The organism is Sinorhizobium fredii NGR234 (genome assembly GCF_000018545.1).
Classification (GTDB): Bacteria; Pseudomonadota; Alphaproteobacteria; order Rhizobiales; family Rhizobiaceae; genus Sinorhizobium; species Sinorhizobium fredii_A.
Genome location: NC_012587.1, coordinates 1 through 56,328 on the forward strand (window position 1 = coordinate 1; position 56,328 = coordinate 56,328).

Below are 56,328 nucleotides of genomic sequence, written 5' to 3' on the forward strand. Positions count from 1 at the left end.
CGTTGCGACAGGGCGTCTATCGGGCGCGGCATGGCTTTTGAGGGCAGCCGTGTCCGATGGACATAAGGATGAGGCCGGCAGCGATGACGGCATCGGATAATGATATTGGAAGGCGGCAACATGCAGATGAATTTGGCGACGGCGTCTGAAGGAATTCAGGCCGGAAGCAAGCAGTCTCAGGCGGCGGGGGAAAAGCACGACATGCGGCATGACGCACTTTTCGAGCGGGTAAGTGCGCGTCTAAAAGCCCAGGTCGGTCCGGATGTCTTCGCCAGCTGGTTCGGACGTCTCAAGCTCCATTCGGTATCGAAAAGCGTCGTACGCCTGTCGGTGCCGACGACGTTCTTGAAGTCATGGATCAACAATCGCTATCTCGAGCTGATCACCAGTCTTTTCCAGCAGGAAGACGGTGAAATCCTCAAGGTGGAGATTCTCGTGCGCACCGCGACCCGCGGCCAGCGCCCGGCGGTTCACGAAGAGGCAGTTGCTGCGGCAGCCGAACCGGCGGCGGCTGCCCCGGTCCGCCGCGCAGCCTCGCCCCAGCCGGTCGCCGCTGCCGCCGCCACGGTCGCAGCTTCGGCAAAGCCGGTGCAGGCGCCGCTGTTCGGCTCGCCGCTCGACCAGCGCTACAATTTCGAGAGCTTCGTCGAAGGCTCGTCCAACCGCGTGGCGCTTGCCGCCGCACGTACGATCGCCGAGGCCGGCGCCGGCGCCGTGCGCTTCAATCCGCTCTTCATTCATTCGAGCGTCGGGCTCGGCAAGACGCATCTGCTGCAGGCGATCGCGCTTGCTGCCCTGCAAAGCGCCCGGGCGCCGCGCGTCGTCTACCTGACGGCCGAATATTTCATGTGGCGTTTCGCTACGGCGATCCGTGACAACGACGCGCTGTCGCTGAAGGAATCGCTGCGCAACATCGATCTTCTCGTCATCGACGACATGCAGTTCCTGCAGGGAAAGTCGATCCAGCATGAGTTCTGCCATCTCCTGAACATGCTGCTCGACTCGGCCAAGCAGGTGGTCGTGGCGGCGGACCGGGCGCCCTGGGAACTGGAATCGCTCGACAGTCGCGTTCGTTCCCGCCTGCAGGGCGGCGTGGCGATCGAGATGGAGGGCCCCGATTACGACATGCGCCTCGAAATGCTGAAGCGCCGCCTGGATACCGCCCGTCAGGACGACACCTCGCTCGACATTCCGCAGGAGATTCTCTCCCATGTGGCGCGAAGCGTCACGGCGAGCGGCCGCGAGCTGGAAGGGGCCTTCAACCAGCTCCTGTTTCGCCGGTCCTTCGAGCCGCAACTGTCGATAGAGCGCGTCGACGAACTGCTCGGACACCTGGTCAATGCCGGCGAACCGCGCCGCGTCCGCATCGAGGATATCCAGCGCATTGTCGCCAAGCACTATAATGTGTCGCGCCAGGAATTGGTTTCGAACCGCCGAACCCGCGTCATCGTCAAGCCGCGCCAGATCGCCATGTACCTGTCGAAGACGCTGACGCCGCGCTCCTTCCCGGAAATCGGTCGCCGCTTCGGCGGCCGCGATCACACGACGGTCTTGCACGCGGTGCGCAAGATCGAGGAGCTGATCTCCGGCGACACGAAACTCAGCCACGAGATCGAGCTGCTCAAGCGGCTGATCAATGAATAGAAATTGGTAAGCTCGTAGTTACGAAAGCCCGGCTCCGCCGGGCTTTTTTGTCAACCGCCACCGCGGTTGGTTTCGTCGATCATTGCGGCAGTGTTTTTTTCGTCCCGCTTGTCGGCTATCTCTTTCGTCATTCGTTTTTTAATCGAAGCGGGAGAGGTCTCGATGCTTTACGCGGTGCTTTGCTATAATACGGAAGACGTCACCAGCGCCTGGACCAAGGAGCAGGATGACAAGGTCATGCGTGATCTGACCGCCGTCCAGCGCAAATATGTCGAGGCCGGCAAGCTCGGCCCCGTGGCACGGCTCCTGCCGACGACCGCCGCGACGACATTGCGCCACAGGCCCGGCGAGACCGTCGTCATCGATGGCCCTTTTGCCGAAACCAAGGAGCAACTGCTCGGCTTCTATCTGATCGACTGCGCATCGCTCGACGAGGCGCTCGAATTTGCACGTGAGCTGAGTGCCGCCAACCCGGCTGCCGGCTCCTACGAGATCCGCCCCCTTTCCCTCTATAAGCCAGGTGAGCTTGCCCCATGACCGACACCGCCTGGATCGACCTTGCCCTGGTTTCGGCGCGGCCGCAGGCAATGGGCGCTCTGCTGCGCTATTTCCGCAATCTCGATCTGGCGGAGGAAGCGTTCCAGGAGGCTTGCATCCGGGCCTTGAAGACCTGGCCGACAAACGGGCCGCCGCGCGACCCGGCTGCCTGGCTGATCTTCGTCGGCCGCAACAGCGGTATCGACCGGGTGCGGCGGCAATCGCGCGAGACGGCGCTGCCGCCGGAAGAGCTGCTCTCGGATATCGAGGACCGCGAAAGCGAGCTTGCGGACCGCCTCGACGGGGCGCACTACCGCGACGATATCCTGCGGCTGCTCTTCGTCTGCAGCAATCCGGTCCTGCCGGCGACCCAGCAGATCGCCCTGGCGCTCCGCATCGTGTCCGGGCTTTCCGTCAAGCAGATCGCCCGCGCCTTCCTTGTCGGCGAGGCGGCGATGGAGCAGCGCATCACCCGTGCCAAGGCGCGGGTCACGGCGGCCGGCATCCCGTTCGAAACGCCGGATGCCTCCGAGCGCGCCGAGCGGCTCGCGGCGGTCGCCATGATGATCTATCTCGTCTTCAACGAGGGCTATTCGGCCATGAACGGTCCGGAAGGGGTCTCCGCCGATCTCTGCGACGAGGCGATCCGTTTGGCGCGGCTGCTGCTGCGGCTGTTTCCGGCGGAGCCGGAAATTATGGGGTTGACGGCGCTCCTGCTTCTCCAGCATTCCCGTGCGCGCGCCCGCTTCGATGCCCATGGCGCCATCGTCCTGCTCGAGGATCAGGACCGGCAGCTGTGGAGCCTGCCGATGATCACCGAGGCACTGGCGATGATAGACAAGGCGATGCGCCACCGCCGCCCCGGCCCCTACCAGGTCCAGGCGGCGATTGCAGCGCTGCATGCACGCGCCGAACGCTCGGAACAGACGGATTGGGAGGAAATCGAGCTGCTCTACCGGGCGCTCGAGCGCCTGCAGCCGTCACCCGTCGTCACGCTCAACCGGGCCGTGGCCGTCTCGAAGCGCGACGGGCCGGAGGCGGCACTGGCGCTGGTCGAGCCGCTTGCCGACCGGCTTTCCGGCTATTTCTATTTCCACGGCCTGCGCGGCGGCCTGCTCAAGCAAATGGGCCGGGCTCGTGAGGCGCGCGTCGCCTTCGACCGGGCGATCGCGCTCGCCACCAATGCGGCGGAGGCCGCCTATATCCGCAAGCAGCTTGACCACCTTGCGGGAGAGGCAGGCGCCTCCCACCTTCACGAAGACCAGCAATAAAAAATCCTCGGTCGCTGTCGGAGTCCGCTCTTTCCGGTCGTCCTAGGTTCGAACCCACCAAGGAGGAATTGCAAATGACCGCAGCAACCGACACCAGGCCCGCCGACGAACGCGACCTGGTCCTGATCCGCCTGATCGACGCACCGCGCGAAAAGGTCTATCGGGCCTTCACGGATCCTGAGCTCCTGAAGCAGTGGTTCGCACCCCTGCCGTGGACGATCACCGAAGCGGAGCTCGATGTCCGACCGGGCGGCACCAACCGCTTCGTGATGCGCTCGCCGGAGGGTGAGCTTTATCCCAATCAGGGTGTCTATCTGGAGGTCGTGCCGAACGAGAAACTGGTGATGAGCGATGCCTACACGGAAGCCTGGACGCCCTCTGAAAAGCCCTTCATGACAGCGATCCTGACCTTCGAGGAGGAGGGCGGCAAGACCCGCTACACCGCCCGCGCCCGCCACTGGAGCACCGCGGACCGTGAGGCGCACGAGAAGATGGGCTTTCACGAGGGCTGGGGCCAGTGCGCCGACCAGCTCGCCGCACTCGTCGCAAAACTCTGAGAGGAGGATCGATCATGTCCACCAACGCGAGGACAGCAAGCGTCGCCGATATTCGGGCGGCAATCGAAGATTGGGCGGGGGCCCTGCGGCGGAAGGATGCTGGCCGTGTCCTTTCGCATGGCACGCAGGATTGCGTCATCTACTCGCTGGCACCGCCGCTGAAGGCCTCGGACGCCGACCCCGGCGGCCTGGAACAGTGGTTTTCCACCTGGAAGGGGCCGCTCGGCTACCAGCTTCAGGACCTCGAGATTTCATCCGGCGGGGACATCGCCTTCGCCACGGCGCTGGCGCATCTCTCCGGCGAGAAGCAGGATGGTGCGAAGGTATCGCTCTGGTACCGGCTGACGCTGGGCCTCGAACGCACCGACAAGGGATGGAAGATCGCCCACCAGCACGAGTCGGTCCCCTTCTATATGGACGGAAGCTTCAAGGCGGCGATCGATCTCGACCCGACGTCGCAGGTCGACTGGAATGCGCCCTCGCATCCGCCGATGGCCGGCGTCATCGCCTATCTCAACGTCGAAAATGCGGATGCGACCGCCAAGTTCTACGGCCGCGCCTTTGGCGCCAGGGAGGAGGACCGCAAATATGCTGAGGACGGCAAGCGCCTGATCCATTGCCACCTGACGATCAACGGCGGCGCGCTAATGCTGAACGACCCCTTCCCGGAATTCGGCTTTCCCTGGAAGCCGCCGGAGGGCTTCGTCCTGCATCTCATCGTCGACGACGCCCATGCCTGGTGGGAACGGGCGGTCGCGGCCGGTGCGGAGGCGACGATGCCGCTGGAGATCGCCTTCTGGGGCGACTATTACGGCCAGCTCCGCGATCCGTTCGGCATCACCTGGGGCATTGTCGCGCCTGTGAAGAAGAGCAACTGAGCCAACCGGCGGGCATGCGTTGCCGCCGCGCGTGAAACAAACTTGCGCGGCGGGCGGCGAAACAGAGCGCAATTCTTGCGGCCGATTAACTATTCTTCGGGAACGTCAACAGCCAACGCACCCGAGGCATAAGTGATCCTCTACTACCAGACCCATTCCCCCTTCGCCCGCAAGGCGCTCGTGTTCGCCCATGAGATCGGTCTTGCCGATCGCCTGGAAGTCGTCCACCACGAGACGAGCCCGACACGGCGCAATGACGACGTCTATGCCGAGAATCCGCTCGGCAAGGTTCCGGTCCTGCTGCGCAGTGACGCCGAGCCGATCTTCGATTCCGATGTCATCTGTGCCTATTTCGACACCTTGCACGAGCGACGCAAGCTCATTCCCGAAAGCGGGGAGCCGCGGTGGCGGGCGTTGCGGCTGCAATCGGTGGCACAGGTCCTTGCCCAGACCGGGATCGGGCTTCGCTGGGAGTGGGAACGCCGCCCGGAACAGTTGCGCTGGCCGGCGCTTGCCAAGGGCTATGAAGAGAAGATCGAGGCGACCTACGACTGGCTCGACACGACGTTTCTTCCTGAGGAAGACATCGATGTCGGCCAGATCGCACTGGCCACGACACTGTCGTGGATGGCTTTTCGCGCTCTTCCGTCATTTCGCGACCGGTCGCGCCTGACGCGCTGGTTCGACGCCTTCGAGCAGCGTGCCTCGATGGTCGCTACACCGCTGTCGGGCGAAACGCAGGATTGATCGCAACCTGCAGCCGGCGGGCATGATCTGCCGGTTCTAGAGCGGGATGAGGAAAAGTGTGTGCGGTTTTCCGCCCGCATCCCGCTCTAACCTATTAGAATCGATCACGTTCGTGATTTTAGGGCGATCCGACCTAAAATCACGAACGTGATCTAGAGCGGGATGCGCTCGCCGCCGCTCTAAGCCTTTGTTTTTGCCGCGTTTGTGCGACGTCGGGTGATTCCACCTGACTGCAAATGCTCTAAGGGCAGGCGAGGTCGGCGACGACGGCATCGAGGATCAACATGCCGGCCGGCGTGCAGCGCAGCCGCGAATTGCCGAGCCGTTCGACAAAGCCGTGCTCGATCAGGAACTGTTCCCGTTCGGGATCCGGATCGCGACCGGAGAGGCCCTGCCAGCGGGCGAGATCGACGCCTTCCCGGAGCCGCAAACCCATCAGCAGCAGTTCGTCGGCCTGGGCTTCGCGATCGAGCGGTTCCTGCTCGGTGATGCCGTCACCGCGCTCTTCGACGAGCCGCAGCCACGCTTCCGGGTTCCGTTCCGTTGCGGTCGCGATCTTGCCGGAGCCGGCGGTCAGCCGCCCATGGGCGCCCGGGCCGATCCCCGCATAGTCGCCATAGCGCCAGTAGGTGAGGTTGTGGCGGCTCTCTGCTCCCCGACGGGCGTGGTTGGAGACCTCGTAGGCCGGCATGCCGATCGCCGCGGTGATCTCCTGCGTCGCCTCGTAGAGCACGGCCGATTGTTCCCCGTCCGGAACGATCAGCTTGCCGGCCTTGTGCAGGCCGAAGAAGGGCGTGCCTTCCTCGATGGTGAGCTGATAGAGCGACAGATGGTCGACGGCATAGGAGACCGCCTCCTTCAACTCGCGCTCCCATTCCTCGACCGTCTGCTTCGGCCGCGCATAGATCAGGTCGAAGGACATGCGCGGGAAGATCTCGCGCGCCAGCCGCACCGCCTTCAGCGCGTCTTCCACATTGTGCAAGCGGCCGAGGAATTTGAGGTCGCGGTCGTTCAGCGCCTGGACGCCGAGCGAGACGCGGTTGACGCCCGCCGCCCGGTAGCCGTGGAAGCGCGTCGCCTCGACGCTCGAAGGGTTGGCTTCCATGGTGATCTCGATACCGTCAGGCACATGCCAGTGCCGGGCGATGCCGTCGAGGATCGCCGCGACCGTCGCCGGCTCCATCAGCGATGGCGTGCCGCCGCCCATGAAGATGCTGGTCACGGTTCGCGGGCCGGACAGGGCCCCCACGGACGCCATCTCCTGAAGGAAGGCGGCGACGAAGCGCGGCTGGTCCACCGGCTGGTGACGGACATGGCTGTTGAAGTCGCAATAGGGGCATTTGGCCGCGCAGAACGGCCAGTGCACATAGACCCCGAAGCCGGGGTCCATGTCGTCACCGATTGCCGAAAGCGAGGCCGTCTGGATCATTGGCTTCTCAGGCGCCGAGGCAGGTCTCGGCAAACAGCTTGAAGGCGCGGGCGCGATGCGACAGGGCTTCGCTGTTGCCCGGCTTCCAGCCGTGCTTCTCTTCCGCGCTCATCTCGCCGAATGTGGTGTCGTAGCCCGTGGGTTGGAAGACCGGATCGTAGCCGAAGCCGCTGGTTCCGCGCGGCGGCCATACGACATGGCCCTCGACCTCGCCGCGAAAGAGCTCGACATGTCCATCCGGCCAGGCAAGGCAGAGCACCGAGACGAAACGCGCCGTCCGCTCTTCCGGCTTCGTCGCGCCCTTCTCGCTCAGCTCTCTTTCGACCTTTTCCATCGCCATGGCGAAGTCGCGGCTGCCGTCGTCGCGCTCCGCCCAGTTTGCCGTGTAGACGCCTGGCGCCCCGCCGAGCGCATCGATGGCAAGGCCGGAATCGTCCGAAAGGGCCGGCAGACCCGAGGCCCTGGCCGAGGCGAGCGCCTTGATCGTCGCGTTTTCCTCGAAGGTCGTGCCGGTCTCGTCCGGCTCGACGAAATTGAGATCGGCCGCTGATTTGGCTTCGAAGCCGAGCGGCCCGATCAAGTCGCGGATTTCGCGGATCTTGCCGGCATTGTGGCTCGCGACCACGAGCGTCTTGTCAACGAGTTTGCGCATCTGGTTCCGTTCCGTCCAAACTTTCAAAGCCCATCAATCGATGTCCCACAGGCCAGGTTCCGCGCACTCCAGGCTGTTACCGGCCGGGTCGCGGAAATAGAACGAGCGGGCGCCGTTCGGCCAGCGGATATCCGCCTCGATCGCCACGCCGGCCGCCTCCAGCTTCGCCTTCCAGGCCTCGAGCGCCGGCGCTCCAACGCGGAAGCACATGTGACCCTTGCCTTGCGTGCCGTGCGACGGCACGGGCAGCGCGCCGGCAGCGGGCGGTTTCACCGTTTCCGCCGCGTTGAAGATCAACAGCACGCCGTCGCCGCAGCGGAAAAAGACGTGGCGGTTGCCGACGCGGGTGATCCGGGCGAGCCCGAGGACGTTGCCGTAGAACGCCTCGGCGGCGTCGAGATCGTCCGCGTAGAGCGCGGTTTCGAGGATGCCTTCAAGAGCCGCAGCCAACGTCGTTCCTCTCAGCTTGCAGTGCCAGGGCGCAAACCGCCCGCACGCCCTAGCCGGCGACCGCCTGCTTCTGCAACGCGACGAGTTCGGCAATGCCGTCCTTGGCGAGTTGCATCAGGCTTGCGAATTCTTCCTCGGAGAAGGGCTTCCCTTCCGCCGTTCCCTGGATCTCGACCAGGCCACCGCTGCCCGTCATGACGAAATTGGCGTCGGTTTCGGCGGCCGAGTCTTCGAGATAGTCGAGGTCCACCACCGCCTGGTTGGCGAAAATGCCGCAGGAAATCGCGGCGACATGGTCCTTGAGTACCCTCTCGACCTTGATCATGTTGCGCGCTTCCATCCACTTCAGACAGTCGTGCAGCGCGATCCAGGCGCCGGTGATCGAGGCGGTGCGGGTGCCGCCATCCGCCTGGATGACGTCGCAGTCGATCGAGATCTGACGCTCGCCGAGCGCCGGCAGATCGACGACGGCTCGGAGCGAACGGCCGATCAGCCGCTGGATTTCCTGCGTGCGGCCGCTCTGCTTGCCCGTGGACGCTTCGCGCCTCATGCGCTCGCCGGTCGCCCGCGGCAGCATGCCGTATTCTGCCGTGATCCAGCCCTTGCCGCCGTTGCGCAGCCAGGCGGGAACCTTATCTTCGAGGCTCGCCGTGCAGAGCACATGCGTGTCGCCGAAGCGCACGAGGCAGGAACCCTCCGCATGCTTGGAGAAATTGCGCTCGAAGGAAACCTTGCGCATTTGGTCGGTTTTTCTGCCGGATGGCCGCATCGTAAACTCCTGTCGTTCTGCTGAGCCTTCTAGATCATGGCGGGGGTAAAGGGAACCAGTTGATATCGGGGCAGGGGAGTGATTTTTCCCTTTTGCCATTGCCCCGCGCGACCACTATATTCTGCGGAGGACACGAACGGTTGTTTGCATGGAGTGACATGGTACTGCGCAACCCTGAAAAGAAGGGGATCGCATCGACGCTGGATGAGCGCTCCGGCGAGATCTTCCGCCGCATCGTGGAGACCTACCTGGAAAGCGGCGAGCCGCTCGGATCCCGCAATCTGTCGCGCCTCCTGCCGATGTCGCTGTCGCCCGCCTCGGTGCGCAATGTGATGAGCGATCTCGAGGATCTGGGCCTCATTTATTCGCCCCATGTCAGCGCAGGGCGGTTGCCGACCCAGACGGGGCTGCGCTTCTTCGTCGATGCTTTCATGCAGGTCGGCAACCTTTCCGCCGAAGAGCGGACCTCGATCGAGCGGCAGGTGCGGCGCGCCGACCGTGATCAGCCGATCGACAGCCTTCTTGCCGAGGCAAGCCAGATGCTTTCCGGCATGTCCCGCGGCGCCGGCCTGGTCATCACCACCAAAAGCGACCCGGTGCTGAAGCATGTCGAGTTCATTCGGCTCGCGCCGACCAAGGCGCTTGCGGTCCTGGTCGGCGACCACGATCAAGTGGAAAACCGGATTATCGAGCTGCCGGCGGGCATCACCAGCGCGCAGCTCACCGAGGCGGCAAACTTCGTCAATGCGCATCTTGCCGGGCAAACCATTCCCGAACTGCGGTCCCAGCTCGAGAAGGTCAAGGAGACGGTGCGCGGCGAACTCGACGCGCTGTCGCAGGATCTGGTTGAGCGCGGGCTGGCAATCTGGTCGGGCAGCGAGGGCGACGAGAAGCCGGCGCGCCTTATCGTGCGCGGCCGCGCCAACCTGCTCGAAGGGCTGGAAGGTACGGAAGACATCGAGCGGCTGCGCATGCTGTTCGACGATCTCGAAAAGAAGGACAGCCTGATCGAGCTCCTCGATCTTGCCGAAAGCGGTCCGGGCGTGCGCATCTTCATCGGCTCGGAAAACAAGCTGTTTTCGCTCTCCGGATCGTCGCTGATCGTCGCTCCCTATCGCGACAGCGACGACCGTATCGTCGGCGCCGTCGGGGTCATCGGCCCGACGCGGCTCAACTATTCGCGGATCGTCCCCATGGTGGACTACACCGCCCAGCTGATGTCGCGGCTGTCGCGCTGAGCGATTCCTTTTCGATGATGGACCGATGGACCCTTGATTTTTCGGGCTCAAACCTCGATATCGGCTTCAAATCCAGGCAACAGAACGTTCAAGCAAAGCGACTTCCGCTGGTTTGATGATGCCGAACACGCCAAAGACAAGACATTCGGAGAACGTCATGACCGACGAAACGAACAAGAACGGAACTGAGGCCGCAGCGCCCGAAGAGATTGTGAAGGCAACCGGGCCGGAGGCGGCGGAAAAACCGGAAGCGGGTGCTTCCGCCGCTGGACCGGATCCTCTGGAACTCGCCAAGGCGGAGAGCGCGGACCTGCGCGACAAATATCTTCGCCTCGCCGCCGAAATGGACAATCTGCGCCGCCGCACCGAGCGCGACGTGAAGGATGCCAAGTCCTATTCCGTCGCCGGCTTCGCGCGCGACATGCTGGCCGTTTCCGACAACCTGCGCCGGGCGCTCGAAGCCATTCCGGCCGAGGCGAGGGAATCCGGCGACGCCGGTCTCACCGCGCTGATCGAAGGCGTCGAAATGACCGAACGCTCCATGCTGGCGGCACTCGAGCGCCATGGCGTCAAGCAACTGGACCCGACCGGCCAGAGGTTCGATCCGAACTTCCACCAGGCCATGTTCGAGGTTCCGAACCCGGAGGTTCCGAACAACACCGTCGTCCAGGTCGTCCAGGCCGGCTACACGATCGGCGAGCGCGTGCTGCGCCCGGCCATGGTCGGCGTCGCCAAGGGCGGCCCGAAGATCGTGGCTGCGGAAAGCGAGACGCCGGCGGCCTGAGCGTGCCACGCACCTATTTGAAACGCCGCGCATGCCATAGAGTGCGCGGCGTTTTCGTTGGCTATGGCGCGTTCCGGTTGACGGGCAAGACCCCTCCCCAACCCCTCCCCACAAGGGCCCACAAGGGGGAGGGGCTTTTGGTGCCGTGCCTTTCCCGCCCTTCTTTTCGTCGCGTTCGGCTCAACGGAACAGACCGGAGTCGAGACCTAAACAGCCTTCGAGGCGGGGAACACCGGCGAAAATGAATGGAGACGATGCGGCCCAGGAAGCCCCTCCCCCTTGTGGGGAGGGGTTGGGGAGGGGTGACTTAGGCGAAAAGCTGCCGCAGATGGTCGTTGAGGAAGCGGCCTTCCGGATCGACCTTTGCCCTTAACGCCCGAAAATCGGCGGAGCGCGGATAGAGCGCCGTCACGTCCTCGGCGCCGAGGAAGTGCAGCTTGCCCCAGTGCGGGCGCGAGCCGTATTGCCTGAGGATCGTGTCGACGTCCTTCAGATATTCCCAGTAGTCGGTGCCGGGCTCGCCGGAAACGGAGAGCGTGATCGAGTCCTGTTCGTAGAAGGGGCTGATCCAGCCGGAATCGCCGGCGGTGAACCGGTATTCGATCGGGTAGATGCAGGTCGGGTGCTTTTCGAGCATCAACTTGCGCACGGCCTTGACGGCCTCCTTGCCGTGCGCGACCGGCACGGCATATTCGAGTTCGTGGAAGTTCGGGACATATTCGATCGGGTAGATTTCCGAGGAATAGGCGATCCGTTCGAAGGTGCCCTCCGTCGGCGGCCGGTCGGTGATGTCGATCACCTTCATTTCGCAGACGTCAGCCGTCTTCTCCGTCGTCGAGACGGACGAGGTGTCGGGCAGGCAGTAGCAATGACGGCTTTCGGGAACCGGGCACCAGAAGAAGCCGAAGTGCCGGTGCTTGGCGGCGAGTTCGTCGTGTTGCTCCATGCATTCGTCGAAATCGCAGCGCCACAACTTTTCGTGAAGGTTGTAGCTGTCCATCACCTGCAGGGTGATTTCCGAGATGACCCCGAGCATGCCGACGGAGACGCGGGCCGCCTCCAGGAGATCCGGAGTCATCTCGTCGACGACGAGGATCGAGCCGTCCGGCTGGACGAGGCGCATGCCGACGATTTGCGATGCCATGTTGCCGAGCGCCGCGCCGGTGCCATGCGTGCCGGTGGTCAACGCGCCTGCGAGCGCCTGGCTGTCGATGTCGCCCTGGTTGATCAGCGACAGGCCGTTCGACTTCAGCGCCTTGCCGAGCTGGTTGATGGTTGTTCCGGCGCTCACCGAGACGCGTTTGCGGGCCTGATCGATATTGGCGACCCCCAGCATCCCGGAAAGCGTCAGATGCAGGCCACTCGTCAGCGCGACCGGGGTGAAGGAATGACCCGAGCCGGCGCAGCGCACATTGAGGCCGGCCGAGGTCGCTTCCCGCACCATCTCGGCAAGTTCCGCTTCGCTCTCCGGCGCGCCCCTGTGACGGACGATGCAGGACTGATTTCCGACCCAGTTGCGCCAATGACCACCCGCTTGAAGCATGCTCTCGTCTCCTCAGACCGCCGTGAAGCAATTGTCGACGAACAGGTGCGTGCCGTTGACGAAGCTCGACTCGTCGCTCGCCAGGAACAGAGCGGCATTGGCGACCTCCATCGGATCGCACATCCGTCCCTGCTGGGCGGCGATCGCCGCCTCGGAGACATCGACGCCGTATTTGGTCAGGCCGACGAGCTCGCGTTTGCCGTGATCGGTGGCGATGAAGCCCGGGCAGACCGCATTGCAGCGGATGTTCCGGTCGCGAAACTCGACGGCGATCGCCCGGGCGAACATGTGGCAGGCGCCCTTGGTGGTGTCGTAAAGCACTTCCATCGGTGTTGCCGCGACGGCCGAAATCGACGAGGTGCAGACAATGCTGCCGCCGCCGGCCCTGAGCATGCCGGGGAGAACCGCCTTGGTCATCAGGAACATGCTTTTCACATTCACGGCCATCAGGCGGTCCCACTCCGCCTCCTCCGTTTCGAGGAAGGGGCCTACGGCGAGAATGCCCGCATGGTTGAAGAGGACGGTAATTGGGCCGAAGGCATCTTCGACGGTACGTACGGCAGCGCTCACTTCCGTCGAGATCGAGACGTCGGCGGCCGCGAACACGGCTTCACCGCCTGCGGCGCGAATGGCCGCCGCAACGTCCTCGCCCTTGCTCTTCGGCAGGTCGACGATGCCGACCTTGGCGCCCTCGCGTGCGAAAAGCTCGGACGCCGCCAGCCCGCAGCCGCCGGCACCGCCGCTGATCAGTGCAACCTTGCCCGAAAGCCTGCCCGTCATGATGTCTTCCTCCCCGCCGCCGCTCGAATGCTGAGGAGGATTATTGTTGAGGACGGAGGAGCTGTCGATAGCCCCCTCGGGATAGGCGACAGCAATCTTTCGGAGCTACCTCGGAAGCTGCGTAATGATTGAATTATTTGAATGTTTCGGCTCGCGCAAAGCCACACCGGCCGCGGCCGCCTTTCAGGCGGCGTGCGAGGTCGTGTCCTCGTTGAGGAGCATGTAGATGGCGCTGGCGGAATCGGTCGCCCGGATCCGCGTCACCATGTCGTGGTCGCGCAGCACCCGCGCAATGCGCGACAGTGCTTTCAGGTGATCGGCGCCGGCGCCCTCCGGGGCGAGCAGAAGGAAAACGAGGTCCACCGGCTGGTCGTCGAGGGCCTCGAAATCGACCGGCGTATCGAGCCGCGCAAAAATGCCGACGAGCGAGGAAAGATTTCCGAGCTTTCCGTGCGGGATGGCGATGCCATTGCCGACGCCGGTTGAGCCGAGCCGCTCGCGTTGGAGGATGACGTCGAATATCTCCCGCTCCGGCAGGCCGGTGAGTTTCGATGCTTTTGCCGCCAATTCCAGAAGGAGTTGTTTTTTCGAGTTGGCCCTCATGGCCGGGATGATCGCATTTTGATGCAGCAAGCCTGCCAATGCCATTCTTTTATCCTCGTTCGCCGGTTAGGGCCCGACAACTTGATCACAAATATGCCGCAATGGCTCTAACCATCTTTAGCCTGGCGGGTCCCATGCACAGGAAAAACGTGCTTTCCCGGCGGCCCGCCGATCGGAGCAACGGGGAAGCCGACCGCGCCGGCATTCCCCAGTCCCGCTCATCCTTTGATATTGGCGGCGTCGATCCAGCCAATATTTCCATCGTTGCGCCGGTAGACGATGTTCAGATCGTCCTTGCCGGGGCTGCGGAACATCAGCACCGGTTCGTCGGTCATGTCGAGAGCCATGACGGCGTTGGCGACGGACATAGTCCTTAGTTGTTTCGTGCTTTCGGCAACGATGGTCGGTGCATAATCATCGGGAACTTCCTCGTCCTCGAAGGGAACCGAGTCCATTACCCTGTAGGCCACCTCGGCGGCGTTCTGACCGTTGCCGTTGTGATGGTCCTTGAGCTTGCGTTTGTAGCGGCGAAGCCGCTTCTCGATGCGGTCCGAGGCCGCGTCGAAGGCCGCCTGTGGCTCGTTCGCCTGACCGTTCGCCTGCAAGACCACGCCCGTATCGAGATGAAGCTTGCAGTCGGCGCTGAAGCGCGAGCCGGACTTTTCCACAGTGACCTGGCTTGAATATCCTCCGTCGAAATATTTGGCTACGGCCTCACGAATCTGCTCGCCTATGCGCGAGCGAAACGATTCACCGATTTCCATATGTTTACCGGATACACGCACACTCATGGAGTTTCCTCTCTCGTTCGTGACTTGCGCATCCAGTCTATTCCAAGCGCTTCCGTCATCCAAGCGTTTCAGCGAGGGTTCGATCGGGTCGCTCGGAGCCGCCGAAGTGAAGTGACGGCCTCGGTAATTCGCGGCGGCCTCATATCGCTTGCGTCGCGGGGAGTCAATTGCGGCCGCAAAAAAACCGCAATCAGAAGCCGGCTGCCTTGGCAAGGGCGCGCTTTTCGCGACGCCGCTGGACCGAGGAGGGGATGTTCATCGCCTCCCGATACTTGGCGACGGTGCGCCGTGCGATGTCGACGCCGGCCCGCTTGAGGATATCGACGATATCGTCGTCGGAGAGCACCGCGTCGGCGCTTTCCTGGCTGATCATCGTGCGGATGCGGTGGCGGACGGATTCGGCCGAATGAGCGTCGCCGTTCTCCGCAGAGCCGATCGAGACGGTGAAGAAATATTTCAGCTCGAAAAGGCCGCGCGGGGTCAATATGTATTTGTTCGAGGTGACGCGGCTCACCGTCGATTCATGCATCTTGATCGCGTCGGCGACGATCCGGAGGTTCAGCGGCCGCAGGTGGTCGACCCCGTGCACCAAAAAGGCATCCTGCTGCCGGACGATCTCGCTCGCGACCTTCAGGATCGTCCTGGCGCGCTGGTCGAGACTGCGCGTCAGCCAGTTGGCGTTCTGCATGCATTCGCTGAGGAAGGCTTGCTCGGCGCTGTTCTTCTGGCTGTGGCGCGAGATCTCGGCAAAGTAGTCGTGATTGACGAGAACCCGTGGCAATGCGTCGGGATTGAGCTCGACCAGCCAGCCGCCATCGGGCGCCGAACGTACGACGACATCGGGAATGATCGCCTCGGTAACGCTGGTCTCGAAGCTGGTTCCTGGCTTCGGATCGAGTTTGCGGATTTCAGCGAGCATCTCGATGAGATCCTCCTCGTCGACCCCGCAGATCTTCTTGAGGCTTGCGAAGTCGCGGCGCGCCAGAAGTTCGAGATTGGCGACAAGCGCCTCCATGGCCGGATCGAGGCGATTGCGCAAGCGCAGCTGGATGGCGAGGCATTCACTGAGCGTGCGGGCGAAGACGCCGGGCGGATCGAACTGCTGCAGCACGAGAAGGACGCGCGTCACATCTGCCGCGCTCGCGCCAAGCCTGGCCGCCGTTTCAGCGATCTCCGCATGCAGATAGCCCGCTTCGTCGAGCTGGTCGATGAGATGCTGGGCAATCAGCCGGTCGGCGGGGGCGGCAAACGCGAAGGCGACCTGCTCGATCAGCGTCTCGCGGAGCGTTTTCCGACCGGCGACGAAATCGTCGAGATCGTATCCCTCGCCGTCGTTGCTGCCGCCGGCGCCCGGCATCGATTTCCATTGGCCCAACAGTTCCGGCGCGTCGGCGCGCTGCGGCGCCGTGTCGTCCTGGAACACGTTGGCGAAGTCGGCGTCGAGTTCGGTACTGAGCCGTTCGCCGGGACTTGTCGTCGCGCTGTCGTAGAGATCGCCGTGGTCGACGGATTCCTCCGCGCCGCCCGCCTCGGCCGTCAGGCCTGTCTCATCACGCTCGGGCCGATCCGAACCGAAACCCGCCTCATCGGCGGATTGGAACTCAAGCAAAGGGTTCTTCTCGACTTCCTGGGCGATGAACTGACCGAGTTCGAGATGCGTCATCTGAAGCAGCTGGATCGACTGCATCAGTTGCGGCGTCATGACCAGCGACTGTGATTGTCGCAGATGTAGGCTGGCGGACAAAGCCATGCTGACGCGAAACTCCCGTCAAATCTCCGGACCAGTCTTGCGTGGACGGGACCAATTCTTACTGCATGTTCCTGAAATCGTAACCGATTTAAGGATAAGTACATGCAGCAATTTAAAGTGCTACAGCGTCCTTTGTGCGTCTGAAAAGACGCACGGCGCTGTAGTTGGCCCAAAAATTGCTTATTACCGGGATTTGGTCAAGCACCGAGGCGTTGTAGGGCCGCCAATTTGCCTGCGCATCGTTAAAGGCTGAAATTATCGCCGAGATAGAGCCGGCGCACATCCGGATTGGTGACGATGTCGTTGGCACGGCCATGGGTCAGCACTTCGCCGGCATGGATGATGTAGGCGCGGTCGATCAGTCCCAGCGTTTCGCGCACGTTGTGATCGGTAATCAGGACGCCGATGCCGCGCGAGGTCAGATGCCGCACCAGCGCCTGGATGTCGGCCACCGAGATCGGATCGACGCCCGCGAAGGGTTCGTCGAGCAGCATGAAGGTCGGGTCGGTCGCGAGCGCCCGCGCGATCTCGAGGCGCCGCCGCTCGCCGCCCGAGAGCGCGATGGCCGGCGATTTGCGCAGATGCGTGATCGAGAATTCGCCCAGCAGGTCGTTCAGCTTGCTCTCGCGCCTATCGACGTTCTTGTCGTGGATCTCGAGCACGGCGCGGATGTTTTCCTCGACCGTCAGCCCACGGAGGATCGAGGCTTCCTGCGGCAGGTAGCCGACGCCGAGGCGGGCCCGGCGGTACATCGGCATCGTGGTGACGTCGTTGCCGTTGATCTCGATCGATCCCTCGTCGACCGGGACCAGTCCGGTGATCATGTAGAAGCAGGTCGTTTTGCCGGCGCCGTTCGGGCCGAGCAGGCCGACCGCCTCGCCACGCCGCACGACGAGTGAGACGCCGTTGACGACGCGCCGCGAGCGGTAGGATTTCGTCAGGCCCCGGGCGATCAGCGTGCCGTCATAGCGCGCCTTGTCGACCGTCCGCGCAGCAACGGCTGCCGCCGACGGCTTCTTGACCCGTTTGCGTTTGGGAAGAAAGGGAATCTGCACGTCCGAATCTTGCATCAATTCTGCTTGCGGGACTGCGGATCGAGCTGAATCTGCACGCGGCCGCCGCAGGCCTCGAGCTGGGCTTCGCCCGTATCCATTTGCACATTCAACTGGCAGCCGACGAAGACGTTCTTGCCCTCGGACAGGACGACCTTGTCGCCCTTGAGCACAATAGTCTGGTTGGTAAGGTTGACGAGGCCGGTATCGCCCGTTGCCTGTTGGGCGCCGGAACTCAGGAACACTTTGTTGTTGACCTCGATCCGGTCGATATCGGCGTTGCCGCTGGTGATCGTCGCGCCCTCGGTCGCCTTGTAGAAGACGGTCATGTTGCCGGCCTGCAGCGTCGTCGTGCCCTGCACGACCTTCACGTTGCCGGTGAAGATCGCCTTGCTTTCCGGGTCCTTTATCTCGAGCTTGTCGCTCTCGATCTGGATCGGCTGGTCGTTGGAAAGCTGCATGCCCTTCATGCGGCTGGATGTGGCCTGCGCCAAGGCGCCGGAAGCAATTATCAAAGCGCCGATCCCGGCGGCAGCCAGGCTGGCGGAAACCTTAAAAGAAACGGTAGATGTGACCGACATGGGGGTGCACCAGGTCCTATTTGGCGTTCTTGCGGATGGCGCTCGGTTCGACATTGACCCGGACCATGCCTTCGAATGTTACAATACGTCCCTTATCTGTCATTCGCAGCGACTGCGCAATGATCGATCCGCCGTTCATGCTGATGGCAATCGGATGCTTGGTTTCCATTTCGCCGGCGTCGATATCCAGATATGCCGACTGGAAATCGGCATTGACGCCATTATTCATAGAAATAGTGAACGGGGCGTTCATGTCGAGCGTATTTGCGCCGCGATCGTAAATGCCGCTTGTCGCGTCCACCGTAGCGACCAGCGTATCGTTGACCGGCATCTCGGCATGGATCTGCTCAAGCGTGATGATGTCGGGATTGGCGATGTCCTGCAGCGCCCGCTGGGCCTTCATGGAATAGCTGATGTCCTGCCGGTTGCGGCCGGAAATCGCCGGATTCTGCATGACGATCTTGCCGTTTTCGATCGTTGCGGTTTCGAGTTGCAGATCCTCCGGCAGAAAGGCGCGCACGAAGGAAATCGCTGCGAAGACGAGGGCGATCACGCCGGCCGCGAACGGCAAGACGATCTTCAGGCGCTTCACCCGCGCGGAATGCCGCGCCGCCGATGCGTAGGCATCGGCGGGGCTCGTACCCGAATCGGCAAGGATATCGGGATAGCGCGCTTGGTTCAGCATCAAGGGCCCGTCGGTTCCGTTGGGTTCTTGCGATATCTGCAAGATCCGCATTTACATGCAATGGCGTAGGTCACGGCGAATATGGTTATTTTGTCATCGTCCGGCAATGGAGCGGCAAAAACTTTGAAGGGACTGCGAAAAACGCGCCTTTTGGCTTTCCCCAGCCGCCAGCCGCGCCTATCTAGCCTGCCACTGCGGGCGCAGATAGCATGTTCCTGAGGAAACTGACAGAACCCGCGCCAAATTTTGGGAGATGCCCCATGGACGAACTCGCCATTGCCGATCGCCGCAGCCTGCGCAGGAAGCTGAGCTTCTGGCGCTGGACGGCCGCTGCCATTCTCGTCCTGGGCGGTTTCGCGCTCATTGCCTTTTCCGGCTGGACCGAGGTCAGCGAACGGGCTCGCGAGCACGTTGCCCGCGTCACCGTTTCCGGCGTCATCCAGGACGACCGGGAACTGGTCGAGAGGCTGGAGAGGATTGCCGACAATAAATCCGCCAAGGCGCTGATCGTGACGATATCGTCGCCGGGGGGCACCACCTATGGCGGCGAGGTGCTCTATAAGGCGATCCGCAAGGTCGCAGCCAAGAAGCCGGTGGTCTCCGATGTCCGGACGCTCGCCGCCTCGGCCGGCTACATGATAGCGCTCGCTGGCGATCGCATCGTCGCCGGGGAAACCTCGATCACCGGTTCGATCGGCGTCATCTTCCAATATCCGCAGGTCAAGCAACTGATGGACAAGGTCGGCGTGTCGCTGGAGTCGATAAAGTCGCGGCCGTTGAAGGCCGAGCCCTCTCCATTCCATCCGCCGAGCCCGGAGGCGCGGGCGATGATCCAGACGATGATCGACGACAGCTACAACTGGTTCGTCGATCTGGTGGCCGAACGGCGCAAGCTGCCGCGGCCGGAGGCGCTGGCGCTGGCCGATGGCCGCATCTTCACCGGACGTCAGGCCCTGCAGGGCAAGCTCGTCGATACCATCGGCGGAGACGACGAGATCAGGGCTTTCCTCGCCGATCGCAAGGTGTCGAAGGACCTGCCCGTGGTGGATTGGGAAGCGCCGGGCGGTTCCTTCCCTTTCGGGCTTTCGACGGTCGTCTCCAACTGGCTCAAGCTGTTGGGATATGATGCTTTTCCAGCGATGAACGGACTTGAAAAGATCGGCGGCGACAAGTTGTTTCTTGACGGTCTTGTTTCGGTTTGGCAGGTTGATGCTCAATAAGGAAGGCCGGGTATGCTGCCCTGAGGCGCGATGAGGCCCTCACCGTGTTCCGGGCGTCCGGCGCGACCTTCCAAGCGTCACAAGCAGACAGAAAAAGCAAAAAAACCAAGGGGGCGAAAGTGATCAAGTCAGAACTGGTGCAGATTGTGGCCGCGCGCAATCCGCACCTCTATCACCGTGATGTCGAAAATATCGTCAATGCGGTCCTCGATGAGATCACTGATGCCCTCGCGGCCGGAAACCGGGTCGAACTGCGCGGCTTCGGAGCCTTCTCGGTGAAGAACCGGCCGTCGCGCTCGGGCCGCAACCCGCGTACCGGCGATTCCGTCTTCGTCGAGGAAAAATGGGTGCCTTTCTTCAAGACCGGCAAGGAGCTGCGCGAGCGGCTCAATCCCGGCATGAACGACAGGGATGACGACTGAGAGGCGCATCGGCCAGGGCGGCCCGTCTTTCTGAAAGCGGCGAGTCCCTCTCATTCCAACCTGCGCGCCGAGCCTGCCGAGGGCAATCCGAGCCGGTGCCATAGCCGGAGCGGTGCATGTTCAAGAAAATCGTCAATATCGTCGTGCTCGTACCGTTGGGGGTCATCCTCATCGCCTTGAGCGTCGCCAACCGCCAGACGGTGACGCTGGCGCTCAATCCCTTCGATACGGCCGACAGCGTGCTTTCGGTATCCGCGCCCTTTTTCCTCTTCCTGTTTCTCGCAGTGGTCGTCGGACTGGTCCTCGGAGCGGCCGCGGTCTGGCTCAGCCAGGGAAAATACCGTCGCCGCGCGCGCAGCGAGGCGCATGAGGCGCTGAAGTGGCATCGCGAGGCGGAAAAGCACCGCAGCGAGGCCGAAAGGTTGTCGCAGGTGAATCTGCCGGCACCGCAGAACTGAGGGCGCGCCGGCCCTACGGCATGTTTCCTTGAATCGTAGCCGCTTTCAACTCGCCGCTTCGGCGGCACCGCTGACGGCGAGGTTTAAATTGGCGAAGAACTGCTGCGCCAGCTTCTTGGCGGTCGAATCGATCAGGCGAGAGCCAAGCTGAGCAAGCTTGCCGCCGACTTCGGCCTTGACATCGTAGCTGAGCAGCGTTTCGTCGCTTTCTTCGGCAAGCGTGACATCCGCACCTCCCTTGGCGAAGCCGGCGATGCCGCCCTTTCCCTCACCCGATATCGTATAGCTTTCGGGCGGGTTCAGGTTGGAGAGCGTGACCTTGCCGTTGAACGTCGCCGAAACCGGGCCGATCTTGACCTTGACGACGGCCGTGAGTTCCGTTGGCGAGACCGCTTCGACCGCCTGGCAGCCGGGAATGCACCGCTTCAGGATGTCGGGGTCGTTCAGGCATTGCCAAACCGCTTCGCGGCGTGCCGCGATCCGCTCCTCACCGGTGATGTCCATAGAGCTTCCTCCCATCTACTGCAGCAATTTAAAGTGCTACAGCGAGATTGCGCGCCCGATCAGGCGCGCGGCGCTGTAGTGACGCCACCGATCTTCGCAGACCGGAAACGGCTTTGCCAAGAGCATCCACGGTGCTATTGCACGCACTGCGCAGGTCGCGCGTCCATTCCGGGCGCGGGGAAGGCGCATTCCGTCTGATTGCCGGGCATGGACGAGGTGCCGGTGGTCGAGCGAAATCCAAGGATCAGCTTGTGAAGGAAAAAGATCGGCGATCGAAAAACGCCTCGGTCACGGCGGCAAAGGGACGCGGCGCGGAGGCCCGTGGCGGACGTCACGAGCCACGGCATCCATCGGCAAAGAGCGGCGCCCCCAAGGGCAAGGCCGGCGGGCTGCCGTCACCCAAGGCAGCGGCGCAGAAATCGCCGCGGTCCGCTGCACAGGAAAGCACCCCGGCACGATCCATTGAGCCGCGCAGCGGCGAGAAGCCGGCCGAGACCGTGCCGCTCATCCTCGAGACGGTGCCGACCGCCGGTTACCACCTGATCGACAGCGGCGACGGCGAGAAGCTGGAACAGTACGGACCCTATCGCATCGTCCGGCCCGAGGCCCAGGCGCTGTGGCCGAAGGCCTTGCCCGCTGCCGTTTGGGAAAAGGCGGATGCGATCTTCACCGGCGACACCGACGAGGACGGCATGGGGCGCTGGCGCTTCCCCCGCGAGGCGCTGGGGGAAACCTGGCCGATGCAGCTTCTCGATACGGATTTTCTCGGCCGCTTCACCTCCTTCCGCCATGTCGGCGTGTTCCCCGAGCAGCTGGCCCACTGGTCCTGGATGAAGGACCAGGTGGCGGCGTCCGGCCGGCCGTTGAAGGTGCTCAACCTTTTCGGCTATACCGGCGTCGCCTCGCTGGTCGCCGCGAAGGCGGGCGCGGAGGTGACCCATGTCGATGCCTCGAAGAAGGCGATCGGCTGGGCGCGGGAGAACCAGGCGATGGCCCGCGCCGAGAAGCTGCCGATCCGCTGGATATGCGACGACGCCATGAAGTTCATCCAGCGCGAGGAGCGGCGCGGCAGCCGCTACGACATCATCCTGACCGACCCGCCCAAGTTCGGCCGAGGGCCGAACGGCGAGGTCTGGCAGCTTTTCGACCATCTGGCGGCGATGCTCGACATTTGCCGCGAAATCCTGTCGCCCGATGCCCGCGGCCTGGTGCTGACCGCCTATTCGATCCGCGCCAGCTTCTATTCGATCCACGAACTCATGCGCGAGACGATGCGCGGGCGCGGCGGCCGGGTGGAATCGGGCGAACTCATCATCCGCGAGGGCGGTCTCGACGGCAAGGCGCCGGGGCGGGCGCTGTCCACTTCCCTCTTCAGCCGCTGGGTACCCAAATGAACTCTGACAGAAGCGATCACGGCACGCCGCGCGTCGGCCAGGTGAAGGAGGTCACCAGCCTCACCAATCCGATCGTCAAGGATATCCGCGCGCTCGCCCAGAAGAAGCACCGCGACGAGACGCGTTCCTTCATGGCCGAAGGGCTGAAGCTGGTGATCGATGCGCTCGATCTCGGCTGGAAGATCAAGACGCTCGTCTATGCCAAGGCGGCCAAGGGCAAGCCGCAGGTCGGGCAGGTAGCGGCAAAGGCGGTCGCCAGGGGCGGGCTCGTCCTGGAGGTTAGCGAGAAGGTGATCTCGACGATCACCCGCCGCGACAACCCGCAGATGGTGGTCGGCATTTTCGAGCAGCGCTACCAGCCGCTGAAGGATATCCGTCCGGGGGAAGGTGAGACCTACGTGGCCCTCGACCGGGTGCGCGATCCCGGCAATCTCGGCACGATCATTCGCACGGCCGACGCGGCTGGTGCCTCGGGCATCATTCTGGTCGGCGAGACCACCGATCCGTTCTCGCTCGAAACGGTGCGGGCGACGATGGGCTCCGTCTTCGCCATGCCCGTCGCCCGCGCCAGCGCCGAGGACTTCCTCCGCTGGCAGCGATCGGCAGGCGTGCAGGTCGTGGCGACGCACCTTTCGGGCTCCGTCGACTATCGCACCATCGACTACCGATCGAAGCCCGTCGTCCTGCTGATGGGCAACGAGCAGGCGGGCCTGCCGGCCGAACTCGCCCGCGAAGCCGGCGCGCTGGCGCGCATCCCCCAGGCGGGCCGCGCCGACTCGCTCAATCTGGCGATTGCCACCGGCATCATGCTGTTCGAAGCGCGCCGCCACCTTCTGTCGCTGGATGCCCCCTGATGAGCGAACGCAACACCCTGTTTTCCCGGCCGCTGCCGATCGCGCTCTTCATTCTCGTCGCGCTCGTTGCCGACCAGGCCATCAAGTATCTGGTGGAAGCCTTCCTGCCCTTCCAGGAGGCGGTGCCGGTCGTTCCGATGCTCGCCCTCTATCGCACCTACAATTACGGCGTCGCCTTCTCGATGCTGTCGGGCATGGAAGGCTGGTTCATCGTCGGCATGCGCCTGGCCGTCGTCGCCTTCGTTCTCTGGCTCTGGCGCCGCACCCCGAAGGACCGGTTCTTCGCCCATCTCGGCTATGCGATGATCATCGCCGGCGCACTTGGCAATCTCGTCGACCGGCTGCTTTTCGGCTATGTCATCGACTACATCCTGTTCCACACGGCCACCTGGTCCTTCGCCGTCTTCAATCTCGCCGATAGTTTCATCACCGTCGGCGCCGGGGCGATCATCCTGGACGAGCTGCTGCAGACGAAAAAGACGCGGTCGCTAAAACTTTAGAAGTCCGTTGAAGCCATTCGGAAGGTTGCCATGCCAGCCTGAAGGCATGAGCGAGCCTTTCTCAGCCCAGCAGCGCAAGCAAGCCGGCCCGGGCGCGATGCCAGCAGCCGTCGACGTCGCGCGATCGGCGACGGCGATGGCAGGCCGTCCTCCTCCGGTAGCGCGCAGGTCGCCGGTCGACCGCGAAACGTCCGTTGGCCACATTCTCCTGGCTGTCGCCGGGCTGGCCGCCGCGGCCCTTCTCCTCGTCGCGGGGGCACGCGCCGGCCTTCATCTGCTGCCGGCCGTAGCTGCGGTCGGTGCCCTCGCCGGCGCCTTTCTGCTGCTCTCCCGCGAAGGCGCCGCGTCCCGGCAGGCGTCGGAGCCGGGTAGCGGAGCAGATCGGACCGAGCGGTGTTCGGAGACGGCGAAGCTGCTTTCGACGATCCATGATGCGCTCGGCGACATCGCGCTCGTCCGCGGCATGGACGGCAAGATCGTCCAGGCGAATGCCGTGTTCAGTCGAGTTTGTGGCCGGGTCGACGTGCGGGGGCTGACCTGTGCTTCGCTGGGCCTGAGCTTCGAGCCGCGGCCGGATCCGGACCGTTTCATCGTCCGTTTCGCGACGCCGGCCGGCCTACGCCTCTACGATTGGCACGATGTCGTCATCCGCGAGCCGGCGAGCGGCCGGCTGATGCGCCACAGCATCGCCCGAGACGTAACGGAAGAGGCGCAAGCGGTGCGCCGCGGAGAGGAGGCACGGCTGCGCGCCGAAGAGGCGAGCCAGGCGAAATCGCGGCTGCTGGCGACCGTCACGCATGAGATCCGCACGCCGCTTTCCGGCATCCTCGGCATGAGCCATCTGCTCGCCCAGACGCAATTGTCGGCCGAGCAGCGGAACTATCTTGCCGACATGCAGCAGTCCGGTCACGCCCTGGTTCAACTCGTCGAGGACCTGATCGATTTCTCCTCGCTCTCGGCCGGGCGCTTCCAACTGCATCCGTCGGAGCAGGAACTGCGCCTCGTCATCGAGAACGTGGTGGAGATGCTTTCGCATCGCGCCCACGAGAAAGGCATCGAAATCGGGGTGGCGATCGATGCGAGCGTACCGCCTCGCTTCGGGTTCGATGCGGCGCGTCTCAGGCAGGTGCTGTTCAACGTCATCGGCAATGCCGTCAAATTCACCGAAGCCGGCGGCGTGCTCGTCACGGCCGATTACGGCGAAGGACATGTCCGCATCCGGGTTGATGACAGCGGCCCTGGCATGTCTGCCGACGAACTGGCGCGTGTCTTCGAGGAGTTCGAGCAGGCCGGCGACCACGCCCAGCGCTCCAAGGGAACAGGCCTCGGGCTGGCGATTTCCCGCCGCATCATGGAGGCCTTTGGCGGCAGCCTCATCGCGTCGAGCGTTACGGGAGAGGGGAGCCGCTTCGAGATTCGCTTTCCGGTCGACGAGGCCCTCTCAGCTGCGCAGCCCCGCCGCGGCGCCCTTGCCGACGCGCATGTCCTTCTGCTCGCTCCCGACGGCCCCGCTTCGATGGCGCTTGCCGCGACCATCAAGACCCTGGGCGGCCAATGCCATCGCGCGCCAACCCTGTCGGCGGCGCGCGAAGTCATCGCCAGGCCGCTCGCCGGCGCCCTGCCACTGACGGATATCATCGTCGATCACCGCCATGCGTCGCAATTGCGCCAACTCCTGTTGCTGGAGCCGGCACTCGAACGTCAGCGACTGCGCAAGACCTGCCTGATCAGCCCCGAAGAGCGCAGCAGCCACCCGGTGAACCGGATGGGCGGCTACGAGGCCTGGCTGATCCGCCCCTTGCGGGAGAAATCCCTGGTGGAGGTGCTGCTCGGCCGCATGACGGGCATCGAAAAGCGCGATGGAATCAACGACAACAGGCCAATCCTCAGGGCGGAGCCGCGGAAGGCTGCCGCGGTTTCACCGGATCGCCGCCGGGTGCTGCTCGCCGAGGACGATCCGGTGAATGCCTTGGTGCTGCGGAAGATGCTGGAGAGGGCCGGACACGGCGTCGATCATGTCGGCGACTTCGCCGCGCTCGAAGCTGCGTTGCAAGGGAGGGCTGCACCCGGGCTCATCGTGACGGACTTCAATATGCCGGGCGGCGACGGGCTTGCCCTGCTTCGGCGCCTTCGCGGGGTCGAAGCAGCCGGAAAAGGGAACCGGGTGCCTGTGGTCGTTCTGACCTCGGATGTCCGAAGCGATCTGCATCGGCTGCTGCTTGCGGCCGGTGCGGACGCCGTCCTTACAAAGCCGGCCGAACCGGAGCGGTTCCTCGCAGAAGTCGCGCGGCTGCTCGATGCCGGGCAGGCGTAGATCCGTCCCCGGGGTTGCCTCGCGTCCCCGTGTCACTATGTTGTTGCAGAAACGTGGTTTAAGCCCGACGGACAATGACGATTCGGGATGACACGGCATGACGATCGACCTTCTGGATTCGACGAGCGTGGTTGACACTTCACAGGTTCGCAGCCGCAAGACCATTGCGGCACCGGCAACCGATGTTCTCGGCCGTATCGCCAATCTCGAAACGCGGCTTGCCCGTACTGCCGCGGAGATCGACGCGGCGCAGGCCGTGCGTTACCGCGTCTTCGTCGAGGAGATGAAGGCGCAGGTGACGCCCGAGGCCGAACGGCGCAAGCGCGATGTCGACGGCTGGGACGCGATTTGCGACCATCTGCTCGTCCTCGACACCTCGATCGAAGGGGACGCCGAGGAGCAGATCGTCGGCACCTACCGCCTGCTGCGCCAGGAGGTCGCCGCGCGGGCGGGCGGCTTCTATTCGGCTTCCGAATTTGCCATCGACGATCTTCTCGCCCGTCATCCGGACAAGCGCTTCATGGAACTCGGCCGCTCCTGCGTGCTGCCGGAATACCGGACCAAGCGCACCGTGGAACTGCTCTGGCAGGGCAATTGGGCCTATGCGCTGAAGCATGGCATCGATGCCATGTTCGGCTGCGGCTCCCTTCCGGGGGTCGTTCCCGAGGAGCATGCGCTGGCGCTTTCCTTTCTCCACCACAACCTGCTCGCCCGCGATCAATGGGCGGTCGCCGCCCGGCCGGAACTCTATCGCACGATGGATCTCATGCCGCCCGAAGCGATCAATCCGAAGAAGGCGCTTGCAGCGCTGCCGCCGCTCATCAAGGGCTATATGCGGCTCGGTGCGATGGTCGGCGACGGTGCCGTCGTCGATCACGCTTTCCGGACGACGGACGTGCTGATCGTTCTGCCGATCAGCAATATCTCCGGCCGCTATCTCAACTACTACGGCGCCGACGCCGGCCGCTTTTCTTCGTCCGTCTCCTGATCACTCCGCCAGGACTCAGATCGGCGCCCATCCGGGCGGGCGGAGCCGCGCGATATTTGCAGCAATTTAAGTATTAACCACTTATTAAGTATATGTTTGACTTCTAAAATAAAAATACGAAAGTCTACTCTTGTGGTTGGATCGAAATTTCAGCACGAAGCAGTGTAGAAAACAAAGGAATGATCGCCGCTGCAACCGAAAGAAGCCGCGGTCATCGGTAAATTCCTGCATTTTTAATGACGTAAGGTGTAGATCGGCCACAAATATTGAGCCCACTTCCGGTCCCAAAGAAGTGGGCTCTTGTTTTATTTATAGACTTTGTATCGTTATTGCGCAGATTCGCGGATGCGTTTGTTCACGACCGGCGGATTTGTCCCGAAACGGGACGCGATGCAGTTCACGTCCCGGCATTGTAGGCGGCGATTGCCGCCAGGTTGACGATGTCGGAATCCTTGGCCGACATCGAGGTGATCTGCACCGACTTGTCGAAGCCGACGAGCAGCGGGCCGATGACGGTCGAGCCGCCCAGTTCCTGGAGCATCTTGGTGGAGATCGAGGCCGAGTGGAAGGCAGGCATCACCAACACGTTGGCGGTGCCGGAAAGCCGGCAGAACGGATATTGCTCGAGCACCCGATGATTGAGCGCCACGTCGGCGGCCATTTCGCCGTCATATTCGAAATCGACACGGCGCCGGTCGAGAATCTTCACCGCCTCGCGGACCCGCTCGGAGCGCTCGCCCGACGGATGGCCGAATGTCGAGTAGGCAAGCATGGCGACGCGGGGCATGTAGCCGAGCCGCTTGGCGAGCCCGGCGGCCTCCTCGGCGATATCGGCCAGCTCCTCGGCAGAGGGCATGTCGTGAACCGCGGTGTCGGCGACGAGCACGGTACGGCCGCGGCAGAGCGCGATCGATACGCCGATCACCCGGTGGCCGGGCTTTGCGTCGATACAGCGGCGGACGTCCTCGAGCGCGGTTGAGTAGTTGCGCGTCAGACCGGTAACCATGCCGTCGGCATCGCCGAGCGCGACCATGGAGGCGGCGAAGTGGTTGCGGTCGTTGTTGATCAGCCGCTGCACGTCGCGGAAGAGATAACCCTTGCGCTGCAGCCGGGCATAGAGGAAGTCGGTATAGGCGCTGACGCGTTTCGACAGACGCGCATTGACGATCTGGATGCCGGGCCGATCGAGGTCGATGCCCTCCCGTTCGGCGGTTTCGCGCATCTGCTCCTCGCGCCCCAGCAGGATCGCCGTGCCGAGCTGCTGGTTCGCATAGGCAATGGCCGAGCGCATCATCTGCACTTCCTCGCCCTCGGCGAAGACGATGCGCTTCGGCTGACGGCGGACGCGCTCGAAAATCCGCTGCAGCGTCGAGGCGATCGGGTCGCGCCGGGCGGAAAGCTGCTGCCCATAGGCATTGAGATCCGCGATCGGCTTTTGCGCCACCCCGGTCTCCATGGCGGCCTTGGCGACGGCCATCGGGATCGCCGAGATCAGGCGCGGATCGAAGGGTACAGGAATGATGTATTGCGGCCCGAAGCGCGGCCGGTTGCCCTGATAGGCGGCGGCGACGTCGTCCGGCACGTCCTCCTTGGCGAGGCTCGCCAGCGCTTCCGCCGCGGCAATCTTCATCGCGTCGTTGATCGTCGAGGCGCGCACATCGAGCGCGCCGCGGAAGATGTAGGGAAAGCCGAGAACATTGTTGACCTGGTTCGGATAGTCGGAGCGCCCGGTCGCGACGATCGCATCGTCGCGGATCTGGGCCACCTCTTCGGGGGTGATTTCCGGATCCGGATTGGCCATGGCGAAGATGATCGGCCTTGCCGCCATCGAACGCACCATCTCGGGCGAGAGGGCGCCCTTGGCCGAAAGGCCGAAGAACACGTCGGAACCCTCGACCGCCTCGGCCAGCGTCCGGCGGTCGGTCTTGACGGCGTGCGCCGACTTCCACTGGTTCATGCCCTCGGTGCGGCCCTGGAAGATCACCCCCTTGGTGTCGCAGAGGATGATGTTTTCCGGGTTGAAGCCCATCGCCTTGATGAGCTCGATGCAGGCGATGGCCGCGGCACCCGCGCCGTTGCAGACGAGCTTCGTCGTCTTGAAGTCGCGGCCGGTCAGGGCCAGCGCATTGATGAGGCCGGCGGCGGCGATGATCGCGGTGCCGTGCTGGTCGTCATGGAACACCGGAATGTCCATGACCTCGCGCAGCCGCTGCTCGATGATGAAACAGTCCGGCGCCTTGATATCCTCGAGATTGATGCCGCCGAAGGACGGGCCGAGGAAGCGCACGCAGTTGATGAATTCGTCGACATTCTCGGTGTCGACTTCGAGATCGATCGAATCGACATCGGCAAAGCGCTTGAAGAGCACGGACTTGCCCTCCATCACCGGCTTCGAGGCAAGCGCGCCCAAATTGCCGAGGCCGAGGATCGCCGTGCCGTTCGAAATCACCGCCACCATGTTGCCGCGCGCCGTATAGTCGTAGGCCGTCGCCGGATCCTCGGCGATTGCCTTGACGGGCACGGCGACGCCCGGCGAATAGGCGAGCGACAGGTCGCGCTGCGTCGCCATCGGCTTCGTCGGTGAAATCTCCAGCTTTCCGGGACGACCCTGGGAATGGAAGTCGAGCGCCTCCTGGGCGGTGACGCTCGTCATCGTGCGGTCGGTCTTGTCGGTAGCCGGCATGTTTCCTCAACCTCCTGTGGGCGACCGTTCCGGTCTGCCGCTTTCCTGTTGTCGTCTATAAATGCTTGCGGATATTGTGACATCTCTTTTTTTGGAACAATCATGAATTTCGTGTCTGACGCATCGAGCCGCACGGGCGACGTCCTTTCCGTGTCCGATCTGGCCAGCGAGGAGAGCCGCTCCACTGCCACGCCGATGATGGAGCAGTTCATCGAGATCAAGGCGAACAATCCGGATTCGCTTCTGTTCTACCGGATGGGCGATTTCTACGAGCTGTTCTTCCAGGATGCGGTGGAGGCCTCCCGCGCGCTCGGCATCACGCTGACGAAACGCGGCCAGCATCTGGGCCAGGATATCCCGATGTGCGGCGTGCCGGTGCATGCCGCCGACGACTATCTGCAGAAGCTGATCGCGCTTGGCTTCCGGGTCGCGGTCTGCGAGCAGGTGGAAGATCCCGCCGAAGCCAAGAAGCGCGGCAGCAAATCCGTCGTGCGCCGCGATGTGGTGCGGCTGGTGACGCCGGGGACCATCACCGAGGACAAGCTGCTGTCGCCCTCGGAATCGAACTATCTGATGGCGCTGGCCCGCATCCGCAGCGGCTCGGAGCCCGCCTATGCGCTCGCCTGGATCGATATTTCGACCGGTATCTTCCGCCTCGCCGAGACGGCCGAGAGCCGTCTGCTCGCCGACATCCTGCGCGTCGAGCCGCGCGAGCTGATCCTCCCGGACACCGTCTTCCACGATCCGGAGCTGCGCCCGGTCTTCGACGTGCTCGGCCGGGTGGCCGTGCCGCAGCCCGCAGTCCTGTTCGACAGCGCCACCGCGGAAGGCCGCATCGCCCGCTATTACGGGGTCAAGACCCTCGACGGTTTCGGCACCTTCTCCCGCGCCGAACTCGCGGCCGCTTCCGCGGCGATCTCCTATGTCGAGAAGACCCAGATCCAGGAGCGTCCGGCGCTCGGTATCCCCGAGAGGGAAAGCGCCGCCTCGACCCTCTTCATCGACCCGGCAACCCGCGCCAATCTCGAACTCGTCAAGACGCTCTCCGGCGCCCGTGAAGGAACCTTGCTGAGAGCCCTCGACCGGACCGTCACCAGCGGCGGCGCGCGTCTGCTCGCCGAGCGGCTGATGTCGCCTCTGACCGACCCGGATCGGATCAATCAGCGGCTCGATTCGATCGAGGTGCTGCTCGACCAGCCAAGCTTCGCGATCGATGTCCGCGACACCTTGCGCCGCGCCCCGGACATGCCGCGTGCCCTGTCCAGGCTCGCGCTCGGCCGCGGCGGGCCGCGCGACCTCGGCGCCATCCAGGCGGGTCTCCGCGCTGCGGCGGCGACCGCGACGCTGCTTTCGGGCGCCCGGCTTTCGGAGGAGCTGACCGAGGCGCATGCCGCGATCGCCGCGCTGCCGGCAGCCTTGCTGGCGCGTCTCGATTCGATGCTCGCCGAGGACCTGCCGCTTCTGAAGCGCGATGGCGGCTTCCTGCGCGAAGCGGCGAGCGGCGAGCTCGACGAGATGCGGGCGCTGCGCGACCAGTCGCGCCGGGTCATCGCCGGCCTGCAACTGCAATATTGCGAAGAGACCGGCATCAAGTCGCTGAAGATCAAGCACAACAATGTGCTCGGCTATTTCATCGAAGTCACCGCCGGCAATGCCGGGGCGATGACCGATACGGACGCCGGTCGCGCCCGTTTCATCCATCGCCAAACCATGGCGAGCGCCATGCGCTTCACCACGACGGAACTTGCCGAGCTCGAAACGAAGATCGCCAATGCCGCCGACCGGGCGCTGGCAATCGAGCTCGAGGCTTTCGAGGCAATGGCGCGCGAGGTCGTCGCCGATGCCGAGGCGATCAAGGCGGCGTCGCTGGCGCTCGCGATGCTCGACGTCTCGGCGGGGCTTGCCGTGCTTGCCGAAGAGCAGAACTATGCGCGGCCCGCCGTCGATCGCTCGCGGATGTTCTTGATCGATGGCGGGCGCCATCCGGTCGTCGAACAAGCGCTGCGGCGCCAGGCGGGCAATCCTTTCGTTGCCAATGGTTGCGACCTGTCGCCGCCGGACGGTCCGGAGGCCGGTGCCATCTGGCTGCTCACCGGCCCGAACATGGGCGGCAAGTCGACCTTCCTGCGGCAGAACGCGCTGATCGCCATCATGGCGCAGATGGGTTCCTTCGTGCCTGCGAACGCCGCCCATATCGGCATCGTCGACCGGCTCTTTTCGCGCGTCGGTGCCTCGGACGATCTCGCCCGCGGCCGCTCGACCTTCATGGTCGAGATGGTCGAGACGGCGGCGATCCTCAACCAGGCAACCGACCACTCGCTCGTCATCCTCGACGAGATCGGCCGCGGCACGGCGACCTTCGACGGCCTGTCGATCGCCTGGGCGGCGGTCGAGCACCTGCATGAAGTCAATCGCTGCCGCGGTCTCTTCGCGACGCATTTCCACGAATTGACGGTTCTCTCCGAAAAGCTCGGGCGCCTGTCGAACGCCACCATGCGGGTCAAGGAGTGGGACGGCGACGTGATCTTCCTGCACGAGGTCGGCCCCGGTGCGGCCGACCGTTCCTACGGCATCCAGGTCGCCCGCCTTGCGGGTCTCCCTGCCTCGGTCGTCGCCCGGGCAAGGGACGTCCTAGCCAACCTCGAGGATGCCGATCGCAAGAACCCGGCGAGCCAGTTGATCGACGACTTGCCGCTTTTCCAGGTGGCCGTCCGGCGCGAGGAAGTGGCAAGGGCATCCGGCCCTTCCAGGGCCGAAGAGGCGCTGAGGGCGATCAATCCCGACGACATGACGCCGCGCGAGGCGCTCGAGGCGCTCTATGCTTTGAAAAAGGACCTTGCCGGCCGCTGACTTCGGCCGCGCGCGGTCGTTTTGCATTGCACCGATTTTCCCTGTCCATCGACGGGCAAAAAGGCTATACAGCGCCGCGTGCCTTTTCATGAGGCCACGCGGTAGTGCTTGAAATGCTGCATGAATCCGGCTCTGCAGCGCCGCGCGCCGACCCGACGCGCAAAGGTCGCTGTGGCACTTCGAATGCTGCATGTTTCATCCCTGAATCGGCTACGATTCAACGAAACATGTAGTAGACAGAAGCCGATCCGAATGACATGCAGGAACGCCTGCACATGCAGCGAACCATACGATCAGTCGGACAGGACGCCTCCCGGCACTTTATGGCCAGACACGAAACTTCCTTCCCCGAAATTCTCGACGTCGCCGCGCTGCGGGCGAAATGCGGCTTCATCGCCGCGGCCCATGCCGAGCAGCGCGAACCGATGCGCCGCGCCCTTCTCGCCGCCTTCAAGGAGGCGAACAACGCCGGCCGCGCCAAGGCACGCCAACTGCTTGCCGCCGACGGCGCTGGCATCAAATGCGCCGAGCGCATTTCCTGGCTGCAGGACCAGCTCATCACGGTGCTGCACGATTTCATGCTGAACGAGGTCTTCGACGCGGCCCATGCGCCGCCGGCGGCCCGGCTCGCGGTGACCGCGGTCGGCGGCTACGGCCGCGGCACGCTGGCGCCGGGCTCGGACATCGACCTGCTCTTCCTGCTGCCGTCCAAGAGGGCGGTCTGGGCCGAACCCGCCATCGAGTTCATGCTCTATGTCCTGTGGGATCTCGGCTTCAAGGTCGGCCATGCGACCAGGACCATCGACGAATGCATCCGCCTGTCGCGCGCCGACATGACGATACGCACGGCAATCCTCGAATGCCGCTATATTTGCGGCTCCGAGGCATTGGCGGGCGAACTGGAACAGCGTTTCGATCACGAGATCGTCCGCAACACCGGCCCCGAATTCATCGCTGCCAAGCTCGCCGAACGGGACGGGCGCCACCGCAAGGCCGGCGACACCCGCTACCTCGTCGAGCCGAACGTCAAGGAAGGCAAGGGGGGCTTGCGCGATCTGCACACGCTGTTCTGGATCGCCAAGTATTTCTACCGGGTCAAGGATCCGGCCGACCTCGTCAAGCTCGCCGTCCTGTCGCGGCAGGAATACAAGCTCTTCCAGAAGTCGGACGATTTCCTCTGGGCAGTGCGCTGCCACATGCATTTCCTGACCGGAAAGGCGGAGGAGCGGCTGTCCTTCGACATCCAGCGCGAGATTGCCGAAGCGCTCGGCTATCACGACCATCCGGGTCTCTCGGCGGTCGAACGCTTCATGAAGCATTATTTCCTCGTCGCCAAGGATGTCGGCGATCTCACCCGCATCTTCTGCGCGGCGCTCGAAGACCAGCAGGCCAAGGACACGCCCGGGATTTCCGGCGTCTTCAGCCGCTTCAAGCACCGCACCCGCAAGATCGCCGGCACGCTCGACTTCGTCGACGATGGCGGGCGCATCGCGCTCGCCAGCCCGGACGTCTTCAAGCGCGAGCCGATCAACCTGCTGCGGCTGTTCCACATCGCCGATATCCACGGCCTGGAATTCCATCCGAACGCGCTGAAGCAGGTGACGCGGTCGCTCGGCCTGATCACGCCGCATCTGCGCGAGAACGACGAGGCCAACCGGCTCTTCCTGTCGATCCTGACCTCCCGGCGCAATCCGGAACTGATCCTGCGGCGGATGAACGAGGCGGGCGTGCTCGGCCGCTTCATTCCGGATTTCGGCAAGATCGTCTCGATGATGCAGTTCAACATGTACCACCACTACACGGTGGACGAGCACCTGCTGCGCACGGTCGACGTTCTGTCCCGGATCGATCGCGGCCTTGAGGAGGAGGCACATCCGCTGACGGCGATGCTGATGCCCGGCATCGAGGACCGCTCGGCGCTCTATGTCGCGGTGCTGCTGCACGACATCGCCAAGGGCCGCCCCGAGGACCATTCGGTCGCCGGCGCCAAGGTGGCCCGCAAGCTCTGCCCGCGCCTCGGCCTGTCGCCGAAGCAGACGGAAACCGTCGTCTGGCTGGTCGAGGAGCATTTGACCATGTCGATGGTTGCACAGACCCGTGACCTCAACGATCGCAAGACCATCCTCGATTTCGCCGAACGGGTGCAATCGCTCGATCGCCTGAAGATGCTGCTCATCCTGACCGTCTGCGACATCCGGGCCGTCGGGCCGGGCGTCTGGAACGGCTGGAAGGGCCAGTTGCTGCGCACGCTCTACTACGAGACGGAACTGCTTCTCTCCGGCGGCTTCTCGGAACTGTCGCGCAAGGAGCGGGCGAAGCACGCCGCCCATATGCTGAGCGACGCGCTGAAGGACTGGTCGAAGAAGGAGCGGGACGCCTATGTCCGGCTGCACTACCAGCCCTATCTCCTCACCGTGGCGCTCGAGGACCAGGTGCGCCACGCCGAATTCATCCGCGAGGCGGACCGCGCCGGTAAGACCCTGGCGACAATGGTGCGCACCCATCATTTCCACGCCATCACCGAGATCACCGTGCTTTCGCCGGACCATCCGCGCCTGCTGACGGTCATCGCCGGCGCCTGCGCGGCGGCGGGCGCCAACATCGTCGATGCGCAGATCCATACGACCTCGGACGGCCGGGCGCTGGATACGATCCTCGTCAACCGCGAGTTCTCGGTCGACGAGGACGAGATGCGGCGGGCGGCGAGCATCGGCAAGCTGATCGAGGACGTGCTCTCCGGCCGCAAGCGCCTGCCGGAGGTGATCGCCAGCCGCACCCGGGCGAAGAAGCGCAGCAAGGCCTTCACCGTGACGCCCGAGGTGACGATCAGCAACACGCTGTCGAACAAGTTCACCGTCATCGAGGTCGAGGGCCTCGACCGGACGGGTCTGCTTTCCGAGATCACCGCGGTGCTCTCGGACCTGTCGCTCGACATCGCCTCGGCCCATATCACCACCTTCGGCGAGAAGGTGATCGACACCTTCTACGTCACCGATCTCGTCGGCGCGAAGATCACCAACGAGAACCGGCAGGGCAATATCGCCGCGCGCCTGAAGGCGGTGCTGGCGGGCGAGGTCGACGAGGCGCGCGAGCGCATGCCCTCCGGCATCATCGCGCCGGCCCATTCGCCGCGGTCGTCGCACGCTGCCAGAACGACAAAAGTCGAAACATGAGCCTGGTCAAGAAATTTGCGACGGTCGGGGGCGCGACGCTCGGAAGCCGCGTCTTCGGCTTTGTGCGCGAGACCTTCATGGCGGCCGCGCTCGGCACCGGACCGGTCGCCGACGCCTTTAACACGGCCTTTCGGCTGCCCAATACCTTCCGCCGGCTTTTCGCCGAGGGGGCGTTCAACGCTGCCTTCGTGCCGCTCTTTGCCAAGGAGATCGAGGCACGCGGCATGGAGGGCGCCCGCCGCTTTTCCGAAGAAGTCTTCGGCGTCCTGTTCACGGTTCTTTTGTTTCTGACGATCGCGATGGAACTGGCGATGCCGTTCATCGTGCGCGAACTGATCGCCCCCGGTTTCGCCGACGATCCGGCGAAATTCGCAAGCACCGTCACCTTCGCGACGATCATGTTCCCCTATCTCGCCTGCATGTCGCTGGCGGCGATGATGGCGGGCATGCTCAATTCGCTGCATCGCTATTTCGCTGCGGCGATCGCGCCGGTGTTCCTGAACGTCATCCTGATCGGTGTGCTGGCCTATGCCTGGTATAGCGGCCAGGACCCGGTTGCCGTCGGCTATGGGCTCTCCTGGGGCGTCATGGCCGCCGGCCTCGTGCAACTCGCCATCGTCTGGATCGCCGTCCGCAACGCCGGGATCAAGATCGGTTTCCGCCGTCCGCGGTTGACCGCCAATGTCCGGCGCCTGCTCGTCCTGGCGCTGCCGGCGGCGATCACCGGCGGCATCACCCAGATCAACCTGCTGATCAACACCAACATCGCCTCGGCGCAGGAAGGGGCGGTCTCCTCGCTCGTCTATGCGGACCGTATCTACCAGCTTCCCCTCGGCGTCGTCGGCATCGCGGTTGCGACCGTCCTGTTGCCGGAATTGTCGCGCGCCCTTCGGGGAGGCAATCTCAACGAGGCGGCGAACTTGCAGAACCGCTCCGTCGAATTCACCCTGTTCCTCACCTTGCCGGCCGCCGCCGCGCTGCTCGTCATGTCGGAACCGATCGTCCGGCTGCTTTTCGAGCGCGGCAAGTTCTCGCCGGAAGCGACCGTCGTCGTCGGGCATATCCTGGCGATCTACGGCCTCGGCCTGCCGGCCTTCGTGCTGATCAAGGCCTTCATTCCGGGCTTTTTCGCGCGCGAGGATACCCGCACGCCGATGATCTTCGCGGCGATCTCCGTCGTGGTGAACGTGTCGCTGGCGGTGACGCTGTTTCCGCCGCTCGGCGCAAGCGGCATCGCCACCGCCGAGATCGTTGCGGGCTGGGTCAATGCACTGCTCCTCTTCACGACCCTCCTCTGGCGCGGGCATTGGGGCCGCGACATCCCGCTGCTGACGCGCGTTCCCCGTCTCGTGATCGCCGCTGCGATCATGGCCGCGGCGCTCCATTACGCCATCGAGTGGTTGGCTTTCCCGCTTTCCTCGGCGGCGCCGCTCGCCGTCCGTGCGGCAACCGTCTGCGGCCTGGTGGCGGCCGCCATGGCGATCTATTTCGCCTCGGCCTTCGGGCTCGGCGGCGCCAGCCTGGGAATGATCCGGCGCAGTTTGAAACGCAGGGCCGCGCCGGCGGCTGCTCCGACAACGGGCGAAGGGCCGGATTCGCCGTGAAGCAGACCATCGCCCGCATCGCCATTCTCGTGCCGGACTATGACGAGGGTCTTGCCTTCTATTGCGGCCGGTTGGGCTTCGAGCTGATCGAGGACACCGATCTCGGTGCCGGCAAGCGTTGGGTGCTGGTGCGGCCGACGGGCGCGACCGAAACCGCGCTGCTCATCGCCAAGGCCGAGGGCGAACGGCAGAACGCCGCGATCGGCAACCAGGCCGGCGGCCGCGTCGGCTTCTTTCTCTTCACCGACGATTTCGCCCGCGACCACGCGGCGATGCTTGCCGCCGGCGTCGAATTTCTCGAGCCGCCGCGCCATGAGGCCTACGGGACTGTGGCGGTCTTCACCGATCCGTTCGGCAATCGCTGGGACCTGCTGCAGCCAGCCTCTTGATTGCATTTGGCCCGGCGTGCATAAGCGCGGCGGATATCAATGGGTGGGCCCTCCACAAGCCCGATGAGGACGACATGAACGAATTCAAGCCGCTCGTATTTTCCGGCGTTCAACCGACTGGCAATCTGCATCTCGGCAACTATCTCGGCGCGATCCGCAAGTTTGTTGCCCTGCAGGAAAACAACGACTGCATCTATTGCGTCGTCGACCTGCACTCGATCACCGCGCAGCTCGTGCACGAGGACCTGCCCGGCCAGATCCGCTCGATCGCCGCCGCCTTCGTCGCCTCCGGCATCGACCCGGAGAAGCATATCGTCTTCAACCAGTCGGCGGTGCCGCAGCATGCGGAGCTCGCCTGGATCTTCAATTGCGTCGCCCGCATCGGCTGGATGAACCGGATGACCCAGTTTAAGGACAAGGCTGGCAAGGACCGGGAAAACGCCTCGCTCGGCCTGCTCGCCTATCCGAGCCTGATGGCCGCCGACATCCTCGTCTACCGCGCCACCCATGTTCCGGTCGGCGACGACCAGAAGCAGCACCTCGAGCTCACCCGCGACATCGCCCAGAAGTTCAACATCGACTTCATGGAGCACATCCGGGCGCGCGGCTGTGGCGTCGACATCGTCGTCGGCGAAGAGCCGATCCATGCCTATTTCCCGCCGGTCGAGCCGTTGATCGGCGGGCCGGCGCCGCGCGTCATGTCGTTGCGCGACGGCACCAAGAAGATGTCGAAATCCGATCCGTCCGACCTGTCGCGCATCAATCTTATGGACGACGCGGAGACGATCGCGAAGAAGATCCGCAAGGCGAAGACCGACCCCGATGCGCTGCCGAGCGAAGTCGAAGGGTTGCAGGGCCGTCCCGAGGCGGAAAATCTCGTCGGCATCTATGCCGCCCTTTCCGACCGGACCAAGCAAGAGGTACTTGCCGAATTCGGCGGCCAGCAGTTTTCGGTCTTCAAGCCGGCCCTCATCGATCTCGCCGTCGACGTACTGTCGCCGATCACCGGCGAAATGCGCCGCCTGATGGACGACACGGCGCATATCGACGCGATCCTCAGGAGCGGCGGAGAACGGGCGCGGGCGAGAGCGGAAAAGACCATGCGCGAGGTTCGCGAGATCATCGGCTTTTTGCAGTAATCCGCCGAAATGACATCTTGCGGGACGCGTGCGGCGATGTAATGTTCGCCGCATGGTTTCCACCCGACTCTCAAGACTGGAAGGTCACCGCCGCAAGTTTATGGCGGTGATCGACGACACGCCGGAATGCGGCCGTGCCGTGCACTATGCGGGCATGCGCGCGAAGAACTCCAACGGCGGTCTCGTACTTCTCTACGTGATCGCCGACGGCGACTTCCAGCAATGGCTGGGGGTGGAGGAGATCATGCGGGCGGAGGCCCGCGAGGAGGCCGAGGCGACGCTCGCCAAGGTCGCACAGACGGTGCGCGAGCGGATCGGCATCGAACCGGAAATCGTCATCCGTGAAGGCATCGCCACGGATCAGATTTACGCGTTGATCGAGGAGGACCGGGACATCGCCATCCTCGTGCTCGCGGCGGGTTCGGCGAAAGAAGGCCCCGGCCCGCTGGTGTCGTCGATCGCGGGAAAGGCGGCGGCTTTTCCCATTCCCGTCACCGTCATTCCCGATCTTCTGACCGACGAGGAGATCGACGCGCTGAGCTGACGGTGCGGCAGAAAGCGCCCTTGCAGCGTCGAAGCGACGCCCTTATATATTTTTGAATTATTCTAAAGAGCCGGTTGAGAGGCGCTCCCGGCGCAACGGAGAGAATCATGTTCATCCAGACCGAAGCCACGCCGAATCCGGCCACTTTGAAGTTCCTGCCGGGTAAGGTGGTCATGGAGAACGGTACCGCCGAATTCCGAAGCGAAGAAGAGGCGCGCACCGGCTCGCCGCTCGCGGCCCGGCTCTTTTCTATCCCCGGCGTCAGCGGCGTCTATTTCGGCTACGACTTCATCACGGTCAGCAAGGAAGGGCAGGAATGGCAGCACCTGAAGCCCGCTGTCCTTGGCTCGATCATGGAACATTTCATGTCAGGCCAGCCGATCATGTCGGGAGCCAGCCGAGCCGAAGAAACGGATCAGGAAGGCGAATTCTATGACGAGGGCGACGAGGCGATTGTCGCGACGATCAAGGAGCTGCTTGACACGCGGGTGCGGCCGGCCGTCGCCCAGGATGGCGGCGACATCACCTTCCGGGGTTTCAAGGACGGCACCGTGTTCCTGAACATGAAGGGGGCGTGCTCCGGCTGCCCGTCTTCGACCGCAACGCTTCGGCACGGCGTGCAGAATCTGCTGCGCCATTTCGTGCCTGAGGTCGAATCGGTCGAATCGGTCTGATTTGAAACCGGCCGAGTGTGCATGGTGGAGCGGTCCCGCTTGCGGGCCGCTCTTCCTGCCTTACAAGGTCTACAGCGATTTCAGGCTGACCGCCGCCCAGCACGATCTCGGATACCGACCGCAGGCGAAACTGCCGGATTCCGAGAGCCGCGCCTGGCAGTAAGGGAGAAGCGTCTTCGCGGCGTGCCGCCGGCGAGGCAGCGCAGGGAGGTCATGACGTCTCACAATGTTGGTTCTTGCCATCGATACATCGGGTAGCGGCTGTGCGGCTGCGGTCTATGACGGTGCGGCGGGCGAGGTGCTGGCGCGCGCCGGTGCCGATATAGGTCGCGGTCATGCCGAGCGTTTGATGGACTTCGTCGATGAGGCGCTCATCGCCTCCGACAGGCAGCTTGCGGAAATCGACCGGATCGCCGTCACCGTAGGGCCGGGATCCTTCACCGGCATTCGTGTCGGCGTCGCGGCGGTGCGCGGCCTGGCGCTTGCCCTCGGCAAGCCGGCCCTCGGCATCACCACGCTTCGGGTCGTTGCCGAGAGCGCCAGGCAGAAGCAGCCGGGGCGACCGGTGCTTGCGGCCATCGACGCGAAACGCGACGAGATCTATGTCCAGTCCTTTACCGCGCGCGGCGAGGCGGAAGGCGAACCGGAAATTCTGCCGGTTGCCGAGGCTCGCGACCGGTTTTCCGGCTTCGACGGCATCATCTGCGGCTCCGGCGCATCTCTTGTCGCCTCAACCGAGCCGGTCGGCAGGCCGGACGAGATCGACATCGCCGTCGTCGCTCGGCTGGGTGCTGCGGCCGATCCAGCCTCGGCCAAGCCCAAACCGCTTTATCTGCGAGGCCCCGATGCGAAGCCTCAATCAGGCTTCGCGGTGGCTAGGGCAGGATGAGGAAGAGTGTGCGCGGTTTTCCGCCCGCATCCCGCTCTAGTCTTTGAGAATCAGACGCGCAACGGTGTCGCACTTTGAATTGCTGCATGTCTTTGTCCTTAGAGCGGGATGCGCTCACATACGTTCGCGCCGCCGCTCTAAACCTTTGTTTTTGCCGCATTTGTGCGACGTCAGGTGATTCCACCTGACTGCAAAATGCTCTAAAGCGAGGTCGATTGAAGGAGACATGCGGTAGGGCGACAGCAGGATAGACCCGTGCGGTCAATCGAAACAGCGGGCCGGCGCCCTGGAGCGGAGCGCGGCACGCGTCGAGCCGGATGCATAGGAAAGAAATGAGCTTCACGGACTATTTCACACGCCGCACTGAATTCGACATCTTTCCGCTGGAGGAGATCGATCTCCTGGCGGCGGCTGCTCTGCACAGCCAGCGTTTCGCGACACCGTGGAGCGACGGCGAGATTCACGCGCTCCTGTTGCAGGACGCGGTCTTCGGCTTCGCCGCCCGCCAGACGAACGGCGCCTTTCGTCCGGCACTCGGAGGCTTCGTGCTGTCGCGTGCCGCCGCGGGCGAGGCCGAGATCCTGACGATCGGTGTCGATTCGCGCTTCGCCCGCTCCGGGCTTGGCTGGCGGCTGATGCAGGCCGCGATGCGCGAGGCGATCGTCAAGGGCGCCGAGACGCTGTTCCTCGAAGTCGACGAGACGAACCTGGCGGCGATCGGTCTCTATGGCAAGCTTGGCTTCGCAAGGGTCGGCGAACGCAAGGCCTATTACAAGGGCACGGCCGGGGCGCGCACCGCTGCGCTTGTCATGCGGCTCGATCTTCGCTAGTCCGATCCGACAGCGCCGCGCGCCTTGTCTGGCGCGCAAAGGCCGCTGTAGCACTTTGAATTGCTGGTCGGATCAGAAAGTCTTTCCGGATGATCAACTGGATACGGGTCGCGCTCTACGCCATCTTGCTCGCGATCATCTCCCTGCTGTTGATGCCCATCCAACTTTTTTGCCTGTGGCTGGATCTGAAGCCACGGCGCGTGCTGCCGCGATTCTGGCACCGCATCGCCTGCCGCCTGCTCGGCCTTCGGGTGCGGGTCCATGGCCAATTGGATCGGCGGCGGCCGCTGCTCATCAGCGCCAATCACGTCTCCTGGAAGGACATAATGGTCCTGTCGTCGGTCGCCGATGTCGTGTTCGTCGCCAAGTCGGAGGTCAAGGATTGGCCGGTCTTCGGTCTCCTTGCCCGGCTGCAGGCCTCCGTCTTCATCGAGCGCCAGGAGAAGCGCAAGACTGGAGACCAGGTGAGCGAGATCGGCCGGCGGCTCGCCGACAGCGAGATCGTCGTGCTGTTTCCCGAGGGCACGACCTCGGATGGCAACCGCCTGCTCGAGATCAAGACGTCGCTGTTCGGCGCAGCCGCCTCGGCGGTGCCGCAGTCGCCGACCGGTGTCGTGCACGTCCAGCCGGTGGCAATTTCCTATACGGGCATCCACGGCATGCCGATGGGCCGCTACCATCGGCCGATCGCGGCCTGGCCGGGCGACATTGGGCTGCTGCCGCATCTGGTGGGGGTTCTTCGCGAGGGCGCGCTCGATGTGGAGGTCGATTTCGGTGAGGCGGTGGATTACCACCACCGCTCCAACCGCAAGGAAGTCAGCCGCCTTGTCGAGCAGCGGATTCGCAGCATGTTGTCGGACCGGCTGAGAGGACGGGCTGCGGCGCGTCAGAAGAGCGCTGCCTGACCCTCGCAAGCCGCCTGCGACCCTCGGTGCCGCCCGAAAATACTTCAACTTTGGGCCGCTTTGCACTAAAGAACCCGCATGACCCAGGAAACCGCTCTTCTGCCGAAATCGCCCCGGGCGGGCGACGAACACGTTCCGGCCCGCAAGGTCTTCGTCAAGACCTATGGCTGCCAGATGAATGTCTACGATTCCGATCGCATGTCCGACGCTCTGTCGCGGGACGGCTACGTTGCGACGGACGTGCTGGAAGATGCCGACTTCGTCCTGCTCAACACCTGTCATATCCGCGAAAAGGCCGCCGAAAAGGTCTATTCCGAGCTCGGCCGCCTGCGCGAGCTGAAGAAGGCGAAGGCGAGCGAGGGCCGCGAAATGGTGATCGGCGTCGCCGGCTGCGTCGCCCAGGCCGAAGGCAATGAAATCCTGCGGCGCGCTCCGGCCGTCGATCTCGTCATCGGCCCGCAAACCTACCATCGGCTGCCGGAAGCCTTGAAGCGTGCAAGGAGCGGCGAGCGGGTCGTCGAGACGGATTACGCCATCGAGGACAAGTTCGAGCATCTGCCGGCACCGGACAAGGCGAAGACCCGTTCGCGCGGGGTAACAGCCTTCCTCACCGTGCAGGAGGGGTGCGACAAGTTCTGCACCTTCTGCGTGGTGCCCTACACCCGCGGCGCCGAGGTCTCGCGGCCGGTGGCGCAGATCCTCGCCGAGGCGGAAAAGCTGGTCGACGGCGGCGTGCGCGAGATCACGCTGCTCGGCCAGAACGTCAATGCCTGGCACGGGGCGGGGCCCAACGGCCGCGATTGGGGCCTTGGAGATCTGTTGCGCCGTCTCGGCGAGATCGACGGCCTCGCGCGCCTGCGCTACACCACCAGCCACCCGCGCGACATGGACGAGAGCCTGATCGAGGCGCACCGGTCGATGGCCAAGCTGATGCCCTATCTGCATCTGCCGGTCCAGTCCGGCTCCGATCGCATCCTGAAGGCGATGAACCGGCGCCATACGGCGGCCGAATATCTCGCCCTTGTCGAAAGGATCCGTGCCGTCCAGCCTGATCTGGCACTTTCCGGCGATTTCATCGTCGGCTTCCCCGGCGAGACCGAGGCGGATTTCGAGGAGACGATGCGCCTCGTCGAGGTGGTCGGTTATGCACAGGCATTCTCCTTCAAATATTCGACCCGTCCCGGTACGCCGGGCGCCGATCTAAAGGATCAGGTTCCCGAAGACGTGAAAGCCAAGCGACTGGAAAGATTGCAGAGTTTGCTTGTCAACCAGCAGCGAGACTTTGCCGCCGCCTGCGTCGGGAGGGAAATCGATCTGCTGCTGGAGAAGCCCGGCCGCATGCCCGGCCAGCTGGTCGGCCGCTCGCCTTGGCTGCAGCCCGTGAATGTTGATGCAAAACGATCGCAAATCGGTGACATTATCAAGGTACGAATCACCAAGGCCGGCTCGAACAGCCTGTTTGCCGAGATGATCGAATAAGGCGAAGGCACGAGACGCGTTCTCGGGAGCTTTTGCGCAGTTAAGAAGTTAGAACGTTCTCTGCGCGTCATTTTACGCGCGGCGCTGTAGATCGAGAGCGAGGAGCCTGAACCGCTTGAACGGACACGAAATGATTTCATCCTCATCGCGCCATTCGAAGACGACCGCGACAGACGCCAATCACTTCGTGCTCACGTTCGAGAACAACCGGTTCGCCAGCGAACTCTTCGGCCAGTTCGACCAGAATTTGAAACTGCTCGAGGAGCGACTGCGTGTCGACGCCAGGCCGCGCGGCAATTCCGTGGCCATCTCCGGCGATGTCGTGGCGACCAACCAGGCACGGCGTGCGCTCGACTATCTCTATGGAAGACTGCAAAGTGGGGCCTCGATCGATACGTCCGACGTCGAAGGGGCGATCCGCATGGCGGTCGCCGCCGACGACCAGCTGCAGTTGCCGACCATGGAGCGCAAAGCCAAGTTGACGATGGCGCAGATTTCGACGCGCAAGAAGACAATCGCTGCGCGCACCCCGATGCAGGATGCCTATATCCGCGCCATGGAGCGGTCCGAGCTCGTCTTCGGCGTCGGCCCGGCCGGCACCGGCAAGACCTATCTCGCCGTCGCCCACGCCGCCCAGCTTCTGGAGCGCGGCGCGGTCGACCGGATCATCCTGTCGCGGCCGGCGGTCGAGGCAGGCGAGCGGCTCGGCTTCCTGCCCGGCGACATGAAGGAGAAGGTCGATCCCTATCTGAGGCCGCTCTACGATGCGCTCTACGACATGATGCCGGGCGACAAGGTGGAGCGGGCGATTTCGGCCGGCGTCATCGAGATCGCGCCGCTGGCCTTCATGCGCGGCCGGACGCTCGCCAATGCTGCCGTCATTCTCGACGAGGCGCAGAACACCACCTCGATGCAGATGAAGATGTTCCTGACCCGCCTCGGCGAAAACGGCAGGATGATCGTCACCGGCGACCCGAGCCAGGTCGACCTGCCGCGCGGCGTTAAATCCGGCCTCGTCGAAGCGCTGCAAATCCTCAAAGGCGTGGAGGGCGTGTCGGTCATCCGCTTCAAGGATGCCGATGTGGTGCGTCATCCCATGGTGGCGCGGATCGTCAGGGCCTATGAAAGCCACACGGCCGTCCACGATGAAAGCGAACAGAGCGATCGCTGAGGCGATCGCCAGCGGTCATGACGGCTTTGGACATTCAGATCAGCGTCGAGGAGGGGGACTGGCCGTCCGAGGACGAGCTGCAGGGCCTTTCCACGCGTATTCTCGACGTCACCGTGGCTTTCCTCATTGCGGAGGAGAAGCAGCCGTTTCCGGATGACCCGCCGGAGCTGTCTCTGGTGTTTACCGACGATCAGTCGATCCGGGAGATCAACGCCGAATGGCGCAACCAGGACAAGCCCACCAATGTCCTGTCCTTTCCCGCCTTCCCGGTAACGCCCGGCAACATGCCGGGGCCGATGCTCGGCGACATCATCGTCGCCTATGAGACACTTGAGCGCGAAGCGGCTGAAATGGAGAAGCCTTTCGAGGAGCATTTGACGCATCTTCTCGTCCATGGATTCCTCCATCTTTTCGGCTATGATCATATCGAAGACGACGAAGCGGAAAGAATGGAGGGGTTGGAGACTCGCATTTTGGCGCGTCTTGGCCTATCTGATCCCTACGGGGACCAGCCCCGGATTGACAGTTTGGAACAATGAGCGACTTCAAGACACAGCCGGCAACGGTTGCCAGCGAGGAGGCCGATGCCTCCGGCGACGCCGACGCGGGCAGTAGTAGTACCACCGCCCGACCAGAGGGCAGCAAACCCATCTCATCCTTCTGGAGCCGTGCGGCCCGCCTGTGGCGCGGTGCGGGTGCGTCGAGTCTGCGCGAGGATCTCGCCGACGCGCTGATGACGGATGCCGACAGCAACACCGCGTTTTCGCCCGAGGAGCGGGCGATGCTCAACAACATCCTCCGCTTCCGGGAAATCCGCGTCGAGGATGTGATGGTGCCGCGTGCCGATATCGAAGCGGTGGATCAAAGCATCACGCTTGGAGAACTCATGGTTCTCTTCGAGGAATCCGGACGCTCCCGCATGCCGGTCTACAGCGAGGGTCTCGACGACCCGCGCGGGATGGTCCATATCCGCGACCTGCTTGCCTATGTGACCCGGCAGGCCCGCAACCGCCGCCGCAACGGCAAGGCGCCGCACGCCGTGGGCGCCGACAGGGCGGAGAAGTCACCGCGCCAGCCGAGACCGGGTTTCGATCTGTCGCGCGTCGATCTGAACAAGACGGTCGAAGAGGTGAGTATCATTCGCCAGGTCCTCTTCGTTCCCCCTTCGATGCTGGCCTCCGACCTCATGCAGCGCATGCAGGCCGCCCGCATCCAGATGGCGCTGGTCATCGACGAGTATGGCGGCACGGACGGCCTTGTCTCGCTCGAGGACATCGTCGAGATGGTGGTCGGCGACATCGAGGACGAGCATGACGACGACGAGGTGATGTTCGCCCGCACGTCGGACGATGTATTCGTGGCGGACGCGCGCGTCGAGCTCGAGGAGATCGCCGAGGCGATCGGTCCGGATTTCGATGTGCGTGAGCAGCTCGAAGACGTCGACACGCTCGGCGGCCTGGTCTTCGCATCGCTCGGCCGCATTCCGGTTCGCGGCGAGGTGGTGCAGGCGATTCCCGGGTTCGAATTCCAGATCCTCGACGCCGATCCGCGTCGCGTGAAGCGCGTCCGCATCATGCGCAAGCGGCCGCCGGCCCGCCGGCGGGTGGTCAAGCCCGAAAAGGAGACCCTGCCCGATGCGCTGCCGGCGAATGGGGGCGCTCAGGCAAACGCTTCTCCTCCGACCACGGCGGAGTGATTCTCAGGAATTGACGCTTTCGTCGGCCGGCTTGACCGTCTGCGGTGCCGCCTGTGGATGACGATCGATCTCGCTGCGCAGCGCGATGAGGTCGATGAAATGGTCGGCCTGGCGGCGCAGCTCGTCGGCGATCATCGGCGGTTGGGTCGAAAGCGTCGAGACGACGGTGACCTTCCGGCCGTTGCGCTGCAGCGCTGCCACGAGCGTGGTGAAATTGCCGTCGCCGGAGAAGAGGACGTAGTGGTCGACGACCTGGCGCTGCTCCAGCGCATCGATCGCCAGCTCGACATCCATGCTGCCCTTGATCTTGCGCCGGCCCAAGGCGTCCGTGAACTCCTTGGCCGGTTTGGTCACGACCGTGTAGCCATTGTAGTCCAGCCAGTCGATCAGCGGCCGGATCGAGGAAAATTCGAGGTCTTCGATAAGGGCAGTGTAATAATAGGCTCGCACCAGATAGGCGCGTTTCTGAAAGGCGCTCAACAGCTTCCGGTAATCGATGTCGAAGCCCAGGCTCTTCGATGTCGCGTAGAGATTGGCGCCGTCGATGAAAAGCGCGATCTTTTCGCGGGAATCGAACATGGTGACCCCTTTTTTTCCAAGATTCTGTTTTGGATCGCCTGCACTAAACGCGTCGTCTGGATGTACTGCAAACTAACGGCATCCTACCGGCATGGGAACAACCTGCAGTCGCCGTCATCGAGATTTCGGCAACTGTGGTTAATCCACCTCGATCATATCTCAACCGCGCGGAGAGGTCATCCTGATGATTGCGCTCCCTTCATGTTGCCATGATCGAAGGGCAATCGATCCTGATATCGCGACAGGGCAAGCCGCGGATTGCAGCTTGCCCGTTTTGAAAGAAACGAGCCGCTGCTGCCAGGGGACAAGCAGGCTGTTTTTTGAAAAACTGCCGGCAATGATTCGATAGATCTTACGCGCCAGGCCCGCCCAGCCGGCGCGACGTGGAGGCTGCATGGAAAGACTGGCAGGCAAGATCATTTTGCTCTCCGGAGCGTCTCGCGCATTCGTCGGCTTCCTCGCCGGTCTTCTGGCGATGTTCGCCCAGCCGCCCTTCGGAATCTTCGCTGCGGCCTTCATTTCCTTCCCGATGCTCGTCTGGCTGATCGACGGGGTCGCGACCCATCCGGACGAAGGCGTCGTTCGGCGGCTCCTGCCGGCCGCCTCCATCGGCTGGAGTTTCGGCTTCGGCTATTTTCTCGGCGGCCTCTGGTGGCTCGGCAACGCCTTCCTGGTCGAAGCGGATCTCTTCGCCTGGGCCATGCCGCTGGCCGTGGTCGGCCTTCCGGCCGTCCTCGCCTTGTTCTATGCGCTGGCGGTGCTCGTTGCCCGCTGCCTCTGGTCCGACGGCGTCGGTCGCATCGCTGCTCTTGCCGTCGGCTTCGGTGTCGCCGAATGGCTGCGCAGCTTTCTCTTCACCGGCTTTCCCTGGAATGCGATCGGCTATGCGGCCATGCCGATGCCGCTGATGATGCAGTCGGCGAGCGTCCTGAATGTGGCGACGATCAACATGCTGGCGGTCTTCGTCTTCGCCGCTCCGGCCCTGATCGGCACGGGCAAGGGCGCCCGGGTCGGCCTTGCCGTCGCCGCCGCGCTCTTCGCCGCGCATATCGGCTACGGCTATTATCGGCTGTCCCTGCCGCCGCCGCAGCCGCTGACGCCGGAACGCACCGTTCGCCTCGTCCAGCCCGTGATCGACCAGGCAAAGAAGATGGATGATCGTGAGCGTGCCGTGATCTTCGAGGAGCATCTGGCCCTCACTGCCGCACCGCCGCAGGCGGGCGGCAAGCGACCGGACATCGTCGTCTGGCCGGAAACCTCGATCCCGTTCATCCTCACGGACAATCCCGATGCCCTGGCGCGGATCGCCGATGTTCTGCAGGACGGGCAGATTCTCGTGGCCGGCGCCGTGCGCGCCGAGGATGCCGGGACCGGCCTGCCGCCGCGCTACTACAATTCGATTTACGTCATCGACGATCGCGGCCAGATCGTCGGCGCGTCGGACAAGGTCCATCTCGTTCCGTTCGGCGAATATCTTCCCTTCGAGGACGTCCTCAATTCCTGGGGCTTGAGTTCGATCGCAGCGAATATGCCCGGCGGCTTCTCGGCGGCGTCGAACCGTTCGGTCCTAACGCTCCCGGGCGGCAGGACCTTCTATCCGCTGATCTGCTACGAGGCGATTTTCGCCGACGAGGTCGACGGCAGCGCGCGCCTGTCCGATGCGCTCCTGAACGTCACCAATGACGCCTGGTTCGGCGACACCCCAGGGCCGCGCCAGCATTTTCACCAGGCGCAACTGCGCACCATCGAGACCGGCTTGCCGATGATCCGCGCCGCCAACACGGGTATATCAGCAATTGTTGATGCACGTGGTGTTTTAGTGGTAGGATTGGGATACAATTACAAGGGAGTGACGGACGCAATTCTGCCGGGCAAAATGCCCACCATGACCGACAGCATGCTGCGTGGCAGGATCTTCTGGTTCACGGGGGTTTTTCTATTGTTGGTTGCAGCAATATCGCGTAGAGGTTTAAATTTTCGGACGAATTGACCTAAAACCCCTAAAATTGCATAGTGGTTTTTGTCATCAACCCATGCCTGCCACTGGAGCCCTGCTTTCGCTGGCAGGCTGTTCGTCATTTGCTATGGCAATGACTGGTTGTGGCTTATCGAAACAGCGTGTTCAGGAACGCGACTATGGTTGAAAACAAGAAGAAGCCGAACCCGATCGACATTCATGTCGGTAGCAGGATTCGCCTTCGCCGGACGATGCTTGGCATGAGCCAGGAGAAGCTCGGCGAGAGTCTGGGGATCACATTCCAGCAGATCCAGAAATACGAAAAGGGGACGAACCGGGTTGGCGCGAGCCGGCTGCAGAACATTTCCTCCATCCTCAACGTGCCCGTCTCGTTCTTTTTCGAGGATGCTCCGGGCGAGGCCGGTTCGGGCATGGCGGAAGCACCGAGCTCCAACTATGTGGTGGACTTCCTGTCCTCTTCCGAAGGCCTGCAGCTCAACCGGGCATTCGTGAAGATTTCCGACCCGAAGGTCCGGCGCAAGCTGGTGGACCTTGTGAAGGCGCTGGCGGCGGAGGCCGAGAGCGAATAGCGGAGTTTCCGACCCTTCGAAAAAGCGGCCCAGGGCCGCTTTTTTCGTTTGCGCCCAGCCTCTCCTGAAACAGTTTTCGTTTGTTGGCACGGTTTCGCGCAATGCCGTTCCATCGGTTGCGGCGATACGGATATAAAGATATATTTATGTCCTTGTGCGCTTGTTTTTCGGCGCCAAAACCACTAACAGTGAACCCGCTTCTTTCATTGAGGGGACTTCCCGTATGCGCGCAAATTACCTGTTCACCAGCGAATCCGTTGCCGAAGGTCATCCGGACAAGGTGTGTGACCGCATTTCCGATGAGATCGTCGATCTGGTCTACCGTGAAGCGGCGAAGTCCGGCGTCGACCCGTGGACAGTACGCATTGCCTGTGAAACGCTGGCGACGACCAACCGCGTCGTCATCGCCGGTGAAGTCCGCCTGCCGCCGAGCCTCCTGAAAAAGGACAAGAACGGCAGCGACGTCATCAATCCGGCGAAGTTCAAGGCCGCCGCCCGCAAGGCGATCCGCGACATCGGCTATGAGCAGGACGGCTTCCACTGGAAGACGGCGAAGATCGACGTGCTCCTGCACTTCCAGTCCGCGCATATCGCGCAGGGCGTCGACAATGCCGCCGACAAGCAGGGCGAGGAAGGGGCCGGCGACCAGGGCATCATGTTCGGCTATGCCTGCCGCGAGACCGCCGAGCTCATGCCGGCGCCGATCTACTATTCGCACCGCATTCTCAATCTGCTCGCCGCGGCCCGCAAGAAGGGCGAGGGCGACGTCGCCAGGCTCGGCCCGGATGCCAAGAGCCAGGTGACGGTGCGCTATGTCGATGGCAAGCCGACCGAGGTGGTTTCCATCGTTCTTTCGACCCAGCACCTTGACGACAGCTGGGATTCCGCCAAGGTCCGCAAGGTCGTGGAACCCTATATCCGTGAGGCACTCGACGACCTGAAGATCGCCGACGACTGCACCTGGTACATCAACCCGACCGGCAAGTTCGTCATCGGTGGACCGGACGGCGACGCGGGCCTCACCGGCCGCAAGATCATCGTCGATACCTATGGCGGCGCAGCACCGCATGGCGGCGGTGCCTTCTCCGGCAAGGACACGACCAAGGTCGACCGCTCGGCCGCCTATGCCGCCCGCTATCTCGCCAAGAACGTCGTTGCAGCCAACCTTGCCGAGCGCTGCACGATCCAGCTCTCCTACGCGATCGGCGTCGCCCAGCCTCTGTCGATCTATGTCGACCTGCACGGCACCGGCAAGGTTTCGGAAGACCAGGTCGAGAAGGCCATCCGCAAGACGATGGACCTTTCGCCGACCGGCATCCGCCGCCATCTCGACCTCAACCGGCCGATCTACGCGAAGACCTCCGCCTACGGGCATTTCGGCCGCAAGGCTGGCCGCGACGGTTCCTTCTCCTGGGAGAAGCTCGACCTCGTCAAGCCGCTGAAGGAAGCGATCTCGCTCGACGCCACGGCAATCAACAGCCGCGCCGCTTAAGTCCCATACATGGGCGGCTGAGAGCCTCCCGTGCCAGGGAATGCAGGCCAATCAGTTCGGGGGCGGATGCTCGGAAAGAGCCTCCGCCCCTCTGTTCGTGCAGTAATCTGTGAAGGTTCCGGAGCCTGCGCCTGGACAGATTGAAGGCGATCGTGTGTGTGTCTTCGATTGAATGACCGGAATTTTTCTGATCCGAGGAAGAACGATATGACAGAACCGCGCCGCGCCAGAGCAACGGAGGCCTTTTTCGGCCGCCGCAAGGGCAAGCAGTTGCGGGAGCGCCAGGCCGCGCAGCTCGAGAATTTGCTGCCGGTCCTGAGGCTCGATCTGAAGGAGCCGGCGCCGACAGACCTGTCGGCGCTTTTTCCGACCGCGGTGAACCGGGTTCGCCTGGAGATCGGCTTCGGCGGCGGCGAGCATCTCATTCATCGGGCGGCGGAGGATCCATCGACCGGCTTCATCGGCGTGGAGCCCTTCATCAATTCCATGGCCAAGCTGCTCGGGCAGATCGAAGCGAGAGAAATCGACAACGTCCGACTCTATGACGACGATGCGACGCAGGTATTGGACTGGCTGCCACCGGCTTCTGTCGACCAAGTCGACCTGCTCTATCCCGATCCCTGGCCGAAGCGGAAGCATTGGAAGCGGCGCTTCGTCTCGAAGGTCAATCTTGACCGCTTCGCGCGCGTCCTGAAGCCGGGCGGCCTCTTCTGCTTCGCCTCGGATATCGACAGCTACGTCAACTGGACACTTATTCATTGCCGCGATCACGCGGCCTTCGAATGGACGGCGGAAAGATCGGCCGATTGGCTGACCCCCTTTTCCGGCTGGCCGAGCACGCGTTACGAAGCCAAGGCCCGCCGGGAAGGGCGCAGCTCCGCCTATCTGACGTTCCGCCGCGCTTAAGGGTTAGCTCTTGCCGCGAATCTCCTTCGCCCCGCTCGCGGGGAGAGGGTGGCCGGCAGGCCGGATGGGGGAGACGCGGAACTCTCCGCGTTCCCCGCAGGCGGCGAATTAAAGTGCGCTGTCAGTCGATCAATGCAGGCTGACGGTGCGCAGGTCGTCCTCGGCGGCCTTGAAGAAGGTGCTCGAGCGGTTGTCGGTCAAAAGGATCGGCGTGCCGTCCGCCGCAAACAGGGCCCAGAGATCGATGCCCGGCCCCATCTCGGGAGCTTCCGGGAAGCAGCGGGAGACTTCCTCCGATCGCATCTTGCGGATATAGCCGACTTCGCCCGCGCCGAGATGCGCAAGGTCGTTCTTCGACAGCGATGAGGTGATGGTTTTCAGTCCCATGGTGATGCTCCGTGGTCGCCGGCGCGACAGGAAAATCCCGCCGGGTATCCTATTCTGGGACCGAAATGTTAATTTTCTTTACCATACGGACCGGCTCGGGGCGCACCAGATCGACCGAGAGCAGGCCGTTTCGAAGCTCGGCGCCGAGCACCCGCATGCCATCGGCGAGGACGAAGGTCCGTTGGAATTGCCGGGCGGCGATGCCGCGATGCAGATAGTCCCTTTCGCCGGTTTCGACCTGACGGCCGCGAATGACGAGCTGGTTCTCCTCCGTCGTCACCTCCAGATCCTCATCGGAAAACCCGGCGACGGCGAGCGTGATCCGCAACCGCTCCGGCGTGCCGGCGGCGCTATCGCCGCGAATGCGCTCGATATTGTAGGGTGGGTATCCGTCGTTCGCTTTGGCGATCCGCTCGAGGGTTTTTTCCATGCTGTCGAAACCCACCAGGAGCGGGCTGGTAAAAGGCGTAATCCTGCTCATTCCGCAAGTCCTTGTCAGCTCAAGCGACCATTTCTCCGGACCTGCCAAGCAGCATCCTTCGGAGCAATATGGTAGCTGTGCGCAACGAGTGCAAGCGGCTTGCCTCTGGCCCGCGCGCAAATCATAGTCCGCTGCAAAGGCTCAAAATCCCGTCGCGAGGGAAGGCTGCTGCATGGCAGTCTCGCTTCGGCAACTCGTCGGAACCCAGGCCATCGCCTGGCATCCGATACCATCCGGCTCGCAGGAGGAAGAAAGTGACGAACGCGAGAAAGATCATCATCGACACGGATCCGGGACAGGACGATGCCGCCGCGATCATGCTTGCCCTTGGCAGCCCGGAAGAGATCGACGTGCTCGGCGTCACCACTGTGGCCGGCAACGTGCCGCTCACGCTGACGACGCGCAACGCGCGGATCGTTTGCGAGCTCTGCAATAGAACCGATGTCAAGGTCTTCGCCGGCGCCGAACGCCCCGTCGCGCGCCCGCTGGTGACCGCCGAACATGTGCACGGCAAGACTGGGCTCGACGGGCCGGCGCTCACCGAGCCGACGATGCCGCTGGAAGAGCAGCACGCCGTCGATTTCATCATCGAGACACTGCTTGCCGAAGCGCCGGGTACCGTGACGCTCTGCACGCTGGGTCCGCTGACCAATATCGCCCTCGCACTCACCAAGGCGCCGGAGATCGCGCCGCGGGTTCGGGAACTGGTGATGATGGGCGGCGGCTTCTTCGAAGGCGGCAACATCACGCCGGCCGCCGAATTCAACGTCTATGTCGATCCGGAAGCCGCCGAGATCGTCTTCCGCTCCGGCATCCCGATCGTCATGATGCCGCTCGACGTGACGCATCGCGTCCTCACCCACAGGGCTCGAGTCGAGAAGATCCGCGCCATCGGCAGCCCGGCGGCGGTCGCGCTGGCGGAGATGCTGGAATTCTTCGAACGCTTCGACATCGAGAAATACGGCACCGACGGCGGTCCGCTGCATGACCCGACCGTGATTGCCTATCTCCTGCGACCGGAGCTTTTCACCGGCCGGGATTGCAATGTCGAGATCGAGACGACCTCGGCGCTGACGACCGGCATGACGGTCGTCGACTGGTGGCAGGTCACCGGCCGCACGCACAATGCCAAGGTCATGCGCCACATCGACGACGAGGGTTTCTTCGAGCTCCTCACCGACCGCCTGGCGCGTCTTTAGGTTCGCTTTCTGCAAACCCAGCGAGCCCTCTCCCCTTGTGGGCAGGAGTTGGGGAGGGGTCTTAGTCCCCGGCGCGCAAAAAACGAAAACGGCGCCGCATGCGGCGCCGTTTCACGATTCATACGGAGTCGGATCAGAACTCTTCCCAATTGTCCCGGGCGAGCGCATTGCCGCCGGCCGTCTGCGCGAGAACGCGCTGGGTGGGGGTCGAGTAGCCGCGTGCTGCCGGCTGTTCCGGCGCGGGGCGTGGAGCCTCTGCCGTTCGCATCCTGGAGGCGGCGCTGCGCAGCATATCGGCGGACGACTGCGCCGGCTCCCGCTTGGCCACGCTGAACCGGGCAACCAGCCCGCTCAGCGTGCGGGCTTCCTCGTTCAGCGTCATGCTGGCCGCCGTCGTCTCTTCGACCATCGCGGCATTCTGCTGCGTCACCTGGTCCATCTGGTTGACGGCCGCGTTGATCTCCTTGAGGCCGACGGCCTGCTCGGAGGCCGAACCGGAGATCTGGCGGATGAGGCCGTTGATCTGCACCACCTGCTCGGCGATCTTCTTGAGCGCGCCGCCCGTCTTGCCGACGAGATCGACGCCCTCGCGGACCTGCCCGGCCGAGGTATTGATCAGGGTCTTGATCTCCTTGGCGGCGTTCGCCGAGCGCTGGGCGAGCTCGCGGACCTCCTGCGCGACGACCGCAAAACCCTTGCCGGCCTCGCCGGCGCGGGCGGCTTCGACACCCGCGTTGAGGGCGAGCAGGTTGGTCTGGAAGGCGATCTCGTCGATGACGCCGATGATGCGGCTCACCTCGTTCGAGGATTGCTCGATACCTTGCATCGCCGCAATCGCCTTTTGGACGACCTCACCGGACTGCGCGGCGTCGCTGCTCGCCAGTTCGACCGACTTTGCCGCGACCTTGGCATTCTCGGCGCTGGCATCGACCTGCGACGTCAGCTCGTCTAGGGCGGCGGCGGTTTCCTCGAGGCTTGCGGCCTGCTGCTCGGTCCGGTGCGAGAGGTCGTTGGCGGCGCTTGAAATCTCGCCGGTGCCGCTGCCGATATTGACGACCGAATGGTTGACGGTGCGGATCGTCTCCTCGAGGCTCTCCATCGTCGCGTTGAAGTCGCGCTTCAGCTGGGCGTATTCGCCCGGGAACTCGTCGGCGATCCGGTAGGCAAGGTCGCCGGAGGCAAGATGCGACAGACCCTTGCCGAGGCGCGCGACGATGTCGCGCTGCAGCGCGCCGGTTTCGGCCCGCTCGCTTTCCGAGCGGCTGCGCTCCCGTTCGGCCTGTTCGCGTTCGTGGCGGGCCTCGCCTTCGAGGCGC

General features: G+C 63.7%; 54 protein-coding genes (1 of these 54 only partly in view). 35 read left to right on the top strand and 19 right to left on the bottom strand.

Annotated elements, in window-relative coordinates:
- Window positions 1-201: 201 nt before the first annotated feature.
- The 6 genes from dnaA to NGR_RS11390 all read left to right on the top strand — a co-directional run bounded on the left by dnaA (window position 202) and on the right by NGR_RS11390 (window position 5,634).
- A complete protein-coding gene (dnaA, locus tag NGR_RS11365) occupies window positions 202-1,644 on the top strand; it encodes a chromosomal replication initiator protein DnaA (protein ID WP_012706590.1) in 1,443 nt (480 codons plus the stop codon).
- A gap of 162 nt (window positions 1,645-1,806) precedes the next feature.
- Window positions 1,807-2,181, top strand: coding sequence for a YciI family protein (locus NGR_RS11370; protein ID WP_012706591.1), 375 nt, complete (start codon window positions 1,807-1,809; stop codon window positions 2,179-2,181).
- Window positions 2,178-3,452, top strand: a complete 1,275-nt coding sequence (locus NGR_RS11375; protein WP_012706592.1) for an RNA polymerase sigma factor — start codon at window positions 2,178-2,180, stop codon at window positions 3,450-3,452. The genes NGR_RS11370 and NGR_RS11375 overlap by 4 nt, the downstream gene beginning before the upstream one ends.
- A gap of 74 nt (window positions 3,453-3,526) precedes the next feature.
- The gene (locus NGR_RS11380) at window positions 3,527-4,009 is read left to right on the top strand and encodes an SRPBCC family protein (protein ID WP_012706593.1); all 483 of its coding nucleotides are present in this window, start codon (window positions 3,527-3,529) and stop codon (window positions 4,007-4,009) included.
- 14 nt (window positions 4,010-4,023) lie between these two features.
- Window positions 4,024-4,887 carry a nuclear transport factor 2 family protein gene (locus NGR_RS11385; RefSeq protein ID WP_012706594.1) on the top strand — a complete coding sequence of 288 codons (864 nt, stop codon included), beginning with the start codon at window positions 4,024-4,026 and terminating at the stop codon, window positions 4,885-4,887.
- Between the two features lie 132 nt (window positions 4,888-5,019).
- Window positions 5,020-5,634 carry a glutathione S-transferase family protein gene (locus NGR_RS11390; RefSeq protein ID WP_012706595.1) on the top strand — a complete coding sequence of 205 codons (615 nt, stop codon included), beginning with the start codon at window positions 5,020-5,022 and terminating at the stop codon, window positions 5,632-5,634.
- A gap of 241 nt (window positions 5,635-5,875) precedes the next feature.
- Here the strand turns inward: NGR_RS11390 and hemW are convergent, their stop codons facing one another.
- From hemW to rph, 4 genes are read right to left on the bottom strand one after another with little or no spacing between them, the layout of a single operon-like run.
- Window positions 5,876-7,063, bottom strand: a complete 1,188-nt coding sequence (gene hemW / locus NGR_RS11395) for a radical SAM family heme chaperone HemW (RefSeq protein WP_164924135.1) — start codon at window positions 7,061-7,063, stop codon at window positions 5,876-5,878.
- 7 nt (window positions 7,064-7,070) lie between these two features.
- Window positions 7,071-7,715, bottom strand: coding sequence for an RdgB/HAM1 family non-canonical purine NTP pyrophosphatase (rdgB, locus tag NGR_RS11400; protein WP_012706597.1), 645 nt, complete (start codon window positions 7,713-7,715; stop codon window positions 7,071-7,073).
- Window positions 7,716-7,748: 33 nt separating this feature from the next.
- Window positions 7,749-8,165, bottom strand: a complete 417-nt coding sequence (locus NGR_RS11405; protein WP_164924136.1) for a VOC family protein — start codon at window positions 8,163-8,165, stop codon at window positions 7,749-7,751.
- 49 nt (window positions 8,166-8,214) lie between these two features.
- On the bottom strand, window positions 8,215-8,934 hold the full coding sequence (rph, locus tag NGR_RS11410; protein ID WP_012706599.1) for a ribonuclease PH: 720 nt from the start codon (window positions 8,932-8,934) through the stop codon (window positions 8,215-8,217).
- Window positions 8,935-9,092: 158 nt separating this feature from the next.
- On the opposite strand from rph, the gene hrcA reads away from it, so the two are divergent.
- Both hrcA and grpE read left to right on the top strand, forming a co-directional pair.
- Window positions 9,093-10,172, top strand: coding sequence for a heat-inducible transcriptional repressor HrcA (gene hrcA, locus NGR_RS11415; protein ID WP_012706600.1), 1,080 nt, complete (start codon window positions 9,093-9,095; stop codon window positions 10,170-10,172).
- Window positions 10,173-10,329: 157 nt separating this feature from the next.
- A complete protein-coding gene (gene grpE / locus NGR_RS11420; protein WP_164924137.1) occupies window positions 10,330-10,956 on the top strand; it encodes a nucleotide exchange factor GrpE in 627 nt (208 codons plus the stop codon).
- A 307-nt stretch (window positions 10,957-11,263) separates the two neighbouring features.
- On the opposite strand, the gene NGR_RS11425 is transcribed toward grpE, so the two are convergent.
- The 8 genes from NGR_RS11425 to lptC form a co-directional block, all read right to left on the bottom strand.
- The gene (locus tag NGR_RS11425) at window positions 11,264-12,499 is read right to left on the bottom strand and encodes a D-arabinono-1,4-lactone oxidase (protein WP_012706602.1); all 1,236 of its coding nucleotides are present in this window, start codon (window positions 12,497-12,499) and stop codon (window positions 11,264-11,266) included.
- A gap of 12 nt (window positions 12,500-12,511) precedes the next feature.
- Window positions 12,512-13,279, bottom strand: a complete 768-nt coding sequence (locus NGR_RS11430; RefSeq protein WP_012706603.1) for an SDR family NAD(P)-dependent oxidoreductase — start codon at window positions 13,277-13,279, stop codon at window positions 12,512-12,514.
- Window positions 13,280-13,462: 183 nt separating this feature from the next.
- On the bottom strand, window positions 13,463-13,927 hold the full coding sequence (gene ptsN / locus NGR_RS11435; protein ID WP_012706604.1) for a PTS IIA-like nitrogen regulatory protein PtsN: 465 nt from the start codon (window positions 13,925-13,927) through the stop codon (window positions 13,463-13,465).
- Window positions 13,928-14,100: 173 nt separating this feature from the next.
- Window positions 14,101-14,673, bottom strand: a complete 573-nt coding sequence (gene hpf / locus NGR_RS11440; RefSeq protein ID WP_012706605.1) for a ribosome hibernation-promoting factor, HPF/YfiA family — start codon at window positions 14,671-14,673, stop codon at window positions 14,101-14,103.
- 190 nt (window positions 14,674-14,863) lie between these two features.
- Window positions 14,864-16,423 carry an RNA polymerase factor sigma-54 gene (rpoN, locus tag NGR_RS11445; RefSeq protein WP_012706606.1) on the bottom strand — a complete coding sequence of 520 codons (1,560 nt, stop codon included), beginning with the start codon at window positions 16,421-16,423 and terminating at the stop codon, window positions 14,864-14,866.
- Between the two features lie 242 nt (window positions 16,424-16,665).
- Window positions 16,666-17,478, bottom strand: coding sequence for an LPS export ABC transporter ATP-binding protein (gene lptB / locus NGR_RS11450; protein ID WP_193377907.1), 813 nt, complete (start codon window positions 17,476-17,478; stop codon window positions 16,666-16,668).
- Window positions 17,479-17,492: 14 nt separating this feature from the next.
- Window positions 17,493-18,056 (bottom strand): LptA/OstA family protein, encoded by a 564-nt coding sequence (locus NGR_RS11455; protein WP_012706608.1) that lies wholly within the window; start codon window positions 18,054-18,056, stop codon window positions 17,493-17,495.
- 16 nt (window positions 18,057-18,072) lie between these two features.
- Window positions 18,073-18,741 carry an LPS export ABC transporter periplasmic protein LptC gene (gene lptC, locus NGR_RS11460; protein WP_164924138.1) on the bottom strand — a complete coding sequence of 223 codons (669 nt, stop codon included), beginning with the start codon at window positions 18,739-18,741 and terminating at the stop codon, window positions 18,073-18,075.
- A gap of 260 nt (window positions 18,742-19,001) precedes the next feature.
- Between lptC and sppA the strand changes: the two genes are divergently transcribed.
- The 3 genes from sppA to NGR_RS11475 all read left to right on the top strand — a co-directional run bounded on the left by sppA (window position 19,002) and on the right by NGR_RS11475 (window position 20,841).
- A complete protein-coding gene (sppA, locus tag NGR_RS11465; RefSeq protein ID WP_012706610.1) occupies window positions 19,002-19,961 on the top strand; it encodes a signal peptide peptidase SppA in 960 nt (319 codons plus the stop codon).
- Window positions 19,962-20,080: 119 nt separating this feature from the next.
- Window positions 20,081-20,383, top strand: a complete 303-nt coding sequence (locus tag NGR_RS11470) for an integration host factor subunit beta (protein ID WP_164924139.1) — start codon at window positions 20,081-20,083, stop codon at window positions 20,381-20,383.
- Window positions 20,384-20,499: 116 nt separating this feature from the next.
- Window positions 20,500-20,841, top strand: coding sequence for a DUF1049 domain-containing protein (locus NGR_RS11475; protein ID WP_012706612.1), 342 nt, complete (start codon window positions 20,500-20,502; stop codon window positions 20,839-20,841).
- A gap of 45 nt (window positions 20,842-20,886) precedes the next feature.
- On the opposite strand, the gene NGR_RS11480 is transcribed toward NGR_RS11475, so the two are convergent.
- Window positions 20,887-21,345: an SRPBCC family protein gene (locus tag NGR_RS11480; RefSeq protein ID WP_012706613.1), complete on the bottom strand. Its 459-nt coding sequence runs from the start codon at window positions 21,343-21,345 to the stop codon at window positions 20,887-20,889.
- A gap of 251 nt (window positions 21,346-21,596) precedes the next feature.
- Here NGR_RS11480 and NGR_RS11485 point away from each other — a divergent pair, with 251 nt between their 5' ends.
- From NGR_RS11485 to NGR_RS11505, 5 genes are all read left to right on the top strand, one after another.
- On the top strand, window positions 21,597-22,739 hold the full coding sequence (locus tag NGR_RS11485) for a class I SAM-dependent rRNA methyltransferase (RefSeq protein WP_012706614.1): 1,143 nt from the start codon (window positions 21,597-21,599) through the stop codon (window positions 22,737-22,739).
- A complete protein-coding gene (locus NGR_RS11490; protein WP_012706615.1) occupies window positions 22,736-23,593 on the top strand; it encodes a TrmH family RNA methyltransferase in 858 nt (285 codons plus the stop codon). The genes NGR_RS11485 and NGR_RS11490 overlap by 4 nt, the downstream gene beginning before the upstream one ends.
- Window positions 23,593-24,093: a signal peptidase II gene (gene lspA / locus NGR_RS11495; RefSeq protein WP_012706616.1), complete on the top strand. Its 501-nt coding sequence runs from the start codon at window positions 23,593-23,595 to the stop codon at window positions 24,091-24,093. Before NGR_RS11490 ends, lspA begins: the two co-directional genes overlap by 1 nt.
- Window positions 24,094-24,139: 46 nt before the next feature.
- Window positions 24,140-26,407 (top strand): hybrid sensor histidine kinase/response regulator, encoded by a 2,268-nt coding sequence (locus NGR_RS11500; RefSeq protein ID WP_012706617.1) that lies wholly within the window; start codon window positions 24,140-24,142, stop codon window positions 26,405-26,407.
- A 97-nt stretch (window positions 26,408-26,504) separates the two neighbouring features.
- The gene (locus tag NGR_RS11505; protein ID WP_012706618.1) at window positions 26,505-27,395 is read left to right on the top strand and encodes a GNAT family N-acetyltransferase; all 891 of its coding nucleotides are present in this window, start codon (window positions 26,505-26,507) and stop codon (window positions 27,393-27,395) included.
- Window positions 27,396-27,792: 397 nt separating this feature from the next.
- Here NGR_RS11505 and NGR_RS11510 read toward each other — a convergent pair whose 3' ends face one another.
- The gene (locus NGR_RS11510; protein ID WP_012706619.1) at window positions 27,793-30,078 is read right to left on the bottom strand and encodes an NADP-dependent malic enzyme; all 2,286 of its coding nucleotides are present in this window, start codon (window positions 30,076-30,078) and stop codon (window positions 27,793-27,795) included.
- Between the two features lie 102 nt (window positions 30,079-30,180).
- Here NGR_RS11510 and mutS point away from each other — a divergent pair, with 102 nt between their 5' ends.
- The 14 genes from mutS to NGR_RS11580 all read left to right on the top strand — a co-directional run bounded on the left by mutS (window position 30,181) and on the right by NGR_RS11580 (window position 47,421).
- Complete coding sequence (mutS, locus tag NGR_RS11515; protein WP_164924140.1) at window positions 30,181-32,928, top strand: DNA mismatch repair protein MutS; 2,748 nt, start codon at window positions 30,181-30,183, stop codon at window positions 32,926-32,928.
- Window positions 32,929-33,251: 323 nt separating this feature from the next.
- On the top strand, window positions 33,252-36,101 hold the full coding sequence (locus tag NGR_RS11520) for a [protein-PII] uridylyltransferase (protein WP_164924141.1): 2,850 nt from the start codon (window positions 33,252-33,254) through the stop codon (window positions 36,099-36,101).
- A complete protein-coding gene (gene murJ / locus NGR_RS11525) occupies window positions 36,098-37,705 on the top strand; it encodes a murein biosynthesis integral membrane protein MurJ (protein WP_012706622.1) in 1,608 nt (535 codons plus the stop codon). The genes NGR_RS11520 and murJ overlap by 4 nt, the downstream gene beginning before the upstream one ends.
- Window positions 37,702-38,094 (top strand): VOC family protein, encoded by a 393-nt coding sequence (locus NGR_RS11530; RefSeq protein WP_012706623.1) that lies wholly within the window; start codon window positions 37,702-37,704, stop codon window positions 38,092-38,094. Before murJ ends, NGR_RS11530 begins: the two co-directional genes overlap by 4 nt.
- Window positions 38,095-38,168: 74 nt before the next feature.
- A complete protein-coding gene (gene trpS / locus NGR_RS11535; protein WP_012706624.1) occupies window positions 38,169-39,233 on the top strand; it encodes a tryptophan--tRNA ligase in 1,065 nt (354 codons plus the stop codon).
- Window positions 39,234-39,285: 52 nt separating this feature from the next.
- Window positions 39,286-39,777, top strand: coding sequence for a universal stress protein (locus NGR_RS11540; protein WP_164924142.1), 492 nt, complete (start codon window positions 39,286-39,288; stop codon window positions 39,775-39,777).
- Between the two features lie 107 nt (window positions 39,778-39,884).
- Complete coding sequence (locus NGR_RS11545) at window positions 39,885-40,451, top strand: NifU family protein (RefSeq protein ID WP_012706626.1); 567 nt, start codon at window positions 39,885-39,887, stop codon at window positions 40,449-40,451.
- A 226-nt stretch (window positions 40,452-40,677) separates the two neighbouring features.
- On the top strand, window positions 40,678-41,340 hold the full coding sequence (tsaB, locus tag NGR_RS11550; protein WP_012706627.1) for a tRNA (adenosine(37)-N6)-threonylcarbamoyltransferase complex dimerization subunit type 1 TsaB: 663 nt from the start codon (window positions 40,678-40,680) through the stop codon (window positions 41,338-41,340).
- Between the two features lie 332 nt (window positions 41,341-41,672).
- Window positions 41,673-42,170 carry a GNAT family N-acetyltransferase gene (locus NGR_RS11555; RefSeq protein WP_012706628.1) on the top strand — a complete coding sequence of 166 codons (498 nt, stop codon included), beginning with the start codon at window positions 41,673-41,675 and terminating at the stop codon, window positions 42,168-42,170.
- Between the two features lie 89 nt (window positions 42,171-42,259).
- The gene (locus tag NGR_RS11560) at window positions 42,260-43,075 is read left to right on the top strand and encodes a lysophospholipid acyltransferase family protein (RefSeq protein WP_012706629.1); all 816 of its coding nucleotides are present in this window, start codon (window positions 42,260-42,262) and stop codon (window positions 43,073-43,075) included.
- Between the two features lie 78 nt (window positions 43,076-43,153).
- The gene (miaB, locus tag NGR_RS11565) at window positions 43,154-44,554 is read left to right on the top strand and encodes a tRNA (N6-isopentenyl adenosine(37)-C2)-methylthiotransferase MiaB (RefSeq protein ID WP_012706630.1); all 1,401 of its coding nucleotides are present in this window, start codon (window positions 43,154-43,156) and stop codon (window positions 44,552-44,554) included.
- 115 nt (window positions 44,555-44,669) lie between these two features.
- Window positions 44,670-45,725, top strand: a complete 1,056-nt coding sequence (locus NGR_RS11570) for a PhoH family protein (RefSeq protein WP_012706631.1) — start codon at window positions 44,670-44,672, stop codon at window positions 45,723-45,725.
- A gap of 17 nt (window positions 45,726-45,742) precedes the next feature.
- Window positions 45,743-46,264 (top strand): rRNA maturation RNase YbeY, encoded by a 522-nt coding sequence (gene ybeY, locus NGR_RS11575; protein ID WP_012706632.1) that lies wholly within the window; start codon window positions 45,743-45,745, stop codon window positions 46,262-46,264.
- Window positions 46,261-47,421, top strand: a complete 1,161-nt coding sequence (locus NGR_RS11580; protein WP_012706633.1) for a hemolysin family protein — start codon at window positions 46,261-46,263, stop codon at window positions 47,419-47,421. Before ybeY ends, NGR_RS11580 begins: the two co-directional genes overlap by 4 nt.
- Window positions 47,422-47,424: 3 nt before the next feature.
- Here the strand turns inward: NGR_RS11580 and NGR_RS11585 are convergent, their stop codons facing one another.
- Window positions 47,425-48,000, bottom strand: a complete 576-nt coding sequence (locus NGR_RS11585) for an NYN domain-containing protein (RefSeq protein ID WP_012706634.1) — start codon at window positions 47,998-48,000, stop codon at window positions 47,425-47,427.
- 159 nt (window positions 48,001-48,159) lie between these two features.
- Entirely contained in the window at window positions 48,160-48,420 is a 261-nt protein-coding gene (locus tag NGR_RS11590) for a hypothetical protein (RefSeq protein ID WP_164924143.1), read from the bottom strand.
- On the opposite strand from NGR_RS11590, the gene lnt reads away from it, so the two are divergent.
- From lnt to trmB, 4 genes are all read left to right on the top strand, one after another.
- On the top strand, window positions 48,395-49,990 hold the full coding sequence (gene lnt / locus NGR_RS11595; protein WP_012706635.1) for an apolipoprotein N-acyltransferase: 1,596 nt from the start codon (window positions 48,395-48,397) through the stop codon (window positions 49,988-49,990). The two genes, NGR_RS11590 and lnt, sit on opposite strands and share 26 nt — an antisense overlap.
- 146 nt (window positions 49,991-50,136) lie before the next feature.
- The gene (locus tag NGR_RS11600) at window positions 50,137-50,547 is read left to right on the top strand and encodes a helix-turn-helix domain-containing protein (protein ID WP_012706636.1); all 411 of its coding nucleotides are present in this window, start codon (window positions 50,137-50,139) and stop codon (window positions 50,545-50,547) included.
- Between the two features lie 223 nt (window positions 50,548-50,770).
- A complete protein-coding gene (gene metK / locus NGR_RS11605) occupies window positions 50,771-52,039 on the top strand; it encodes a methionine adenosyltransferase (RefSeq protein ID WP_012706637.1) in 1,269 nt (422 codons plus the stop codon).
- A gap of 207 nt (window positions 52,040-52,246) precedes the next feature.
- Window positions 52,247-52,945: a tRNA (guanine(46)-N(7))-methyltransferase TrmB gene (gene trmB / locus NGR_RS11610; protein ID WP_012706638.1), complete on the top strand. Its 699-nt coding sequence runs from the start codon at window positions 52,247-52,249 to the stop codon at window positions 52,943-52,945.
- Between the two features lie 129 nt (window positions 52,946-53,074).
- On the opposite strand, the gene NGR_RS11615 is transcribed toward trmB, so the two are convergent.
- A complete protein-coding gene (locus tag NGR_RS11615; RefSeq protein WP_012706639.1) occupies window positions 53,075-53,332 on the bottom strand; it encodes a DUF1150 family protein in 258 nt (85 codons plus the stop codon).
- Between the two features lie 49 nt (window positions 53,333-53,381).
- Complete coding sequence (locus tag NGR_RS11620) at window positions 53,382-53,813, bottom strand: Hsp20 family protein (RefSeq protein ID WP_012706640.1); 432 nt, start codon at window positions 53,811-53,813, stop codon at window positions 53,382-53,384.
- 254 nt (window positions 53,814-54,067) lie between these two features.
- Between NGR_RS11620 and NGR_RS11625 the strand changes: the two genes are divergently transcribed.
- Entirely contained in the window at window positions 54,068-55,012 is a 945-nt protein-coding gene (locus tag NGR_RS11625; RefSeq protein ID WP_012706641.1) for a nucleoside hydrolase, read from the top strand.
- Window positions 55,013-55,145: 133 nt separating this feature from the next.
- On the opposite strand, the gene NGR_RS11630 is transcribed toward NGR_RS11625, so the two are convergent.
- Window positions 55,146-56,328, bottom strand: the 3' portion of a protein-coding gene (locus NGR_RS11630; RefSeq protein WP_164924144.1) for a methyl-accepting chemotaxis protein. It continues 1,178 nt past the right edge of the window; only the last 1,183 of its 2,361 coding nucleotides appear in the window; its start codon lies beyond the right edge, outside the window; the stop codon is at window positions 55,146-55,148.

What these genes read in the sequence shown, in the direction of transcription:
- NGR_RS11560 (WP_012706629.1), top strand. Translation starts at nt 42,260, where the DNA reads ATGATCAACTGGATACGGGTCGCGCTCTACGCCATCTTGCTCGCGATC.
- trpS (WP_012706624.1), top strand. Translation starts at nt 38,169, where the DNA reads ATGAACGAATTCAAGCCGCTCGTATTTTCCGGCGTTCAACCGACTGGC.
- metK (WP_012706637.1), top strand. Translation starts at nt 50,771, where the DNA reads ATGCGCGCAAATTACCTGTTCACCAGCGAATCCGTTGCCGAAGGTCAT.
- NGR_RS11430 (WP_012706603.1), bottom strand. Translation starts at nt 13,279, where the DNA reads ATGACGGGCAGGCTTTCGGGCAAGGTTGCACTGATCAGCGGCGGTGCC.
- NGR_RS11370 (WP_012706591.1), top strand. Translation starts at nt 1,807, where the DNA reads ATGCTTTACGCGGTGCTTTGCTATAATACGGAAGACGTCACCAGCGCC.
- ybeY (WP_012706632.1), top strand. Translation starts at nt 45,743, where the DNA reads ATGACGGCTTTGGACATTCAGATCAGCGTCGAGGAGGGGGACTGGCCG.
- NGR_RS11620 (WP_012706640.1), bottom strand. Translation starts at nt 53,813, where the DNA reads ATGAGCAGGATTACGCCTTTTACCAGCCCGCTCCTGGTGGGTTTCGAC.
- hpf (WP_012706605.1), bottom strand. Translation starts at nt 14,673, where the DNA reads ATGAGTGTGCGTGTATCCGGTAAACATATGGAAATCGGTGAATCGTTT.
- NGR_RS11375 (WP_012706592.1), top strand. Translation starts at nt 2,178, where the DNA reads ATGACCGACACCGCCTGGATCGACCTTGCCCTGGTTTCGGCGCGGCCG.
- NGR_RS11480 (WP_012706613.1), bottom strand. Translation starts at nt 21,345, where the DNA reads ATGGACATCACCGGTGAGGAGCGGATCGCGGCACGCCGCGAAGCGGTT.
- NGR_RS11505 (WP_012706618.1), top strand. Translation starts at nt 26,505, where the DNA reads ATGACGATCGACCTTCTGGATTCGACGAGCGTGGTTGACACTTCACAG.
- NGR_RS11540 (WP_164924142.1), top strand. Translation starts at nt 39,286, where the DNA reads ATGGTTTCCACCCGACTCTCAAGACTGGAAGGTCACCGCCGCAAGTTT.
- murJ (WP_012706622.1), top strand. Translation starts at nt 36,098, where the DNA reads ATGAGCCTGGTCAAGAAATTTGCGACGGTCGGGGGCGCGACGCTCGGA.
- hrcA (WP_012706600.1), top strand. Translation starts at nt 9,093, where the DNA reads ATGGTACTGCGCAACCCTGAAAAGAAGGGGATCGCATCGACGCTGGAT.
- rdgB (WP_012706597.1), bottom strand. Translation starts at nt 7,715, where the DNA reads ATGCGCAAACTCGTTGACAAGACGCTCGTGGTCGCGAGCCACAATGCC.
- NGR_RS11475 (WP_012706612.1), top strand. Translation starts at nt 20,500, where the DNA reads ATGTTCAAGAAAATCGTCAATATCGTCGTGCTCGTACCGTTGGGGGTC.
- rph (WP_012706599.1), bottom strand. Translation starts at nt 8,934, where the DNA reads ATGCGGCCATCCGGCAGAAAAACCGACCAAATGCGCAAGGTTTCCTTC.
- NGR_RS11615 (WP_012706639.1), bottom strand. Translation starts at nt 53,332, where the DNA reads ATGGGACTGAAAACCATCACCTCATCGCTGTCGAAGAACGACCTTGCG.
- lspA (WP_012706616.1), top strand. Translation starts at nt 23,593, where the DNA reads ATGAGCGAACGCAACACCCTGTTTTCCCGGCCGCTGCCGATCGCGCTC.
- NGR_RS11500 (WP_012706617.1), top strand. Translation starts at nt 24,140, where the DNA reads ATGAGCGAGCCTTTCTCAGCCCAGCAGCGCAAGCAAGCCGGCCCGGGC.
- NGR_RS11425 (WP_012706602.1), bottom strand. Translation starts at nt 12,499, where the DNA reads ATGCTTCAAGCGGGTGGTCATTGGCGCAACTGGGTCGGAAATCAGTCC.
- NGR_RS11585 (WP_012706634.1), bottom strand. Translation starts at nt 48,000, where the DNA reads ATGTTCGATTCCCGCGAAAAGATCGCGCTTTTCATCGACGGCGCCAAT.
- rpoN (WP_012706606.1), bottom strand. Translation starts at nt 16,423, where the DNA reads ATGGCTTTGTCCGCCAGCCTACATCTGCGACAATCACAGTCGCTGGTC.
- tsaB (WP_012706627.1), top strand. Translation starts at nt 40,678, where the DNA reads ATGTTGGTTCTTGCCATCGATACATCGGGTAGCGGCTGTGCGGCTGCG.
- grpE (WP_164924137.1), top strand. Translation starts at nt 10,330, where the DNA reads ATGACCGACGAAACGAACAAGAACGGAACTGAGGCCGCAGCGCCCGAA.
- mutS (WP_164924140.1), top strand. Translation starts at nt 30,181, where the DNA reads ATGAATTTCGTGTCTGACGCATCGAGCCGCACGGGCGACGTCCTTTCC.
- NGR_RS11380 (WP_012706593.1), top strand. Translation starts at nt 3,527, where the DNA reads ATGACCGCAGCAACCGACACCAGGCCCGCCGACGAACGCGACCTGGTC.
- NGR_RS11490 (WP_012706615.1), top strand. Translation starts at nt 22,736, where the DNA reads ATGAACTCTGACAGAAGCGATCACGGCACGCCGCGCGTCGGCCAGGTG.
- hemW (WP_164924135.1), bottom strand. Translation starts at nt 7,063, where the DNA reads ATGATCCAGACGGCCTCGCTTTCGGCAATCGGTGACGACATGGACCCC.
- NGR_RS11600 (WP_012706636.1), top strand. Translation starts at nt 50,137, where the DNA reads ATGGTTGAAAACAAGAAGAAGCCGAACCCGATCGACATTCATGTCGGT.
- NGR_RS11520 (WP_164924141.1), top strand. Translation starts at nt 33,252, where the DNA reads ATGGCCAGACACGAAACTTCCTTCCCCGAAATTCTCGACGTCGCCGCG.
- lptC (WP_164924138.1), bottom strand. Translation starts at nt 18,741, where the DNA reads ATGCTGAACCAAGCGCGCTATCCCGATATCCTTGCCGATTCGGGTACG.
- lnt (WP_012706635.1), top strand. Translation starts at nt 48,395, where the DNA reads ATGGAAAGACTGGCAGGCAAGATCATTTTGCTCTCCGGAGCGTCTCGC.
- dnaA (WP_012706590.1), top strand. Translation starts at nt 202, where the DNA reads ATGCGGCATGACGCACTTTTCGAGCGGGTAAGTGCGCGTCTAAAAGCC.
- NGR_RS11455 (WP_012706608.1), bottom strand. Translation starts at nt 18,056, where the DNA reads ATGTCGGTCACATCTACCGTTTCTTTTAAGGTTTCCGCCAGCCTGGCT.
- NGR_RS11510 (WP_012706619.1), bottom strand. Translation starts at nt 30,078, where the DNA reads ATGCCGGCTACCGACAAGACCGACCGCACGATGACGAGCGTCACCGCC.
- trmB (WP_012706638.1), top strand. Translation starts at nt 52,247, where the DNA reads ATGACAGAACCGCGCCGCGCCAGAGCAACGGAGGCCTTTTTCGGCCGC.
- miaB (WP_012706630.1), top strand. Translation starts at nt 43,154, where the DNA reads ATGACCCAGGAAACCGCTCTTCTGCCGAAATCGCCCCGGGCGGGCGAC.
- ptsN (WP_012706604.1), bottom strand. Translation starts at nt 13,927, where the DNA reads ATGGCATTGGCAGGCTTGCTGCATCAAAATGCGATCATCCCGGCCATG.
- NGR_RS11385 (WP_012706594.1), top strand. Translation starts at nt 4,024, where the DNA reads ATGTCCACCAACGCGAGGACAGCAAGCGTCGCCGATATTCGGGCGGCA.
- NGR_RS11590 (WP_164924143.1), bottom strand. Translation starts at nt 48,420, where the DNA reads ATGATCTTGCCTGCCAGTCTTTCCATGCAGCCTCCACGTCGCGCCGGC.
- sppA (WP_012706610.1), top strand. Translation starts at nt 19,002, where the DNA reads ATGGACGAACTCGCCATTGCCGATCGCCGCAGCCTGCGCAGGAAGCTG.
- NGR_RS11545 (WP_012706626.1), top strand. Translation starts at nt 39,885, where the DNA reads ATGTTCATCCAGACCGAAGCCACGCCGAATCCGGCCACTTTGAAGTTC.
- NGR_RS11580 (WP_012706633.1), top strand. Translation starts at nt 46,261, where the DNA reads ATGAGCGACTTCAAGACACAGCCGGCAACGGTTGCCAGCGAGGAGGCC.
- NGR_RS11555 (WP_012706628.1), top strand. Translation starts at nt 41,673, where the DNA reads ATGAGCTTCACGGACTATTTCACACGCCGCACTGAATTCGACATCTTT.